A 57,671-nucleotide genomic window follows, 5' to 3' on the forward strand; every position below is an offset into this window, starting at 1 on the left:
CAGTAACTGTAATCTAATTAAGAAGGTTCTCATGTCAAACAATACTCGTATCGAAGAAGACCTGTTAGGTAAAAAAGAAGTTCCAGCTGATGCCTATTATGGTGTTCATACTCTGCGTGCGATTGAAAACTTTTATATCAGCGACCGCACCATTAACGATGTCCCAGAATTTATTCGCGGCATGGTAATGGTAAAAAAAGCAGCCGCACTAGCTAACAAAGAACTGCACACTATTCCTCGTAATATCGCAGATACCATCATCAAAGCGTGTGACGTTGTTTTGAATGAAGGCAAATGCATGGATCAGTTCCCAGTTGACGTATTCCAAGGTGGTGCGGGCACATCACTGAACATGAATACCAACGAAGTTCTGGCAAACATCGGTCTTGAACTGATGGGTCATAAAAAAGGTGAATATGAATTCTTAAACCCAAATGACCATCTGAACAAAAGCCAATCAACCAACGATGCATACCCTACCGGTTTCCGTATCGCGGTTTATAACTCTGTTCTGAAATTAATCGATTCTGTTACTTACCTGAAAAAAGGTTTTGAAAGTAAAGCAGAAGAGTACAAAGACATCCTGAAAATGGGTCGTACTCAATTACAAGACGCAGTACCAATGACTGTTGGTCAGGAATTCCATGCTTTCGCAACTCTTCTTAAAGAAGAAGAGAAAAATCTGAAACGTAGCATCGATTTACTGCTCGAAGTTAACTTAGGTGCAACTGCTATCGGTACTGGCCTGAACACAGCCCCTGGTTACCAAGAACTGGCTGTTAAAAAATTAGCAGAAGTAACAGGTTTAGCTTGTGTACCATCAGAAGACTTAATCGAAGCAACGTCTGACTGTGGTGCTTACATCACTGTTCACGCTAGCCTGAAACGTTTAGCAGTTAAACTGTCTAAAATCTGTAACGACTTACGTTTACTTTCCTCTGGTCCTCGTGCGGCACTGAAAGAAATTAATCTGCCAGAATTACAAGCAGGTTCTTCTATCATGCCAGCAAAAGTTAACCCAGTAATCCCTGAAGTTGTTAACCAAGCATGTTTCAAAGTTATGGGTAACGACATCTGCGTAACGATGGCTGCTGAAGCAGGTCAATTACAATTAAACGTAATGGAACCAGCAATTGGTCAAGCGATGTTCGAATCCATTTCTCTGATGAGCAATGCATGCCGCAACTTAGTCGAAAAATGCGTTAACGGCATTACTGTTAACAAAGAAATCTGCGAAGCGTTTGTATTCAACTCTATCGGTATCGTAACTTACTTGAACCCATTCATCGGTCACCACAACGGTGATATCGTGGGTAAAATCTGTGCTGAAACAGGTAAGAGCGTACGTGAAGTTGTCCTAGAACGCGGACTGCTGACCGAAGCGCAACTGGATGATATCTTCTCTGTAGAGAACCTAAAACATCCAGCATATAAAGCAAAAAGATTTGACGACTAATTATTTATGTTTAGCATAAATAATTCTTAAGAATAAGGGCACGACTTTCCACCGGATAGCGTGCCTTTTTTCATGAATACACACACAAATAATTAACATAACAGTTTCATAATTTTCATTTTTGTCGAGGAGTAAACACTATGTTAGCCGTAGAATTTGTCATTGTTCTGCTGGCCATTTTTTTAGGGGCCCGTCTTGGAGGGATAGGTATCGGTTTTGCCGGTGGCCTTGGTGTTCTGGTACTCGCTGCAATTGGCGTGAAACCGGGAACCATTCCTTTTGACGTAATCTCTATCATCATGGCAGTTATTGCCGCCATCTCTGCAATGCAAATTGCGGGTGGTTTGGATTACTTGGTTGCTCAAACAGAAAAATTACTGCGTCGCAATCCAAAATACATCACTATCCTTGCCCCTATCGTGACCTATTTTCTGACTCTGTTCGCAGGTACAGGTAATATCTCATTAGCCACTCTGCCAGTTATCGCAGAAGTTGCGAAAGAGCAAGGCGTGAAACCATGTCGTCCACTGTCTACGGCGGTTGTTGCAGCTCAAATTGGTATCACAGCATCACCAATCTCTGCGGCAGTTGTTTACATGGCATCGGTCATGGAAAACCCAGCAATGGTTGGCGCTGGTAACACCGTTAGCTACATCACGCTGTTAGGTATTTTATTACCAGCAACGTTCTTAGCTATCATCCTGATGTCTTTCATTATCTCTTGGACATTTAACTCTAAACTGTCTGATGACCCAATCTACCAAAAACGTTTAGCTGAAGGCTTAGTTGAACTGCGCGGTAGCCAAGTTAAAGAGATCAAACCAGGTGCTAAAGCGTCTGTTCTGCTGTTCTTACTCGGCGTTGTTGGTGTAGTTTGCTACGCAATTATCAACAGCCCAAGTTTAGGCATTGTGGCAACCCCACTGATGAACACCACTAACGCTATCCTGATCATCATGCTGACTGTGGCTACGTTAATCACTGTACTGTGCCGTGTAAACACTGATGCAATCCTGAACTCAAGTACCTTCAAAGCAGGTATGAGCGCATGTATCTGTATCTTAGGTGTTGCGTGGTTAGGTGATACTTTCGTACAACACAACATTGATTGGATCAAAGAAACTGCAGGTGATTTAATCCACGAACACTCATGGATGTTAGCGGTTATCTTCTTCTTCTGTTCTGCGCTTCTGTACTCTCAAGCAGCAACAGCGAAAGCACTGATGCCTATGGCTCTGGCTCTGAACGTTAGCCCATTAACCGCTATCGCTTCATTCTCAGCAGTATCCGGTCTGTTCATTCTACCTACTTACCCAACTCTGGTTGCGGCGGTACAAATGGATGACACCGGTACAACTCGCATCGGTAAATTCGTCTTTAACCACCCATTCTTTATTCCGGGTACTATCGCTGTGGCACTGGCCGTTACCTTCGGCTTCCTGTTCGGCGGTATGATGCTGTAGTCATCAATACAATGACTTAGAAACAGAGAAACCGTGGCTTTCGAGTCACGGTTTTTTTATGTCTGCGCTAAATCTCCCACCCGTTTAAAACATCTAAAAGAGATAACAATTAAGCTGACTTTATCTTATTAAAGAAAAAAACGGCCTAATCACACTTAAATTTAAGTATTTATAACTAATCAAATAAATCTATTCAAAATAGAACAATTCTTTTCATTTAAACAAACTGAAATAATTTGTCATATTTAAAATTTAATCAAATGCTAAAAACAAACCACATAACACAATGAAAAATAACAATTAATAGGCAAAAAAAGATGATTTCTAGCGCAAGAAAGGATTGATGCGTCACAATTTAGTGACCAGTTGTTAATAAATGTAAAAATCAGAATTATATTCTTTATTGTATACCAATAATGAATAAAAAAAGATTATATCACTATTTAATAAAGATGCTCTCAAAAAGACCACCCCTCTTAGCACCACCTAACGCTAGCTTTATTATTTCATATTACTCACTCTATGTGTTTAATTTAAAATTTTCGACTATTTCACTATATTTGCATTATTTGATTTTATAAAAAACGTCACGTAAATTAGTTAGAAGAAAACGGAGTGAAATAATTTCCTCACACAACGTTTTCATCAATCCTTCGTATTCACCTAAATACGACTTTTATTAAGTGATGCTGTTTGGAAGGAATGCATACAATGAAAGAAACAGACGGTAATAACCCTTCACCCAAGAAGGGTATAACTATTTATACAAAAGCAGTGGGTTATGAAATCTATTTATTACGAAAGCGTCGCTCGCTCAGTGGAAAAGATTTAGCAAATTTATTAAATATCTCTCAACAGCAAGTTTCTCGTTATGAACGAGGTATCTGCAACATTACAATAGATATGCTAGTACAGGTTTTAAATGTACTAAAAATGCCTATTCAGGACTTTTTGGATAGAGCAGTTATTCGAGTTTCCATAATGAAATTTAAGCTAAGCAGTGTTGGCAGTAAAGATATCTCACTGTTAAGTAGCTCATTTATAAAGTAGGCATATATTTTCTCTACATGTTTAATTCATTATATCTTAACAATAAAGAATAACTTTTATTATAGCAATACCCCTACTCCAATGGAGCATTAATCTGTTAAATATAGAGAAATTAACACTCTAATAAATCCAATGAGCGCCATTCTATTCATATGGCGCCCTACTTTTCACGCTTATTTATTATAGGTTAGCGAATAATAAATCGAGTACTAAGAATAAAGGTAATATTCTCTTTTTTAGAACAAGAGAGTATCCCCTTTATATCTAAGGAATGGAATAAAGGAAATTAGCGAAACTTTAAATTGAATGTTTATAACTGATTCAACCTAAATTTAGCCTAGGTAAATAGATAATATCGGCATCATACGTATATATATCTATAACGAAATAAGTCATGGAATGCGACCTTTATACTATCAATTTAATTATTTAATTTTGGACAAATAGGAATACTAATTATGTCATTTAAAACAACGGCACTTTCTACTGCTTTATTTATGAGCCTGTCAGCTTTAAGCCTGAACGCAATGGCAGCACCTTCTGCAGAAGTGACTCTGCAAGGGATCCTGACCAACACAACCTGTGATGTCACCATCAATGGCGGTAAATCAGTCTTAAACGTAGGTGTTTTAAAAACCTCTGTGGGTGAAAATGATTCAGACTTTGCCGCTGTCAATGCAATGTCCTCTACAACCGTAGATATGCCAGTCACTTTAACTGGTTGTACTAAAGAAGAAGAAGGCAATCTGATCATCCAGGGGATCACCTCTGTGGGTAACAACCAACAAGATATCTTTGTTGCTACAGATTCACAAACTGTTGGTTTTATGATTGAAGATGAAGCCGGTAAACGCATCACTAATGGTAGTGGCACAAAAGTTGAAATCGGCGCAGGCGAAACAGCAGCCCAATACACATTCAAAGTTGGTATGGCAACAACCACAGATTCTCCGAAAGCAAACTCCTACAGTGCGCCTATCTTGGTTGCTTATATCGTTAACTAATTCGATTTAATTAACTCAGTCAATGGAGGTAAGGCGGGCACCGTCTTACCTCCATTCAACCACGAACACTATGAGGATAGACAAATGCGAAATAACCGATTTATGCAAGGGATCTGCGGTGGCTTGCTATTGCTATCAGGTTCATCGATAGCCGGGATCGCTATCGACACCACTCGAATTATTTTTTCAGCGAGTGATAACACCACCGGAAAAAGTGTGGGTATCACTAGCTCTAGCCAATCACTCACGCCTTATTTGGTCAAAGCACAGATTTTGAGAACCCCCTATGGCGACAATGGTGAAACTCCCTTTGTGGTGACGCCATCGTTATTCCGATTAGAGTCTGGTTCCACGAATCAAGTGCGCATAATGAAAAAAAATGTGGCACTCCCGCAAGATAAAGAATCTGTTTTTTATTTTCGTACCGTTGCCATGCCGACCAGCGAAAAAGGGCTGAATGCCCCACAAAATCATATTGATGGTGCCGTACAAGTGTCGACGGGAAATATCATCAAGCTGTTTTATCGCCCGAATCATTTGGGCATGACCCAGCCACAAGCCATGAAATCGCTGAAATTTTCGAGTGTAAATAATGGGGTTCAAGTGTCCAATCCTTCCCCGTACTACATCACCTTAGACAGCTTAAAAATTGCCAATAAACCCGTTTCTCTGAGTACAAAAAAGGGAAATAACATGATTGCGCCGTTTAGCAGCATCACCTATTCCCACGTTCAACGGCAAGGCACGGTTGAATGGAAAGCCATTAATGATTATGGCGGAAAGGACGAATTTCATGCGCAAATTCAATAAATTACTGATTATATTTTTCGCCATGTCACTTAACGGATGGCACCTAGCACAGGCCGAAAATACTGAGATTAGAGCGCTCATTACTGATGATGTCGGGTGTGAAATTCGCATTCCTAACTCATTGCAATTTACACCGATGCGCACATCCGATTTTCAAGGCGCGATAACCACGCATCAAATTAAGCCATTGAAAGCGCAATTTATCTGTGTGGATAAAACGGGAAATCTCACCCCCAAAATTACGTTACAGGGAAATACCCCCTATAACGAAAGCACCATTTTCTTGGATGGAACCCCAAACAGCACAGGGTTTATGTTACGCCTCAGTGATGGCTCACCACTCTCCCTGAGTGATTTTTATGACACAAGCAAAGCCTTTAAACGCGGTGAACAGATTGCCTTAACTCCACTGACCAAAGAGAACTATCATCAAACTGAAGAGACCTTTCTCGTGGGTCTAGTGGGGCCCGTGGATGGGGAAGCCATTCCCGGTGAATTCTCAGCCTCATTGACGTTTAACCTTATTTTTCAGTAAGACCCAAAAATAGGAAATCATCATGACACTGACTAAACAGTCACTCTACTCCCTGCTCATCCCCACCGCATTGTATGCGGCAAGTCTAGGGCAATCCGCGATAGCGGCAACTACGGCCACCACCAAAATCAGTGCCAGCATTGTCGGCGGTGGCTGCCAAATCACCGCGCCCTCGAGCGTTGCGATCCGTAACGGGGACCTTATTCCCGCTGAAGATATCAACAATAAAAACGATATCAGCGAAACCTTTGATCTCACCATTCTTGGCTGTAAAGGTTACGGGTTAACCCCTTCGATAACCATCGAAGGGGACACCGATAGTGCCTCCGGTGAAGATCTGTTTGTGAGTACCGGCAGTACCAGTACAGGCTATGGCATTTTATTGTCGACGGCTGGCAATACTAACTTCGAAAGTAGTGACAACCTGGCAACGGATAAAAAAATCACGGCTCTCACCACCAAAGAGTGGAATAAAACCTTTGCCAGCACATTGAATGGAACCATCCCACTGAAAGCAACCGTCAGTTGCGGAACCTGCACCGCCAATGACTTACAAGGTGGCGAGTTAACCGCCTCATTAACGTTTAATTTTTTCTATCACTGATTTTGAAGGCTGCTAATAACAATGATACGAAAACTTTCTTTCTTTAGCGTGATTGTAGGGTTGCTATTACCAGCCGGTGAATTACAGGCAGGCAGTGCCTCAACCACCCTCTCCTTTTCCGCTTTTTTTTATGGCGGTAGCTGCGATGTGACGGTGCCAAGTACCATCACATATAACAATGGTGCGCCACTGCCCTACGATGAAATTCCGAACAATAAGCAAAGTCGCCAATTCACGTTAACCCTCTCAGGGTGTCAGGGCTATTTTTTAACACCCAGAATTGCAGTCAAAGGGAACACATTCACCGCGGATAACAATGAGCGGCTGTATGCCGATGCATCCAGCACCACAAAAGGCTATGGCGTTAAGCTATCCACCCCGGGGAATACGGTCTTCAATGCCAATGACAATACTGCGAAACCCGGTAATGAGGTGATTACCATCAAAACATGGCCATCAGGTGGAACCAGCGATGTGGCGAGATTAAATAGCTCACTCAATTTTAATGCCGTGCTTGCCTGCGGTACCTGCACCGCCAGTGACAATTTGCAAAACGGTGAACTCACCGCAACCGTCACATTTAGCTTCTTATATGACTAATTGGGTAATCAGTATGTTTTCGAATCGTTTTTCTTACTCTCACACGCTTATTATTGTATTGATATGGGGTGTTTTTTCAGCCTTGGCTTCCGCTACTGAAGGCGGTTTACGCTTGGCCCAGACTCGTGTCGTGTTCGATGCAGCGAACCCAAATGCCAAAATTGCCATTAAAAACAGCAGCCCGCAGGTTTACTTAATCAAAGCCGATGTCATCAATGCACCCGAAGGAAATGCACACAAACCCGCGCCCCCGTTTATTGCCACACCGCCGATGTCTCGCTTAGAAAAAGAGAGCCAAAGCACGCTGCTGATTGTGCGTAATGGGGCTTCGGCGCTGCCGACGGACCGAGAATCCGTATTTTATTTAAGCTTATTAGCGATCCCTTCCACCACAAAAGCTAGTGCCCCCGAAGGCGAGATGACCAGCGCGCAAGTTTCAGTGGGGGTCCGCAACGTTATCAAACTGTTTTATCGCCCGAAAGGGTTACCCATGAGCGTCGAAAGCGCCTCAAACCAACTGACATTTCGCCAGCAAGGTCAGCAGCTCGAAGTCAATAACCCAACGCCGTATTACATCACATTGGCGCAATTGAGTGTGGATCAGCACCCCATCGATGTACGAGAACTGGGTCCTATGATTGCGCCCTTCTCCACCCAAACTTACCCCGTCAAAGGCGGTACCGCACAGGCAGAGTGGAAAGTTATCACCGATTACGGGGATATGAGCACCGCGTATCAGGGGAAGATTCAATCAGGAGCTATCCGCGATGAACAACATTAATTTATTGAAGATGAAAAATCCTGTGTTGTATTGCTTGATTAGCGGGATCGCCTTCTTGGCAACACTTTTTACCCAGCCTACATGGGCAAATAACATCCAAGACCAAATTAATGGGCTCACACTGCATTCAACCCGTGTGATTTACCCCCATGATGCCAAGAACGGGGTGACGTACACTATCACCAATAACACGGCGATACCGTATTTATTACAGGCGCGCCTATTGCCGTGGGAAGGGAGCTCATCAAGCAAAACGGCGAGCGATAATACCGAAACCGCAGATGAAAATTTGACGGCATTTATTGCTTTACCGCCGTTACAGCGCTTCGAGCCGGGCGAAACACTCACATTGCGCATTCTTCAAAAGCATAATTTACTCACGCAAGATAAAGAGTCGATTGCGCAGTTATCACTGACGGCGATCCCCGCACAGTCAAAAGAGGCGGCCGAAGGTGCGCAAATGATCCTTGCCGTACAAAATAATCTGAAGCTGTTTTATCGCCCCGCGGGATTACCGGAACATCATCTCGACAACATCGCCGAACAGCTGCAATTTCAGCGCACAAAAAACACGCTAACCCTGAAAAACCCGACGCCTTTTTATGTCACGTTAGCGTCACTGTCGGTGGGGAAAAACGCCCTGAATTTAAGTTCCTCACGCATGGTTCCACCCTTTGGGGAGGCGCAGTGGCCCCTTGATGCCAGCCATGTCGCAAACGACATTCATTGGCAGCTCATGGACGACGATGGCGGAACCGACAAAATGAGAACACGCCAACTCTCAGCAATGTAACCGCACCATACAGATAAACACATTCACCCGATGCGCATTGGCAACGGGGGGATTCTTGCATTCGCAAGATAAAGGAAGATCATGAAAAAAGCCCATAAAATTGCTGAAAATCAGCCAAAAACCCCTTTTTTCCGTTATCACCCGCTGGCGTGTGTATTGCTATTGGCGGTCGCGCCAACACAGGCCGAAGATTACTTTGATCCCAGTTTTTTAGGGGTAGCAGGTGAAAACACAGACGTGGATTTATCTGCCTTCTCACAAGCCGGTGGCGTAGCTGAAGGGGAATACACTGTGTCCGTGTTTGTTAACCAACAAGACGTGGGGCAATTTACGCTTAATTTTATCAAAAATGCCCACGGTGAAATCGCACCGGAATTAACCCCGGAGCAACTCGACACATTTGGGGTCAATGTACCGCACATTCCTGTCCTGAAAGACTTACCTAACGGCGAGTTTATTTCAGATTTAGGTGCACTGATCCCACAAGCGACAACCCGATTAGATTTGTCACGCTTGCGATTAAACATCAGCGTGCCGCAAGTGGCGATGCAATCTCAAGTCAATCGTAATGCAGACCCGTCATTATGGGACGATGGCATTCCGGCACTCATGGCGAACTATAACGTCAGTGCGGGTCGCACCACGAGCCGCTATGACCACGGCAAAAAAAACCAAAATACCAACGTCTTTGCGTCTGCACGCTTGGGTGCCAATGCGGGGCCATGGCGTCTGCGCAGTAACCTCACCCATTCCCGTTTCGAATACAGCGGAAGCGAGAACCAATCGGCGACGACCCATACCCAAACCTACTTTTCCAATACCACCCTATCACGGGATATTCGGGCATTGCGCTCGACATTGTTAGTGGGTGAAAGCAGCACAGGCAGTGATGTGTTTGATGGCGTGCCCTTTAAGGGCGTGCAACTGACCTCCAATGAACAGATGCTGCCAAGCCAATTACGCGGCTATGCCCCGGCGATCAGTGGCGTCGCCAACAGCAACGCCCGCGTCACTATTCGCCAAAATGGCAATATCGTGTACGAAGCCTATGTGGCTCCAGGCCCCTTTTATATCAATGATATCCAACAAGCAGGCTTGTCTGGGGATTATGACGTCACGGTCACCGAAGCCGATGGCGCTGAACGCCAGTTTGTGGTGCCTTACTCATCCTTACCCGTGATGCTGCGCCCCGGCGGCTGGAAATACGAAGTAGCCTCCGGTCGTTATAACGGTAACTTGACCACCAGCTCGCGTCGCTCTGACTTTATTCTAGGTACCGCTGTTTATGGGCTGCATAACGATGTCACTCTGTATGGCGGCGCCTTGCTGGCAAAAGATTATCAATCTCTGAGTTTAGGAACAGGGGTCTCTTTAGGGGATTTCGGTGCCGTCTCCACGGACGTTACTCACTCATCGGCTAAGTTTACTTATTCCAACCCAGTGGCTAGCGCCAGCGAGCGAAAAACCGGGCAATCCTACCGCATCCGTTATTCAAAAAGCTTAATGGCAACAGGCACGTCGGTGGATTTAACCGCATTACGTTACTCCACCGAGCATTTCTATAATTTCAGCGAATTTAACAGCCAAGGCTATCGCCTTGAAGAGGGTCTTAGCCCGTGGACGTTGCAACGTCGTCGCAGCAGCTTCCAAACCCAGCTCAGCCAGCAGATGCAACAGTATGGCTCACTGCATTTTCGCGCTAATCGCGATGATTACTGGGGTAGCAGCCGAACCTTAACGGGTTTATCCATGGGCTACAGCAACAGCTTTAAAGGGATCAGCTACGGTGTGAACTACAATATCGACCGCGTAAAAGACAGTCGCAATAACTGGCCGGAAAACCGCCAGCTCTCCTTCAACTTAAGCGTGCCGTTTAGTGTGTTTACCCAAGACCGTGATTGGCAGTCAATTTATGCCACCTACTCCATGAGTCATGACCAAAATGGGCGCACGCAAAATAATAGCGGCCTGAGCGGCAGCTTTATGGATGGCAAGCTGTCGTATGGCGCATCACAAAGCTGGGGAAATAAAGGGCAAATTGCCAACACCAACCTGAATGCGGGCTACCAAGGCGATAAAGGCAGCATCAGCACCGGTTATAGCTATAGCAATAATTCCCAGTCAATCAATATGAATGCCAGCGGCGGCGCCTTGCTCCACGCCGAAGGGCTAACCTTAAGCCGCTCCATGGGGGACTCTGTCGCACTCATTAGTGCACCGGGCGCCGAAGGCGTCAGTGTTAATGGCGGTTCTGCTGTAACGGATTGGCGAGGCTATGCGGTGGCACCTTATCTTTCCGACTATAACAAAAACAGCATTGGTTTAGACCCAAGCACATTGCCTGAAAACATCGATTTACCGCAATCCAATACCAACGTTTACCCCACCAAAGGTGCGGTGGTGAAAGCCAGTTTCCGTACCCGTATCGGCTACCAAGTGCTCATGACCTTAAAACAGGGTGCCAAATATGTGCCATTTGGGGCCATTGCCACCTTAATTTCCGATAACAGCGCTGACAACATTAGCAGCATTGTGGGGGATGCAGGGCAGGTGTACCTCACTGGGTTACCTGAAACGGGGGAATTGTTGGTGAAATGGGGGGACGCTGCCGCACAGCAATGTCAGGTGAGTTTTGACTTGCGCCATGTGGATGTCTCCGCAGATATGCCAATCCGCCAAGCCTCTTATCGCTGTGTGAGTGGGCAACAACAGGCTCAGCCTATGGTATCGAATACACCAGAAACGGCTCAGCAGGTATCCGCTCCAATGGAAAATATCGAGCCTTTACATCAAACACCCAATAAAACACGTTGGTTACAGTCGCCTGCAGGAGAAAAATAATGAAATTGAATAATCAAAAACGCTGGGGGAAAATGTGGTCAGTCGCAGCAGGTTTAATGGTATACAGTTTATCTACTACGTGGAGTTTTAGCGACAATGCGGGGGGAACATTTCCGAACGGTTTAGTTTTTTACAAATCAGGAATCGTATGGGAGGGCTCACCACAAAATGTTGAGAGAAATGTTTATGAGAAAGGCGCTCGACATATCTATATTAACAGTGAAATATTCTCAAATATAGGCGGGGCTTATTGGGGAAGTGTTGATGGTTATTATGGTGTTGTCATCGGACCTGGTATTGTTTTTACATTATCCGGCTTAACTTCTGCTAAAGAGACTACAAATTATATAGATGTTGAATATCAATTTAAAAGCGAACCGATAATATCCAGCTCACCAAGTGCAATTAGTGATACTCAACCAGCAATTATGTATGCTGCCAGATTCGAAAATACCATTTTTGGTAATAGCTCGATTAGCTCCCTAGTTAATAAAAAAATCAATAACTTTCGAGCTGCTCTTTATATTAGCCCCACCGTAAAGCCTGGAGACTATAGCTTTTCAGGATATATCTTTGTCCATGTAGGTGGGCTGGATAACAAGGCAACTATAGCAGCGGCTCCGTTCTTTACTCTAAAACAAGGGTTACAATGCACTATCAACACCCCACCTAAAATTGATTTTGGTAAAGTAAATATTTGGGATTGGGAAGGCAATACTTCAGGTTCTCCTGGAGGGAACCGTAAGGATGTTTTAGGGGTCGTTGATGGGAATTTCATGATCAACTGCACTGGAAATAATGGTACTCATTCTCCAGCTAAATTGACACTAAATGGAACAATTTATAGCGTTACAAATAATTTAAAAATGACCATGGATGCCACTGGAGAATTAGCACCAGCTACTGTGCGTGCTTCAATTAAGACAATACATGATGCCTGCGCAACAAAAGGCACCAATTTCGGGCCTGGATCTAATACCCCACCAGCAAATCAAGTTGATTTAGGTGATCTTACCATCGGTTCACACCAAATTCCTTATCGTTTTAGCCTTTGCTCTCTCGGAGAGGGAGTTAAATTCGGTGCAGCTTCCGCCACCGCCACCGTCACTCTTGACTGGGAATAACCTGCCTAACCGCTTAGTGGTTTTCACCACAAACCACTAAGCCTTTATCATTCAACGATGAGAATGCCATGATAGCCACTCACCGCCACCGTTTATTCACATTATTGCTCATGGGAATGTCGCTTCTGTTGTGCCGCCCTGCGCTGTCAGCAGTATCTCCAACATCCCTTGAGCAAATTCACGACCTCGGCGTGCAATCCATCAATGGAGATGGCGTCCCTATCGATCTCGCAAAAGGGCGTTACTATATTCAGCAATCCGCATTGCAGGGCTATCCCCTCGGTCAGTACCATTTAGGGATTCTGTTTTTCACGGGTGAAGGTGGCCCTCAAAATACAGCCTGCGCAACGTGGTGGCTGGAAAAAGCCATCGCCGCGAATAACGAAGTGCGTGAAAGAGCTCAACAGGCATTGAATGATATTCAGGAAGATACCACTGTCACCACAGAAGCGGTTGATGAACAACGTTGCCAGCAATATTCGTACAATTTAATCAGCTTACCGATGACCGAGCCCATTCACGCTGAACCGCAAGTTAATGCTATCGAGCTCTCAGCCAAGGGAAATCAGGTGCTACTGGAGATTTTAAACAACCACCGACCGCACCGGATTTATGCCACATTGCGCCTATTGCAAAAAGAACTGACTAGAATATGGCAACCTATTGCCGAGCACCGTGAACGCTTAATGCTCGCCGCTGCACATAAAGCCCATATTCAGCAACAAACAGCACCAGAGGTAAATGAAACCGTTTCTGACGAACCGACGGAAGTGATCATTACCCTTGTATTGCCCCCGTCAGAACAAAAAGGTGAAACTGAACAGGTAGAATTAGTGCCAATCGATATGCCTAGCAAGCCAATAGAAGTGACGATCCCGGTGGCGAAACACACCTCAGTGAGCACGAATTTAGGTGGCGAGATTCGCTCTGCGCCACCTCGTCATTACACATTACAATTAGGCAGCGCAAGCAGCCCTGAAGGGCTTGATGCACAAGCTCGTCGATATAAATTACGTAATTATTTGGTCTATGAAACGGTGAGAAATAACCGCCAATGGTATGTTTTAGTGTATGGCGAATACCCAACTCCTCGAGCCGCAAAGCACGCCATACCAGGCTTACCCTCTGCATTTCAACGGGATAAACCGTGGGTGCGCAGCTTACAACAGGTTCAATCTGAGCTAAACTAACCCACAGTTAGGTAGGCGACTATCGCTTACCTAACCCCTTCCCCTGTTCCCATTCGCTTTAAAAACCGCTGCTGATAACGCCACAAGGTTTTGGCATCAACACAGTGATAATCCATGCCAAATTGCGCGGCAGTTTGCTGAATAATACGAGCAAGCGCTGGATAATGCCGATGGTGCCAATTGGGGAATAAATGGTGCGTCAGATGCAAATTCAATCCGCCGAGCCAGTAAGTCAGGCACTTCGGCGTGGTTTGCCAATCATAGGTGGTGGAGAACGTATGAGTGTAAAATCCTTGCTCCATGCGCCCTGAATCCGATGCTGTATAAAAGGTGGCTTTCGCCCAATGAGTACCCAAAATCAGCACCACAAAAATAAATGACGCGAACATTTGGCTAAGCAGATAAACACCCAATAACGTGCCAATGCCGATGCCATAAGGGGATAAAACCCAATACGGTAATAATATTGCTAAGAAAAGATGCAGGATTTTACTCAGCAAAAATACCCCAATACCTTTCGCACCCTGATGGCGCATTTTTGGGGCAACGCGCGTAAAATGAAAACGGTCAAACCAATCGTAACCCCAAATAAGTGCAGGAAATGTCATTGCTGCGATCAGCGGCCAATACAAATGCTGCCAACGCATAAACGGATACCAGCGCTGGTATGGGGTTTGGCGCAGTAAAAAATTTTCTTCAATATCCAGATCATAATGGCGAACATTGGTATGGGAATGGTGAAAAACAATGTGCCGCACGCGCCAACAATCAGGATCTAACCCTAAAGGAATTGTTACCCAAAAGTTCACAATCCGGTTAAGTGCTCCTCGCTGAAAAACGGCGTTGTGCGAGGCATCGTGCACCATATTAATCGCCAACAATAAGGCAAAGAAAATAAATAGCGGATAACCCACAAAAAACAGAATTCCACCTTGAGAACTTAGCATCAGCCCATAGCTGCCTAAGCACACCAAAATTAGCGTCAAACTTTTGAGATAGACCCTGCCATCGGCAAAGCGGTGATCGCCTTTTTCTTGCAGATACCCCTTCGCCGCTTGCTGCAATGCACGGTGAAAAGCCAAGTCATCCCGCTGACGAAAAGCGAGGGGCGGTAATGGCTTAGGCTTGTACATCACGTCTATCCACAGGCGTTGTTCCTACGCCCATTAGCACAGCAAGGCTGTGCAACCATAATAGCGCCCCCATCACCAGCCAGAATGGTGTCAACCAACCTGCGATTATGATCAATAACAGTGTCAGGCTGGCAACGGCAAACCAACTCCATTTTCCCCAACCATAACCGCTTGATAAGCCAGATAATGCGACAGTCCCTGCCGCCAACAGCAGAAATAACCCAACTTGCTCAAGAGTCGTCCCATTAAAACCGTACCCATAGCGATACACGTAGCCAATCACCAACGTGAACAATAGTAAGGACCCACCCACTAGCCCCATTTTTCCGATGTGATAACTAGGAGAATGCATCGGTTTATTCGCTTTTTTCACGCCCAATATACGCAAAAATGGGCGATTACTATCAATCAACGGATTTTCCGTTGCCGCCTCACCACCAATACCGTATTGATGGGGCGTTTCAGGAGATTCAGAAAACGTTCCAAATAGCTTGTCCCAAATAATAAAGCTGCCGCCAAAGTTACGATTGGCGTACCCGCCCGTTTTTATATGGTGAACCCGATGATGATGCGGCGTCACCATCCACGATTCCAACCATTTAAACCGAGGAATTAATCCACTGTGGTTAAAAAATTGAATCGTATAATGAAGCACGGATACCGTCATAAAGACGGTGAGCGGTACGCCCATCAACGCTAATAACAGAAAGAAAGGAATAGAAGTGAGTGAGGAATACCACGAATTACGTACCCCTAACGAGAGATTAAAATGCTCCCCTTGATGGTGCACCACATGCACTGCCCACAAAAGACGGTAACGATGATGTAAGCGGTGAAGCCAATAAAACCCTAAATCCCAAGCGATTAACGTAAACAACCACACCAACCACGTTGGCCAGCTATCGGTAAGGCCAAAAGAAAAATGTGTGACCACAAAACCGTAGCAAAATAGTTCTAACCCACGGAACAGCCACAGCATGATATGCCCAGAATTAAGGTTAAAAACCACATCTTGCCAACTGAATGAAACGCGCTTTTGACGGGCAATAATCAGCGCTTCCACCATCACAATCAACACCATAAAGATAATGGGAAATGTCAGTTCATTCATCGCACTCTCCGTGACGGATTAGCCGCCAATAAGCGAAACGTCAGTAAACGAACAACCGTTATCGCTATCCACGCACAAGCCGCGCCGCCAACCACATCAATAAACAGGTGCCGCTTCAGCATTAAGACAGAAAAAATAATCATCAACGCCCACAATAGCCACAAGAGGTTTCTCAAAAATTGACCTTTTCGACACAAAGCCCCCCATGCAATTAACGTCAATGACACGTGGAGCGAAGGCAGCATATTTTGCGACGTATCCACCTGCAATAACCCGGCAAGTGCCTGTTGAGTCAACCCACTCCCTATATTTTGAGGAAACTCGGCTGTGGTTGGATAAATCAGATATACCGTGCCAGATAGCACCGCACAGAGGATCATCTGCCACATTAACGGCTTCACTTTTTCTGCGTGACTCAGCAGATAACCGCAGGGAATAAATAGGAAAAATGAGAGATAGAGCCATACCGCATTTGGCGAATAACCGATGGCATCATCAATTATCGTGGGGGAAATAACATGTGCAGAAGAATAAATATGCCCCGTCAATGAGTAGATAAACCCAACACATCCCCAACCTAATAGTAAATACCCCACGCGCTGCCACACTGACATCGACGTTATCATGATGCCTCCCGCGTGATCCGCCGACGCTTAATTGCCATTACGGTCACGGGCAAGTTGGTGTTGAGTTGCCATTGAAGATGCTCAGTCACTGCGCCTTGCAGTTCAAAGTAGTCAGTTAGTGCTTGCTTACATGCTAATAGCACCGCTTCCTCACAATCCGCGGATAAGGTAAATAACTTCCCCTGTTGATGAAGTCGGTAATCTGTTTCTGTCGGTAAAGTATTACATATCACTCGGTTACAGGCATCCGCAAACAGGGTTATTGGATCACCTTGTTGGTTGGTTAACACCAATTGATCATCGCTACGCCCTTCGATGCGTTCAATAGCTATTTGCGCATCGCCGCAAGGGCATGGGGTATCTCTAACGACCAAGATATCATCCAGTTGATAGCGCACAATAGGCTGAGTTTGCCGTGTAAAATCGGTGATAATCGGTGAAAAACGGCGTTCATCAATCCACTGTTTTTCAATATGCAAAAAAACTTCATTCAGATGCAATGTGCCATGAGGGCAGGTGCAGCCAAGAAAACCTTCCGTCGCTTGATACACTTCGCCCACATCTGCAAAAACCGTTTTTAGCAGGGATTTGTCATCGGCATTTAGCACTTCCGCCACTGATATCACCCTTTTTGGGGTTAGTGAGCACTCATTTCGCTGCTGGCGTTTTGCGATTTCCACCAGCACCTGAGCAGGAGCAACAATAATGGTAGGCTGCCATTGATTAAGTGCAGCAAGATGCTCATCAAAATCCCCTAGCAAATCGTAAAACTGAAATGAGAGCCAACGGTTATTCACACTTTCATATAAGTTATTGTTTGCACGTAGAAACAGTGCAACGCGCTCTCCGGTAAATAGCCCATCCGGCAGCATCTTAGCGAGCATGGTTCCCGACCAGCGAGCTTGCTCATCAGGGCTAACCACAAACACCCCGCGTTTTCCTGATGTCCCAGACGATAACCCCACACTAAATTTCCCCACTGTTGGAGAAAAATCTCGGGAAGATTCGCTCTGTTTTGCGCAGGCAAGCAGCTCATCCACTTTCAGACCTTGGGTGTTCATACGGTCAAAATGCTGCATCATCAAGGCTTTATTCATCACAGGCCATTGAGTAAGTGCTTGCTCACAATAGGCCGAAAAATAGGGACTGCGCCGTAAAAAACGCTGAGTAAATGCCGACAATTTTCGCTGTTGATATCGCTCTAGCGCTGCACGATCCGTAAAACGCAGTCGGCGAGCCTGCCAGTAATACCACAGAATTTTCAGCAGTTTCACAGCTCACCTTCATGGCACAGTTGGATCGGTATCTGGCGTTTATCAATCTGATGCAATTTATTGAGCGTATCGTAATAGGCTTGGCTGTCATCCATAATCAAATTCGCTACCGCCATTGGTCCGCGTAATTCTCGGTAATTCGTTGGTGACCACGCCGCATCCCCCGCCAGCAAGATCCAGCCGTCATCCGTCGCGACACATAACCCAGTATGCCCCGCGGCATGACCTGGTAATGGCACGGCAATTAAAGTTTTTTCTGGGTTTATTGCGTAGCCAAATCCTAATTCGGCTAAGGCTTCAGGCAGCTCAATACGCTCAAAGCCTTCATAAAACCGTGCTCTTTCTTCGAAATCTTCAGGGATTAACCCACGTACAAAAGCTTTACGTAATGCGGAAAACCCAGTTAGATTGCGCGTTTTTTGCCACCCTTCCCCCGAACAGATTAACGGCACAGAGGGGAAATCCCGTAGCCCCGCAATATGGTCACCATGGAAATGGGAAATAATCACCCCAGTAATATCAGCAGGCGTGATGCCATCCGCCTTAAGCTGAGAAACGAGAGCATCTTTGGTATCAAAATAAACCGGCGTAACCGCTCGATACAGCCGAATGATCCCTTCACGGGTATGGTCATAAAAGTGGTCGGCATACCCCGTATCAAACAGCCAGCGCTGGTCATGCCCCTCAATCAGCCATGCCCGCGCGGGGAATTTACACGCTTTCATACTGGCACCTTTAAGGGCAACACAGCCGGGATGGGTGCAATATCCCACTTCAAATACCCGAATGTTCATCATGGTTTGCCCTCTTGGTTTTCATTAAGCCATTTTGCGGTGCGTGCGATGCCCTCCGCCATGGAATAGCGTGGGATGTAACCGAGTTCCTGCTGAGCGCGTTGATTGTTTAAAATCATCGTGAAATAAGCAGCGCCAAGGCTATAACGGGTTAATAACGGCTCTTTTCGCTGCATAATCGCCAATTTTTCTAAGCAAAATGCCACACCGTATAATAGCGAATAAGGGGCTGATTTAATCTGGCACTCAGTACCTGTTTGCTCAAATAGCATTTTTAATGTCGTGGCCAACGGCTGAGGGTCTTGGTTGGTAATATTGTATACCGACCCGCTTTTTAACGGTTTTTGGGTTGCCAACATCATGGCATCCACCACATTTTCAACGTAGGTCAAATCGAAGGCATTTTTGCCCCCTGCCGGCAGCACCAATTTGCCATGACGGGCACGAACTTGCGCCATCAAACGCGGCAATAAAACCCGGTCATGCGCACCAAATAATCCACGAGGGCGCAAAATCACAAACGTAGTTGAGGGATAATTCGGCACTATCTTGGTAATCTCTTGCTCGGCAAGGAACTTCGTTCGCGCATAATCATTGGCAAATTGCGTGTTATTCGTTGATTCGAAAATATTGTGCTGATGAGTAAAATTGAAATAGATTGCAGGGGTGGAGATATGCACAAACCGCTCGATACCTTGCTCTGCCGCAGTCTGCGCCAAGGTTGTGGTGGCTTGCCAATTAATAGCTTCAAATGTTTCACGCTCACCCCATGGCGCCGACAGTGCAGCGCAGTGCCAAATGGCCTGACACCCCAACATCAATTTCCGTGCGTTTTCCGGTGTTAAGGTTGCCAGCTCTACGGGAATAAATGCCGCGCCAGAATCAGCTAATATCTGACCAATCGCCAAATCACGCCCACAAGCCACCACCTGATGCCCTTCACGTAGCAGTATTTCGACCGCATTGCGCCCAAGCCCGCTGGTCGCGCCGGTAACTAAGATTTTCATGGGACTAAAACCAGGGCAGATAAAGCCAAACCGGCTGCGGTTCCTACCAGCATTACGCGAGATTTGCCATAAAAACGGTCGGTGATAATGGCTTCATGTAGCGCGGAAGGAATTGATGCCGCCACTTGGTTGCCATGTGTGGCATAGATATCGACTAACTGTTCGGCGGTGACACTAAGGCGCTTGCGCATATGTTCCAAGGATAAGTGACTCGCTTGATGGGGAACTACCGTATCAATCTGCGCTAAGGTCACTCCCGCTTGAGACAGTATTCTCTCCATAAAATCCTCAACCATGGCGGATGCCATCTTGAATAGCGGTTTGCCTTTCATGTGGAATAAGAAATCGCTCGGCTCCATACCTGAGCGCGGATTACGGCGAGTACCACCCGCCCTGATCTCACAAAGATCCAGCCCTTCAGGATAGGTTTCCAAACGAAATGCCAAAATGCCGCTATGCCCATCACCGCGCTCAACAAGTGTACAAGCTGCGCCATCACCAAAGATCAGCGAAGATTCTTCATGTTCCCAATCAATCCCACGAGAAGCAATATCCGCAGAGACAATCGCAATTCGGCGATATTGATGGGTAGCGAGTAGCCCACCCGCAATTTGCAACGCCGATAAATAACTCACACAACTCGCATTCACATCAAAGCAAGCAATTCCCGAGTGAAGCGCTGAACTTGCAAGAATATGAGCTGCGCTACAAGGTAGGGCTTGAACGGGAATAGCCGATGCACAAATCAAGGCATCCACTGAAGCAGGATCAATATGGTGGCGAGTTAATGCGTCGTGAATTGCGGCGGCGGCTAATTCAGCTTGGCTATCGGTATTGGATGCATGGTAGCGCCAGCGGATCCCAGAGCGCTTTTCAACGTAACCGTTCGGCTTATTCAGCTGCTTATCCAAATCCATCGACAATATTTTATGTGTGGGTAGTGCGATGCCAGAAGCAATAATTTTCAGTGGCACAAACGTGTTGGGGTTAAGCATTTTTTACCTATTCTTGTAGTTTATTGCTTTATTACCCTTTCATTTATCAAATAACTCGTCGTCATGGTATCGGAAAAAGTGCATATAAAATAAATATTGGATAAGTCGGATTATTTTTCATCAAATAAATGCGCTTCGCTTTTATTTCAAAGATGGCGCCCCATATTCAATACTCGAGCCACATTGCACGCTGTATTTTCTAAGTTTTCAGCCCCCTGCTTGAGCGCCTCACTAAGCGAAGACAATCTTGGCAGAATGCTAAATACCGCCGTGACACCTTCTTGGTGCAGACCTTTCACACCATCCCCTAACACACCACTTAATGCAATAACCGGAACCTGATGTTTTGCCGCGAGTCTCGCAATACCAAGAGGCGCTTTTCCGCCAGCGGTCTGCCCATCCATACTACCTTCCCCGATGATCACCAAATCGGCATCTGGTAAATGTTGCTCAAACGCTAAAGCGTCCATCACAATCTCAATACCGGATTTAAGCTCACCGCCGAGTAGCGCAGCCGCTGCAACGGCGATCCCCCCTGCTGCGCCGCCACCTGCAAGATAACGATAGTCAGTCCCCGTTAACTGCTGAAGAAGCGCCGCAAACTGATTTAACCCATTGTCTAACTCTGCCACCATTTCTGGCGTTGCGCCTTTTTGTGGACCAAAAACTGCCGCAGAGCCGTGTTCCCCAACCAAGGGGTTACTCACATCACAAGCAATGTCGATTTTGCACTGAGATAAACGCGGATCAAGCTGCTGAATGTCAATATGCGCTATTTGCGAAAGGATATTCCCCGTGCTCCCCAGTAATTGATGATTTTCATCATAAAATCGCACACCCAGCGCCTGTAACATGCCGACACCACCATCCACTGTGGCGCTGCCGCCAATCCCTAGAATAATCCGCTCAACCCCTTGAGCAAGCGCATTGGCTATCAGCTCTCCCGTACCATAACTGTTCGTCAGCATCGGGTTTCGCTTGGCTATAGGCACTAACATCAACCCACTGGCTTGCGCCATTTCAATCACCGCCGTCTTACTTTCAGCTAATAGCCCATAATAAGCCATGACAGGGAGCCCCAAAGGATCTGCCACGGTAACTGGTATTTTTTCGCCGTGCTGCGCCGCAATCAGCGCATCCACCGTTCCTTCTCCGCCATCAGCCACTGGCAGCGAAATATATTCCGCGTCAGGAAACACGCGTTGAAAACCTTTTATCACTGATTGAGCTGCAAGCTCGGCGCTCATGCTCTCTTTAAAAGAATCAGGTGCAATGATAATTTTCATTAATCAGCATTCCTTATTTGCACGATGTCATATTTATTCTTATTTCTATAAACTATTTAAAATAATACCGATAATCAATAAACAAATCTGTATATTTATGACGAAGTAAATATAAATCTTTCTCTCGAAACATATTTATGAATAATATATATATAAGTGTAACAGCCCATTACCTAATTCATACTTCATTATTATTTTTTGCATTATTTTTATAAAAAATAAGTCAGTAATTATCGCCATAAAAAACCAATAAAAACCCAAAAACCCAGATCATTTAGCTAATTAAATCAAAATAATCGAACATAAGACCCATAATCCTTTGTAATTTTACTCACTAACTGAGTGATCAAAATAGCTATTAACTATCGAAAATAGCCTATCAATCCGTCATAAATATTGGTAATTAGTTTAACTTAGCGGTTAAATACACCTAAATTGATATAGTCAATTTTCGATTACTCTCGCCAATTAAAGATAATAATATTTAATTATCTTTGAATACTATTATCTCAATAAAACTCGCATGGAGGGATCATGCTAGCTAATCAACAATTCGATAACCATGAAGTATCCACTTACATTGGTTCATTTCTTAAACGACGACGTAAAGTTGTTGGGCTCACCGGTGCTGAACTCGCTTCTCGTTTAAGCATCAGCCAACAACAGATTTCTCGCTATGAGCGAGGTGTCAATGCGATTACTATTCAAAATCTTTTGGGAATTTTGCATGCTTTAGAATTAAAAAAGCACGATATTGATGAGTTCCTACAAAATATTTTCAATTTTTATCATATCGATATTGATATGGAGAATAAGTTGTTTAACTAGGAATTAGTTTCGACTAAACAACTCGTTAGGTATAGAGAGGGTAACGCCTCTCTACCTCTTCGCTCTCTGAGTTACCCGTAATTCCCCACAATTCCCTTCATACTTGTGACAAAATCAACGCCTATAAATCAACTTTGAACATTGCTAAGATGGAAAAACTAGCAAATCTTGTGATGGAGATAATGATGAGTATCCAGCGCGACACTATTTTGAGCCATGCGTTAAACCAGTTAGAGAAACAGGGGTTATCCGCCTCGACAGAGAGTTTACTCACTGAAATTGAGTCCGATTTTACGACCTTACGCCAATTTTGGCCTGATGATGAAGCCCTCGTTTATGATTCTCTACGCTATCACGGGCAGCAAATTGAAGTGTGGCAGCGTCAAACCTTATTAGATGAGCGACTCAGCCCACAATCAAAACTCATGGCTCGTTATCAACAATTGGCAGAGAAAGTCCGTGAAGGGCGTTTTCCTGGCTGCCTGTTTATTTCCGCCTGCAACTATTATCCAGACCCAGAGCACCCTATCCATCAATTAAGCCGACTGCAAAAATCCAACTCATTCAGCTTTACTAAGCAGCTGCTCGATGAGCTAGATATTGAAGATGCAGAACTCGTCGCCAATCAGATGGAGTTGGTCTTAGAAGGCTGCTTAAATCGCTTGTTGGTTAATCGTGATATCCGTGATGTGGAAATTGCTCAACAGCTTTCTGAAGATATTTTGACTATCGCTCTGTGCCGTAAAAAAGGCGCATTAAGTTAAAATTCGTACACTCGCGCGTTAAACAGGCGTTTTTTGTCGAAAAAGAAAACACTCAGTCAGAAAATGGTTTTTTTTATAAAAAATGCATTGACGGGAACAGCCTAATACGGTTTAATGCGCCCCGTTGCCCGGATAGCTCAGTCGGTAGAGCAGGGGATTGAAAATCCCCGTGTCCTTGGTTCGATTCCGAGTCCGGGCACCACTATTTAAAGAACCCGCCCTAGTGGCGGGTTTTTGCTTTCTAGCGGATCACTTCAGTCTTCACTTCTCAAAAACTACTTTCTTTGTTCACCACTACCACCCTAAAAAATAGCGTGAAATCGTGACTACAAGCTTTTGAGTAAGTCTTGACGATATGGCAATGCGGTCATTGCACCTTTCGCCGTGGTGGCTAATGCACCGCAAATTTGAGCTTGCCCAATAATCACACCCAGCGTGTCTTCATCACGCGGCAGACCATACACCGCCAGCCCTGCCAGTAAACCTGCGACAAAAGCATCTCCCGCACCTGTCGTATCAACCACCACTACCGGTCTAGCAGAATAATGTAGGATATCTCCCTGCCAACACACCATCACCCCATTTTTACCTAGAGTGACCAGCAGCAAATCAAAAGAATACTGTGCTGAAAGCTGTGCAATACCTTGCTGAATATCGGTTTTGCCACTTAGGAAAAATAACTCCTCCTCAGATAACTTCACTACCGAAGCGAAAGTTAGCGCTTTATGTAAACATTCACGTAGTAGATTTTCATCCTGCCAAAGATCCGTTCGGATATTAGGATCAAAACTGACGCGTCCACCGACACTACAGATTTTTTCCATGGCATAAAATGTGGTACTGCGGCTCGGTTCCGCACTCAGCGCGATAGAGCAAGCGTGTAGCCATTCATTTTTCTGAAATACGGGTAAGTCCTCAACTTCTAAAAAAAGATCTGCTGCGGGACGAACCATAAACGTAAAGGTTCGTTCTCCCTCTTCATCCAGTTCAACCACCACCGTTGATGTACGATGTTGCGGGTCCAGCTTCATATAGTCGGTGTTCACTTTCTCTTGCTCTAACGTGCGGCACATAAAGCGGCCAAAAGGATCATCCCCAACACGACCAATAAACCCACTTTGTCCATCAAGGCGAGCAACCCCAGCCGCCACATTCGCAGGCGCACCACCCGGCATCTGAAGTAAGCAGCCTTCTCTTTCGGGGATCAAATCAACAACAGCATCACCGAGAACCCACACTTTATCGGTCATAAATAACTCCACAAGCAATATTGAAAATAGTCAGTATGATTAAATTGAATCCCTTGGTAACCAAGGCGATGAAATATAGATAGTTTCTCGATGTGTCTCCCCATTAATGATATGTAGCGCGCTGCGTTTGCCAATTTCATAATGCGGGAGTTGTACCGTCGAAAGCGGTGGAATAAATAATTCACCGATCCCAACCATATTGTCGTAGCCCACAACGGCGACATCTTTTGGGATCTTCAATCCACTCTCTAACAAGATTTGATAAACGATGAATGCGATCCGATCGTTTCCACAAATAACTGAATCAAAACCCGCTTTTCCATGGTGGATCTGCTTGCGTACAATCTCAGGAATATCTGCATAGTTTTCTGTACTTAAAAAATGATGAGATAACGCATCCGCATTAATTCCATGCTCTTCACAAGCGCGCTTAACCCCAAGAGCTCGGCGAAGAGTCGCTGGGTGGTTAGCTGGGAGATATAAACACAGCGGTTGGCGGTACCCCGCATTTAATAGCGCTTTCACCGCGTTATATTGGCCATCTTCATCATCGGGTACATAGCTGGCCGTTGGTACATTTAGGCTTTCACAGTTAGCGAGTACTAATGGCACTTTCATCATGTGCTTGGTAATTTCAACCTGCCGAAGTCCCATTGCCGTGTAGATAATGCCATCTGGGCGATGAGAAAAAAGTAAACTCGCGATGGCTTCAGGGTCATCACCTTCTAGCATATTCACCACATAGCTATTCCAACCATGTGAACGCGCCGTTTCTTCAATAGACAGCGTGATATCGACAGAGAAAGGGGACGTCGCCGTATCTAGCGCCAATACCCCAATCGTTCGAGGTTTTTGTCCTGAACGTGTACCGCGGATCATGCGAGCTGAAAGATCAGGCGTATAACCGGTTTCATTAATGGCTTTTTGAATGCGCTCTAATGTCTCTTTTTTCAGCTTTTCAGGATTATTGATAGCTCTAGAGACCGTCATCATTGAAACGCCAGCCAGCTTTGCGACATCTTTTAAGAGTACCATTTTGCCCTCTTTACTCTATTTTCAACGTCTTTGTTTTCAACGTCTTTTCATCGGAGTATATCAACCAATAAATCGCCACATGATTGCGAGAATAAGAAACCTGTGACATCCCTCACATACCGTCAATGTTAATGTTAACATTGGTGATTAACATCATATTTATGCACTATGCCGTCTTTTATAAAGTGAATGTTAACATTAACAATATAGACATTCTGACAGTAGGAGAATATCTATGGGCAAAAAAACACGCGCTAACATGCATGCCTATCTCACATTAAGTGGTTTGTTATTTACTTTTTTTTGGACATGGTCATCCGTGTTTTCCTTGGTATCTCTGTGGCTCAGCCAAAAAATTGGCCTAAAGGGCACCGATACGGGCATTATTTTTTCTGTTATCAGCCTAACCGCATTTTGTGCTCAGCCTCTTTATGGTTTTATCCAAGACAGGCTTGGCTTACGCAAAAATCTATTATGGTTTCTGGGTGGATTGCTATTAATCAGCGGGCCTTGGTTTATTTTTGTCTGTACCCCGTTATTAAAATGGAACATTTTTGCGGGAGCGGCCGCGTTGGGTATTTATGTTGGCGCAACTTTCTTTGCCGGCATTGGTGCCCTTGAATCCTACACTGAACGCGTTAGCCGCATTGCGAGTTTTGAATATGGTCGTGCCCGTATGTGGGGTTCACTAGGCTGGGCAGGCGCCACCTTTTTTGCCGGGTTATTATTTAATATCGACCCCAATTTAAACTTTGCTATGGGTTCTGCCAGCGCACTTCTGTTCATCATCCTGTTATGGCGTTTACGCAACGTTCGCCCTCATACCATGAATGAGCTTGAGTTCGGCAAAACTCAGTCACTGACTATCACTGATGCGCTGGGATTATTACGCATGCGTTCATTTTGGTCTTTGGTGATATTTGTCTGCGGGGTGAGTGTTTATAACGTCTACGACCAACAATTTCCGGTCTATTTTGCCTCGTTGTTTGCTAACCAAAACGAAGGCAACGAGATGTTTGGCTACTTAAATTCGCTTCAGGTTTTCTTAGAGGCGGGAGGGATGTTCTTAGCACCTTTCCTCGTCAATCGAATTGGCGCAAAGCGAGGCCTGCTTTTGAGCGGTGTCATCATGGCGCTGCGTATTTTAGGTTCAGGGCTTGCCGACGATGCAATCACAATTTCATTTATGAAACTGCTACATGCGGTTGAACTCCCTATCCTATTAATTTCATTATTTAAATACATTACATCCGTATTTGATAAACGTTTATCTGCAACCATCTACTTAGTGGGTTTCCAGTTTGTAGCGTCGCTCTGCGCCTCATTCTTATCCCCACTCGCGGGATACAGCTATGACACATTAGGCTTTGCAGATACCTATATGATCCTCGCCGCTATCGTCATTTTGATGACGATAATTTCAAGTGTCCTTCTGCAATCAGAGGACGCATCAACCGTCAATCGTATGACAACATCGAAAAAAACGGTGGAACTATGAACCAAAAACTTCAGCAAGCACAATTTGCTCTTGAGCAACTTAAAGCTCAACGTGGAAATACCTATTACCCTGACTTCCATCTTGCTCCGCCCGCTGGCTGGATGAATGATCCCAATGGTTTGATCTACTTTGATGGGTTATATCACGCATTTTATCAACATCACCCAATGAGTGCTGACTGGGGGCCAATGCATTGGGGTCACGCCACCAGCCACGACATGATCCATTGGCAACATCAGCCTATCGCGCTAGCACCCGGTAATGATTATGATCGTGATGGCTGTTTTTCGGGTTGTGCTGTAAATGATAATGGAATCCTTTCACTCATTTATACAGGGCATGTGTGGCTAAAAGAAGCCGGTGACGATAGCGCTATCCGTGAAGTTCAATGTTTAGCAACCAGCACCGATGGTATTTACTTTGAAAAACAAGGCATTGTGCTAACGCCTCCCGATGGCATCATGCATTTCCGTGATCCTAAAATTTGGCAAGAAAATGGCACTTGGTGGATGGTGTTAGGTGCTCGAGACGCGGCAAATTGTGGGCAAACGTTGCTTTATAAGGGAAATTCACTACGCGAATGGCAACTTGATCGGATCCTCGCCCATGCTGACGTTGATGGTGGCTATATGTGGGAATGCCCAGATTTCTTCCCGTGTGGCGACCATCACTATTTGATGTTTTCACCACAAGGCATCCAACAAAATACAGGTTACCAATATCGTAATCGCTTCCAATCCGGCGTAATTCAAGGTCACTGGCAACAAGGAAGCGCCTTTATACAAAACCAAAAATTTACTGAATTAGATAATGGACACGATTTTTACGCACCACAATCATTTACGGCAGCGGATGGGCGACGTGTCATTATGGCTTGGATGGATATGTGGGAATCTGCCATGCCATCCAAACAAGAAGGCTGGGCTGGCTGCTTAACTCTACCACGCGAGTTATTTGAACGAGATGGGCATTTATGCCAACGCCCAGTGATTGAAGCCAAATCACTACGCCAACAGAGCCAACCCATTGAGCCTCACTCGGTTAGTCAAACAGAAGTGCTACTCGACCATTCCAGCGCCATCGAATTAGAGCTTGTTTGGGATATAAGCCAAAGCAATGCGGAACGATATGGCATAGCGCTAGGTAATAAAGTAGGCGATGGATTAGAGCTGTATATTGATAGCCAATCTCAGCGCTTAGTGCTCTGGCGGCATTATCCAGAATATGAGCTGGACGGTTATCGCAGCATTCCATTACCCGCGAGCGATAAGCTTTCATTGCGTATTTTTATTGACCGCTCCTCCGTTGAAGTCTTCGTCAACGACGGTGACGCCGCAATGTCTAGCCGTATTTATCCCCAACCTAATGAACGCAAGTTAATGTTATTTGCTTCTCATGGCAGCGCGGTGATTTCGGAAGGAATGCTTTGGCAGCTCAAATAATGATTGAGCCGGAATTGGGATAAACAAAATAGCCTTGTGATGTGCTTTATCACAAGGCGTTTTTAATCCTTTAGACTCTGTTGAGGCCAGTCTCATTTTTATAATATTAGCTTAAATAGATAAGTATTATTATCGACCTTATAAGTCATTCACATCAAAAAAACTCTCGGAAAACCTGCATAAAATACGGCTTTAACGTATAATCAACTCTATTGAGCTTTGGCTCACTTCACACAGTGTCGAGATCATCATAAATAACACGCGAACCCAGACTAAAATGGGCTTTTGAGACTCTATTGATCAGGTGAGATATGCTGGATTTTCTAAAGAATTATGACAACTTAACCGTCAGTGAAAAAAAAGTATTAAAATATCTTACCGATAATATTGCCGATATTCCCTACTTGAATATTAATGAATTAGTCGCCAAAACGTTTGTCTCTAAGACTGTCATTATTAATTTGTCCCAGAAATTAGGTTTTAGTGGGTTTAAAGAACTCAAATTCCAAATTAATAACCATATACTTTCACAAAATAAAGCGGAAAAAAACAACCCTGCGTCGTATAAAAAGCAGCTTGAAAATAATATCCATAAAACCTTCACTTTAATAAATGAAGAGCAAATTCGCGACTGTGCGAAAACATTACGCGGCTCGCGTAATATCTTTTTAGTCGCACGTGGCACCAGTAAAGCCGTTGGTTATTATCTTGAACACTTGCTCTTCTCTCTTGGATTACACTGCTTTTTTATCAACGATTACAATCTCTCCGACTCTTTTACTCGCCTAGTTAACCAAAATGACACCGTGATTTTTATCTCGCTGTCTGGTGGAACCAAGAAAATCATCGAAACCGCTAAAATCGTGCAATTGAAAGAGGCCAACATCATCAGTATGACCGCCTTTCACACCAACGAACTCACCGCCTACGCCAATAACACTCTTTTCTGCTTCGCAGATAGCTATGACACCAAACGGGACGATTCAAAATCCAGAACTGGATTTTTTATTCTGGTGGATTTATTAATTAATGAATTGGAAAACCTGCTGTAAATAAACTCCCACCCACCTTATTTATTTAACTTAAGGTTAGCTGAGTGCTTTTCATTCAATTATTTTTGTGATTTTTCAAATAATCATTTATTTAAAAAACCCATAACACATTTATAGAAAAATCATTATTAATATGATTTTTAAAGCTTTATTTAATTTTAATGACCTAGGTCTTAATCTGTGACCTGAGATAATATTTAAAACCGTAACATCATTTCATTTAAAAAACCCAGTGCTAGTATTCCAGTTAATTTCAATAATTCTTCGTCATTAGGAAAAAATATGGCTAAAAGAAAATTCGGTGAGTCAATCCAGCGCTTTGGTAGGACACTGCTCCTGCCAATCGGGGTTCTGGCTCCAATTGGTATGATACTGGGGATCAGTGGTGCATTAGTTCAAACCTACATGATTGCTCGATTCCCTTTCCTCGGCAATGAAACCGTTAACGCATTACTTGTCAGCATCCGTTCTATCGCGGGCGTCATCTTCGACAACATCCCATTACTGTTCGCCATGGGGGTTGCCTACGGCATGAGCCAACGCGATAAGGGGATCGCGGTCTTCGCCTCCGTTGTCGGTTACCTTTCGTTGATTATCACCATGAATATTTGGTTGGTACTCACCGGTAAACTGGCGGATCCAGCGATTATGGGTCAAGTGGGACAGATTAAGGTTTTAGGTATTCAAACCTTAAACATCAGTGCCGCTGGGGGGATTATTACAGGGTTAATTGGTGCATGGGCCACCGATAAATTCTATAACCTCGAGCTGCCGACCGCCTTCGCCTTCTTCTCGGGTAAAAAGTCAGTCGCGATTATCATGGTCGGCTTAATGATCATGGTCGGCGGAACATTACCGTTTATCTGGGAAGTGTTAGTGCAAGGCTTGATGAAGCTTTCCGCCGTCTTCCTCAGTCCTGTCGGTCCGTTCTTTACCGCGGGGGGTGAACGTCTGTTTATTCCATTCGGGTTACACCACGTATGGAACGTTCTGTTTAGATTTACCGAAGCTGGTGGTACCTATGTTATTGATGGACAGACCTTTGTCGGTGTCGTTCCAGCTTTAACGGAAGTGTTATTTAAGCAAGGTCCAAGTAGTGAATACTGGGCAATGATGCCAAGCCTGACGCGCTTTATGGCACAGCAACAAATGCTGGTAACGCTGTTCCTGTTCCCTGCGATTGCATTAGCTATCTATAAAACATCGAAAAAAGAGAACCGTGCTGAAGTTAAATCGATGTTGGTGACCATGGTATTGACCGCGATGCTCGGTAACGTGACCGAACCTCTCGAATTTACCTTCGTGTTTATCGCACCGCTGCTGTACTTAATCTATGCCATCATCGTCGGTATTGGTGCAGTGTTACTGTCATTCGCAGGCGTCGCTATCGGGTATATCCGTGGAACCGTGTTTGACTTCACTATCTTCGGTCTGCTGTACGAGCACACTAACTGGATATTCTTAGTGCTGATTGGTGGCGGTTTAGCGGTAGTGACTTACTTCATTTTCTACTGGGCGATTATCAAATTTGATATCAAAACCCCAGGTCGTGAAGAGTCGAGCAACCTGAAAAATACCTTAATTAAAGAAAAACGTTATGGCGAAATCGCTGAGATCCTTGTTGAAGCCTTAGGCGGTAAAGAGAACATTCGTAACGTAGATAACTGTATTACCCGTATGCGTATTGATGTCGCAGAAGTGAATAAAATTGATAAAGATTTAATGTTGGAATCAGGATGTACCGCATTCTTCTTTCCATCGGCAAACCACGTCCACGTAGTGTATGGACCGAAAGTTGAATTTGTTCGCAACGCTGTTGATGAGTTCATGAAGAAATAAAAGGATATATGATGAGAGCCTTATATGATTCTAAGAGTAAAACCATCGATGACCGCGGTATAAAAGCCCTGTTATCGGATGAAGCCAAATACAATACTTGGCTGATGTTTGAATCCATGTTAGCTCAAGCGCAGGCTGAAGCGGGGTTCATTCCCCAATCAGCGGCTGATGAAATTAAAGAAAAAGCGGTTATTGAGAACATTGATTTTGAAGAGATGAGCCGCATTTACCAAAAAATTGGGCACGGCTTCGTTCCCTTCTTAAAAGTGTTGGTGAATGCCTGTTCTGAAGAGAGTGGTAAATACATCCATTACGGAATTACCACTCAAAATATTCAGCAAAGCTCGCAGCTGTACATGATGAAAACGGTACATAATAAATTTATGTTGCTGTTAAGTGAGATCATCGAAAACCTGTCGGGTCTTGCTGAAAAAACTAAGCATATGGTGATGCCGGGCAGAACCCATGGACGCCACGCTATCCCAATTACTTACGGGTACAAAGTGTCCGTGTGGATCAGCGATTTCATCGACTGCTACCAGCGTATGAAAGAGTGTGAAAAGCGTGTATTTACCATCATGATGGGCGGTGCTGTGGGTGCGTTTAACTCCATGCCGGGGATTGGTTTAGAAGTGCAAAAACGCGTTGCTGAACTGACGGGTATGCATGCGATGGAAGTGCCATCACGTAACCTTAGCACCCATAAACTCGAGTACATGGCGAACTTAGCGCTGATGGCGAATATCTGCCATAAAATCGGGGAAGAAGTTTACAGCACGACGCTGGAAGAAATAGCGGAAGTGTCTGAAGGATTCACCAAAGGCACTGTGGGCAGCAGCACCATGCCACACAAAATCAACCCGAAACTGGCGAAAGGGATTATTGCTAACTCTCAAAAACTGTATTCATTACCGAGTGTTGGGATGTATTCTGCCGTCAGACCGTATGAAGGTGATAGCAGCTCTTATATGTTATTCGATGGGCTTATCGAAGAAGCGCTGGAACTGACCACTGAAATTTTATTAAGAACCGAAGAGCTTTCGAGAACTCTGGTACCTCACGAAGAGAGAATGCTGCATAACGTTCTGAGAAATAAAGGGTTAGATAATACCGAATACGTAATGATGAAAATGGCTGAGAAGCTGGGTAAAGATAAAGCGCACTCATTACTGTATGAAGAAGCCATCAAAACCGCAGCAGATGGAGAGGATTTCTACACTAACCTCACCAAGAACGAAACTATTACGGCGGCATTTAGCAATGATGAAATCAAAGCAATGCTAGACCCACGTTCGTATATTGGTTTGTCCGTTGAAATCGCAGAAAAAGAAGCGAAACGTGGTTTAGCCGTAGCCAAAGAAATTAAACAGCTTTATCAGTAATTATTTGCTTAATAATTTAACTTAAAGCCGTTCTTTGAAGCCGCCATTTTAAAACAATGGCGGCTTTTTTTGGTTATAAAAATATGAATATTGCTAAATAATAGAAAAATAATTCATTACTTTAAATTAGTCATTAATACTTAAAAAATAATTAGCAAGAATGACTGTTAATAAATAATGTGAATTTGTTATCACGTCTGATTTATTCTCAATAAATTTATCTAAATTTTAATTCTTGTATTCAAAAGCAAAAATTAATTTAATTCCCCACACAGAACTATCATTTAATTTGTTCTTTTCGCGTTCTATTAATCTGCGTTTCATGTGATTAGCTAGTCAATAAATCTACTTTTTCGATAAATAAAAAGATTTTGAGATGGCGCTCAAGTATTTATTTTTATAAAACACAGATTATCTCTGCGATTCTGTTTTTGATTCTTAATGATGTTTTTTGATTGATAACAAAGGTATCAGAATGAACAAAGCACATAAATTTGCATCATCTTCTCGTTATAAAAATAAAGCTGCAATCAATAAAAATATTTTTCAGCTGTCTATTATTACTTCTGCGCTGTTATTTTCTGGCTATACACTGGCTTACTCTGAAACAGGGCAACTTGGTGATAAAAATAGCTGGGAAAGCCAAGAATATAAAAATGACTGGGGTTTAGCTGCCATGAATGCCTCCAGTGCCTACGCGCTGGGATATCACGGACAAGGCGCTAAAATCGGTGTTATGGATTCTGGCGCGTTATTATCCCACCAAGAGCTAAGTGGTTCCCGCTTCCACGCAGTTAAAGCCAAAGGTGAGTACGGCTCCACGGGGATGCGTTATCCTCAAGAATTAGGCGGCCACTATGAAAAAGGCCAAGCTTTCGATGTGACTGGAGACTGGATCAAAGGCGTGAATGATACTCACGGTACCCACGTGACAGGCACCGTCGGCGCTAACCGTGATGGCGAAGGAATGCATGGGGTCGCATGGGGCTCTGATGTCTACGTTGGCAACACTGGAGCTACCGACAGCAATAACTACGGCCCTTATCAAGATTACCAATATTTCTATACAGGCTGGAAAGCCATGGTGGATGCAGGTGCCCAAGTGATCAATAACAGTTGGGGAACCAACCCAAGAATTATTGATGCAGGGAAAACGGTCGGCCCTGATGGCGGTAACACCACCGTGCATTTACCCGTTGATACCACCCAACAAACTGAGTACGAATATTTCTATTTCAAAAAAATCTACGGGGATAACCCATCCTTTGTGGATGCCGCCTATGATGCAGTGAAAGGCACCAATGTTGTTCAAGTCTTCACGACGGGTAACCGCGATTTTAAAAACCCGTACTACCGCCCTCTTTACCCTTATTTCAATCCACAAGCTGAGAAACATTGGATTGCGGTTGCTGGGTTAAAACAGACGGCAGACAAAACAGGCTATGAAATTGAAGGTATGTTCAACGAAGCGGGTAATGCCAAATGGTGGACAGTCGTTGCCCCTAGCCGCTATATCTATTCCAGCGTTGTGGATGAAAACGGCAATCCAGGTTGGGATACCTTTAGCGGAACATCAATGGCAGCGCCTCACGTCACGGGTGCTATGGGCGTTTTAATGTCCCGTTATCAATCCATGAATGCCCTGCAAGTTCGTGATGTGATGTTCACGACTGCTAACCGTTACAACCCAGATGGCAGCCTCTATAAAGGTTGGACATCCGCTGATGGTGTACCTGATGAACGCTATGGTTGGGGTACACCTGACCTCGAAAAAGGCATGTATGGTCCGGGTCAATTCTTAGGTAAATTCGAATACCAACTGGATGCTGTACCACTCGATGTCTGGACAAACGACATCAGCCAAGCGGCGTTAGATCAGCGTGAAACCGAAGATTTGGCGTGGTTAGCCGATTATAAAGCCAACGGTATTGATGCTGGCGGTGATTACAATCTTGGTACCGATTTCGTGGTAAACGATGGCAACCCAGACCCAACTTCCCACATTGTTGATAAAGAAGATGCTAAAAAATGGCGTCAGGAATATTACCAAAAACGAGCTGAGGCCATTCAAGCCAAAATCGATGCAGGTCTGTATGACGGCGCTTTAGTCAAAACAGGTCAAGGTACATTGGTGATGACGGGGGATAACACCTACCGTGGTGGTACAACCGTCGAGCAAGGCTCTCTGTACGGTTTTACTGAATCCTTTGGTACTGCGGACGTGAATGTTAACGGCGGCACAATTAGCGTGCTTAATCGTTATAACGACCAATTCACTCAAAAAGGTCAGTTAGTCTCCAATGAAAGCCATAAAGCCAATATCAACATCAACGATAAAGGTACCTATTTAGTTACCGCAGGTCATGATGTGAATGTCGGTAATATGACCTTAAATCAAGGGGCTAAACTGGACGTTGCTGCCGATAATATTGGGCAACTGAAAGACGTTTATCTGAATGATAATTCAATCCAAGGTACGGTTAACGCAGATAATTTAGCCGACAACCGCGCTAAAACCAAAATGCTCGCAGCAAATACCAATAATGCTGCCGCAGATGATTATGCACTATTCCAAAAAGACGTTTCCGTAAAAGACAACACCATTACGGGCTCTCTGAGCAAAAAAGCGGATACCTCATTTGCTTCATTTGCCAATAATGAAAATGGTCGTTCGATTGCTAATACACTAGAAAGTAATGCTAAAGGTCAGCTATTTGATGCAACGCTGCCGATGAGCGAACGTGACCTTCGTAATACTTATCAATCACTCGGTAGCGATATGTACCTTAATGCGAATAATGCCAGTGTGGTGAACGTATTAGGTCTAACTCGTACTGTGAAAGATCAGGCTATCGGCGTGGGTCATGGTCGCTATGCTAATCTCGAAAATAGCAATGCACGCATCTGGATGACGGGTGTTGGTCAATGGGGCAACCTTGATTATGGTTACAGCAATATGGATACCGATTTCTACGCAGCGTTAGTCGGTGCAGAAATTGATGTCGCTGAGCACACCAAAGCAGGTCTGTTCTTTGGGGCGGGTTCATCTAAGTATAAAGCCCATGAGTACGGTAAAATTGACAGCAATGACCTGCATGTTGGTGCCTATGGTGTATCTAATATCAAAAATGTGGCTGCGGTTAACTATGGTGTCACTCATACAAACCAAGACAGAGATGCGAAACGCACGCTGTGGGTAGGTCAAGAGTCCGGTTATAACTCCACCAGCTATGATGCGAAAATTACTCAATTCTTCGTAGAAGGTGCCTATACCCAACTGAATAATGACCGTTATTCTGTTGAGCCTTATGCTGGATTTAACTGGCTGCATGTCACCAGCGACAATCTGCATGAGCAAGTGGGCAATATGCAATTCACCACCAAAACTGACAACCAAGATATCCAAGTCGGTACTGTTGGTTTGCGTGGCGGCTATCCATTCAGCGCGGGTAATGTAAATATCACACTGAAAGGTGACGTATCTGCGAGCCATTTATTTGGTGATACTCGTCCTGAAGCGATGCTGTTCCTGTCAGATACTGGCGAAGCCAAAATTCGTGGTGGCAAGTTAGATAACTTATTTGGCGTGGGCTTAGGGGTTGATGCTCAGCTGAATAAATCCACGACTTTCGGTGTTTCTTACCAAGGTCAATATAACAGTGACGTTAGCTCCAGTGGTGTGAATGCAACACTGAAAGTGAATTTCTAATCACACTTTGAGTCTGTAAAAATGTTGGGCTCCGTCTTTACGGAGCCCAACATTTATTATTTTCATACTGATTAGCGCAGCGCATGAATATCAGAAGGAGATAACCCAGTAATTTGACTAATAATATCGACACTCAAACCTAACTTTAAACTCATTACAGCTTGCTGTTGCAAGTTTAGTACCATTTGTTGCTGATAGTGTTGACGTTCATTCGCTAATTTTTGTTGGCTAATCATTCGTTCCTCTTCCCTTCCTTTTTCCATTCCTTCATTTCTCAATCGCTGTGCAATATTCATCACGGTCTCCTGATGCTCTTCTGTTTGCTCAACCAACGTTTTTACTATATGGGTATAAGCAGGTGTGTCCATAACGCTAAAGAGGTAATTAATAACCAAAATAACATCATCTTGATGATTTTGATTATTGTTGAGTACCTGAACTAATCGTTCCGATAATCCGAATACGTCACCCTGTAGAGATGCATGCTTTAAAACTAACTCCATCGCAGCAACTTTACGGTGATTCACAAGTTCATCGTCACTTGCCATTGTCAGATCCACTAATGGCAGTGGATTGCAATACAAACTATGGGCTAAATCAGACCACTCAAAGCAATCCGTCCATGGCTGGGAATAAGGATAAGGGGATTGATTTCCATGATAAAACAGGATGGGAACCACCTGCGGCAAAGTTTGGTGCCCCTGCTGCAAATGCTGGTTCATCGCGCAAAATGCGTAATGCATCAGCCTCCAACCCATCAGCTTATCGGGGGAAGATTGGTGCTCCACCAAGAAATAAAAATACCCCTTACCCTTGAGTGTTTGAACGGAATAGAGCATGTCCGAGAAACGAGAGCGCAATGTTTTATCCACAAATGAAGCGCTGGCTAACTTCAACGTATCAAAATTGCAAAGGTGTTTAATGCGATTAGGAAGATGGACTTCAAAAAAATCCCGCGCATTATCCACTTTGCTCATAAAGCCTTTAAAGGTTGAATCATGAGGAGCTACAATTGATTGGGTCGCCATCTCGGCCTCGTCTTGGTTCATAAGATGGCGAGATACTAACCAATATTTTCGGGAGAGTGAGAAAAAGTTAGTCCTAATTAACTAGAATCACTTGACGGACTAACTCGTTGCTTTTAATCGAATTATTTACTTATTTTAGCCATAAAAAAACACCTCAATCAGCGTATTGCACATTGAGGTGTCATTCAAAATAAACGAATTTTTTAATTTACTCTTCGGGGAAATTTGGGCCGATTAAATCAATACGATCAGTACAAATTGCATTAACGCCCCACGCTAATAATAATTTGGCGCGTTCAGGGTCATTCACCGTATACACCAGAATATATAAGCCCGCTTGCTTCAATAGCTCGACCCGAGCTTTATCCAATAAGAGATGATCTAAATGGATAGAGACACAGCCTAAACGCGTTATCAGTTCACGCCAATCCTCTCGCCACTCTTCCAATAATAAACCACGTGGCAATTCAGGTGCTGCGGCTTGAGCCGCTTCAAGGGATTCAATGGAAAATGAAGAAAGTAACGGTGCAGTTTGTCCTTGCCAAAGTTGGCGAGCCGCTAATGCCACCACGGTTCCTGTCTCAATCTCCAAGCCAGTGGTTGGCTTAATTTCAATATTCGCCATCATGCGATGTTGTTGGCAACGCTCAGCCACTTGCGATAGTAGCGGCAAATGCTCGTTGGCAAACTCTTGGCTATACCAACTTCCCGCATCAATTTTAACCAGTTGGCTCCAGTCAAAATCCCCTGCAATTCCATACCCATTACTCGTTCGCTCAAGGGTATCATCATGCAGAAGGAAAATTTGACCATCGCGAGATAACTTGGCATCAAACTCAATCATGGTGTGACCATATTTTGCCCCGACATCAATCGCTGCGAGCGTATTTTCAGGGGCTAATTTACCGCCACCACGATGGGCGACAATTTTAGGATAAGGCCAAAGATTCATAAACGATGTCCATATTGAGTATCAAAAAAATGCTGATGGGCTTCAGGAAGATGAAGCCATAACGTGGAGCCAATCTGAGGGCGATGCTCATGCCCTAAGCGTACAATGACTTTCTGCCCAGCCCACTGGCCATGCACGAGATTATCAGCACCTAACATTTCAAGGGTCTCTACTACCAGCGGGATTCCCCCTGACGATTCAGAGCCTAACTGTAAATGTTCCGGTCGGATACCTAACGTTAGCGCATGCCCTACCCACTGTAAATACGTTCTACCTAACGGTAATTGCATTCCGCCACTGAGTTCAAAGCGAGAACCATCCGAACTCAGTTTTCCTTCCAGCAAATTCATGGCAGGAGAACCAATAAAACTCGCCACAAAACGGCTGGCAGGACGCTCGTACACTTCAACTGGGGAGCCAATCTGTTCCGCAACGCCTTTATTCATCACCATCACTCGCTGCGCCAAGGTCATCGCTTCCACTTGATCGTGTGTCACATACAAGCTGGTGGTTTTTAAACGACGATGGAGCTGTTGCAGTTCAAGACGCATATGTACCCTCAACTTTGCATCAAGGTTAGAAAGCGGTTCATCAAATAAGAATACGGCTGGGTCACGCACAATGGCACGCCCCATTGCCACACGTTGGCGCTGGCCGCCAGAAAGCTCTCTCGGTTGGCGCTTTAATAAGCCATCAAGCTCTAAAATCCGTGCAGCATCCGCCACTTTTTGTCGAATAATCTCTTTTCCTAGCCCACGAATTTTTAGTCCCCATGCCATATTTTCTTCAACACTCATATGGGGATACAGAGCGTAATTTTGGAATACCATCGCAATGCCACGCTCTTTGGGCTCTAGATGTGTGACCCGCTTTCGGTCAATCCAAATATCACCACTCGTGACTTGCTCAAGTCCTGCCACCATCCGTAGTAACGTAGATTTACCACACCCAGAAGGCCCCACCATTACGATAAATTCGCCGTCCACCACATCCACGGTCAGCGGCTTGATCACTTGATTTTTTCCGTCCCAACTTTTGGTGACGGCTTGAAGTTTTAATTCTGCCATGGTTATTTCTCACTATCGACCAAGCCACGCACAAACGCCCTCTGCATAGCTAATACCACAAGAACCGGTGGAATCAGCGTAAGCAACATTGCCGCCATCACTTGATTCCATTGAGTCGTACCTTCACCTGACGCGATCATGCCTTTAATCCCTGCAACTGCGGTTCCTAAGCTGGGATCTGCAACGATCAAGATCGGCCATAAGTATTGGTTCCAACCATAAATAAAGGTGATCACAAACAACGCCGCTAAGTTTGTTTTGGACAACGGCAACACAATGTCGATGAAAAACCGCATTGGCGAAGCACCATCAATCCGTGCAGCCTCAATCAATTCATCCGGTAACGTCATAAAAAATTGGCGAAATAAAAAGGTCGCCGTGGCGGATGCCATCAATGGCAAGGTTAGCCCTGCGTAACTATCCACCATGTTTAAGTTAGAAATTACCTCGACCGTAGGAAAAATTCGCACTTCGACAGGTAACATTAACGTGATGAAAATCATCCAAAAAAATAAACTACGACACGGAAAACGGAACCAAACGATGGCAAAAGCCGATAACATCGAAATCGTAATTTTTCCAATCGCTATCACCAGCGCCATAATGGTGCTGTTCACCAACATCAACCAAAATGGGGCGCTATTCGCTGCCACGCCGTTATTCCAAATATGCAGGATGTTTTCCCATAAATGAGAGCCAGGTATTAGGGTAATAGGGGTATCGAAGACCGCTTTATCGTCGAGTGTCGCGGCAACAAAAGCCACATACAGCGGGAATAAAATCACTAAAATCCCAATTACCAGCATTGAATGACTGAATACGCTCAGTCCACGATTTTTCTCAATCATTGGTAACGTACCTTACGCTCGATAAAACGGAATTGAATCACCGTTAGGATGATCACCAAACCCATTAAAATCACGGATTGTGCTGCAGATGAAGAGAGATCGAGCCCTGAAAAACCTTCACGGTAAATCTTATAAATCAGTGTCGTCGTCGCTTGTACTGGCCCCCCGCCCGTTGCCGCATCAATCACAGGGAAAGTATCAAAGAAGGCATACACCAAATTCACCACCAGCAAAAAGAAACTTACTGGAGTAATTAATGGTAAGGATATTTTAAAGAAACGACGGATAGGCCCAGCTCCATCAATAGCCGCCGCTTCCATCAAAGAGCGTGGAATAGACTGTAAGGCAGCGAAGAAAAACAAAAAGTTATAACTGATTTGTTTCCAAACTGAGGCTAAAACCACTAAAAACATTGCCTGACCGCTATTTTGGGCATGGTTCCAGTCATAGCCAATGGATTCCAAACCATAAGTTATCAATCCTCTGCCGGGACTAAACAAAAACATCCATAAAACTGCCGCAACAGCAGGGGCAACAGCATAAGGCAGCAGCATTAATGTTTGGTAAAAACGGCTTCCTCTTACCACATAATCAACCAACGCCGCGAAAAACAGCGAGACCACAAGCCCACTTCCCGCCACCCAAGCACTAAAAATCATTGTGGTATAGAAAGAGTCTACATAGTAGCTATCACTGAAGAGTTGAGTGAAGTTTTCTAACCCCACAAATTCACTGGATAAACCAAAAGGATCAATACTTTGTAATGAATACCAGAGCGCTTGCCCAGCAGGCAAAATAAAGAAAATCACCGTAATAATTAGCTGTGGCAGTACTAGCGCGTAAGGTAACCAGCGGGAGCGAAATACGGGACGAGATGATGACATAAGCAATCCAATAAATCAGATGTGATGCAGCGCCCCTCTTAATTCCATCAAGAGAGGCGAAAGAACTCATTACTGAGTGGATTTTTCGAAACGGCGCAGTAATTGGTTACCACGCTCAACAGAGGCATCGAGGGCTTGTTGTGGGGTCTTTTTACCTGACCACACGGACTCTAGCTCTTCATCCACGATGGTGCGAATTTGCGGCATATTACCTAAGCGTAATCCTTTGGTATAAGGCAATGGGGCTTTGTTTAACATTTGGCGAGTCGCAATATCCGCTCCCGGGTTTTTGTCATAAAAACCGGATTTTTTCGTTAACTCATACGCTGCCGTTGTAATGGGTAAATATCCGGTATTTTGATGCCATTTCGCCGCATTTTCAGGTTCAGCTAAGAATTTCATAAACTCTGCAACGCCTTTATACGTGGCAGGATCTTTACCACCCATCACCCACAGGCTCGCACCGCCAATGATAGCGTTTTGTGGTGCCGTTGGGATTTGTGCATCGTAAGGCATCATGCCAACACCAAAATCAAACTTAGCGTGCTTGCGAATATTCGCGAGAGAACCGGAGGAGCCAGTAATAATGGCACAATCCCCGTTATAGAATTTCTCAGTTGGCTCGTCTTTACGCCCTAAATAACTGAAGGTGCCTTTTTTATTCATATCTTGCAGCTGCTCGATATGCCTTACATGGTCTGGAGTATTGAATTCCAATACCGCGTCTGCGCCATCAAAACCGTTATTCTTCGATGCGACAGGCAAACCATTCCATGCACTGAAGTTTTCAATTTGGATCCAGCCCTGCCAACCGCTGGCATAGCCGCACTTCATTCCTGATTCACGTAATTTTTCAGTATATTGAGCAAGATCTTGCCATGTTTTAGGTGGGGTATCTGGGTTTAAACCGGCTTTTTTGAAGGCTTCTTTATTGTAATAAAGAACGGGAGTAGAGCTATTGAAAGGCTGAGATAACAGGTGTCCTGTTTTTGCATCACTGTAATAGCCCGAAACAGTAGGCACAAACTGAGACTCATCAAAATCAATTCCGGCTTCTTGGAAAACTTCGTAGACAGGTTTGATAGCTTTGGATGACATCATCGTCGCAGTACCGACTTCATAAACCTGTAATATCGCAGGCGCATTGCCAGAACGAAATGCCGCAATCCCCGCAGCTAGGCTTTGCTCGTAGTTCCCTTTATAAGTAGGAACCACCTTGTAATCTGGGTGAGCTTCATTAAAGCGAGTGACAAGGTCATTCACTTCTTCGCCAAGCTGACCTTCCATTGAATGCCAGAATGGGATTGTGGTGACTGCCATTCCTTGACTACTAAAAGCCAAGCCTAACATCATTGCTAAAGCAGACTGTTTGATAGATGCCATGCCAATTCTCTCTTTTATTATGACTGAAGTTTATCCGCCAAGATTTACACTAAAATGTGTGAATTCACGCAATTTATGTTCGAGAGAGAATTTATCACCGAGAAATGACAGAAATATCGCCAACACATGACAGATTGATGACGACCATATCTCTAGCAAATGACGTTTACATGACAATCAGCGTTTTTTATTTTCACGGTATATCAAAAAATAAATAATAAAATTAATTTAAATAATAAATTCTTGATTATTGAAAAATGATTAAATAACAAAAAATAGGAAAAACGAATAAAAGAGTAAAAAAAGATGCCAGAAATAACTTTGCAGAAACTGTCATTCTATACATATTATCCACCTTGTTTTTTATTAAAAACAACAAATGAAAATGAAATTGAAAACAAGCCTATTATTGATATCGCCATACAAACAAACTGAATTTACAAATTAACTTTAGGATAATATTAAAACAACAACAAGCATTTAATACTACAAATCCAACAAACTAATAATAACCCATAAAATAAGCTATCTTATGATTATCAATTTATAGCCAATTTAAAATATACATCCGAAAATAATAAAGGGTAAATAAAAATCTATTTACCCTTAAAAACTCATTATTAGATTAACTTCCAGGCGTAAAATAAATTGGGGATCCAGGCCCTACCGGTAATCCCAAAATAAACACCCAAATAATGAAGAAGAGAGACCAGCCAATAAAGAAAATAATCGAGTATGGCAACATCATTGAAACCAAAGTGCCAATCCCTGCATCTTTCTTATATTTGACGACGATTGCCATAATTAAACCAAAATAGCTCATCATTGGCGTAATAATATTGGTCACCGAGTCACCAATACGATAAGCCGCTTGGATAGTTTCCGGTGAATAACCTGCCAACATTAGCATTGGTACAAATATCGGTGCTGTCACGGCCCATTGAGCAGAAGCAGAGCCGATCATGAGGTTAATAAAGGCGCAAATCAGAATAAAACCAACAAATAATATTCCACCGTGTAGGTCAATGCTATTTAAGAAATTAGCGCCTTTGACCGCAATAACTTGCCCGATATTTGTCCATCCAAAGAATGCAACGAACTGTGCTGCAAAGAAAATGATGACTAAATAGAGACCCAAGGTACTCATTGCGCTTGCCATCGCATCAACCACATCTTTGTCGCTACGCATGGTTTTTGCGATATAGCCGTAAACAATCCCCGGAACCGCAAAGAAAATAAAGATAAACACCACAATCGCTTTTAAGAAAGGTGAATTACTCACTAACCCCGTTTCTTGATTACGTAAAATTCCACTTTCCGGCACCACCATTAAGGCTAATACTGCCGCTAATCCCCAGAAAGTCACCGATGCCCAGAACAGTGCTTTTTTCTCCAGCGGAGTGACTTCAGCAGAGGCACGGAGTTTATCTTCGTCCTCATCGACACCACCGCCCTGATAAGGGCCTAACTGTGGCTCAACAATTTTCTCTGTGATGAAATAACCCAAGATAGTGATCAAGAAGGTACTGGCAAACATAAAGTACCAGTTTGCTTCTGCCCCAACGATATAGGTAGGGTCAATAATTCGAGCGGCTTGCTGAGTGATCCCTGACAGTAACGGATCCACTGTTCCTAATAGCAAGTTCGCTGAATATCCACCGGATACCCCTGCAAATGCAGCAGCAAGCCCAGCTAATGGATGGCGACCTAATGAATGGAAAATAATCGCAGCCAGTGGAATCAATACCACATACCCGAGTTCTGCCGCGGTATTAGACATAATCCCAGCAAAAACAATCGCAACGGTGGTTAATTTACGTGGCGCTTTGATAACAATCAGACGCATTGCTGCAGATAATAAACCGGCACGTTCTGCGATCCCAACCCCTAAAAGAGCAACTAATACCGTGCCTAGAGGCGCGAATCCCGTAAAGTTGGTGACCACGTTAGACAGAATTTTACGGATGCCTTCCGCATCTAACAGGCTAACAATGTGAATAATTCCGTCTGCCGCACGACCTTTCGCACCTTCAGGGCGAGGATCCGGCACACTAATACCAAAATACTGACCAACGGCGGAAGAGACTAATAAAATCCCAATTAAGATAATGAATAGAATAACAGGATGTGGCAGAGCATTTCCCAGCCACTCAACCGTTCGTAAAAAACGGCTACCCTCTTGTCTTTTTTGTTCCATGTATGCTCCTTATAAACAAGAGAAATGAACATTACACAATGTTTTTCTCTTCACCTAATTACAAGCATATAAATTCAAACCAACAAATTTGATACAAATCGAATACATTAACTAACAATTAACGTGATGATAGTAAAAATATAATATTTACTTTGTTAAATTTTATTTATGTTAAAAACTAAAACCATAAAAATTAAATATCATAAAAATACAAAAATGTGGTCAAGCTAACATTTTAATAATATTAACAAGCCATTTATGATTATTTTTGACTAAATAGATGTCAAATTTCGTCAGTTTTATTCCATTTAATTCGATTAATACCTATTTTTACATTTACAATAAATTTGAGTTAGATAGAGCAAAGTAAAATACCAATTAGCCTGCTTAATGTACGTTTTTAATCTAGATTAATCAGCGCTATAATCGACGCCTATTTACTACGGGGCGAGCTATAATGTCTGTCATTGATCTTTGGGCAGAGCGTCATATTCAAGACGCTTTAAATAAAGGGGAGTTATCCAACCTCAATGGTGAAGGGAAGCCTTTGCAACTTGATGATGACAGCCAAGTTCCTGAAGAATTAAGGGCAGGCTATCGTATTCTTAAAAATTCTGGGTATCTACCGCCTGAACTGCAACAGAAAAAAGAAGCACTGAATTTATGTCACATGCTGCAGCAACTCTCTGCCGATGACCCCAATTATGTTGCCATCAGTAAGCAATTAGCATTACTCGAGCTAAAACTCAAACAAGCCAATATCAATACCGACTTTTTATATGGCGAATATGCCGTGACAATTTCAGAGCATTTAGAGTCTAAATAGCGAAGAATTAACGTTTAGGTAGGGATTGTAGGCGATATTCCTGAGGGGTTTTACCGTAAAACTTACGAAATGCTTGGCTAAATGCAGAGTGAGAATCATACCCCACCAAAGTGGCAATATGCTCAATAGTTTGGTGAGTTAATAATAAACTTCCCGCTGCCTCCATCCGTTTTTGCAATAAGAATTGCATGACCGTAAGCCCCGTTTCCGCTTTCACTTTACGCTGTAACGTACTGACTGACATATAAAACGCGCAGGCGATGTCTTCGCAGCTTATCGGTAAATGCAGACGTAACTCTACCCAATGAACCAGCTCATCAACCCAACGATTTTCTGGTTTTAACTGGGCTAATAACAGGCGAGCAACGGCAAAGTTTTGTTCCGGTGCTTGAGGGAAACTTTGCAACCAATTTAATAACCCCACCGCCGCTGGCGTCAGCGTGAAATGCGTCATTTTTTCATTTACTGACCACTGCGCCGTTGCAGGCATTTCCAGCACATAATTTTGATTGCCTTCTTGCCCACTGAAAGCGTGACTAACACTCGGCGGGATCACCACTCCCTGACCCGCATTTAGCAGCCAATGTTGACGATGCATATTGATCTCCATCGCCCCTGATAACGCAAAGACTACCTGCCATTGCCCATCACGTTGATGAGAAATAACCTCTTGGGAATATTGGCGATAGTGCAATTCAGGTAATAACAAGGCAAGCTCCTACTGGGTGGCATACAGTAGGAGTATACGATTTTAATCAAAAAAATGCAGCCTGACGGCTTAGGTTGATGACAAAGAGGGATAAAAGCGTGGTTTTTCCCTCTTTGTGTTATCAGGCGAAAATCAATAAATTGATTTTCCTCGTTAATTTTACAATCCAAACGAGCCATTTCCAAACCTGATGAATTTTTCTGTGGTCTGCGCCTTACGGCTTAAGCTAAGCGAGAACCATTCGGCACAGGTAGATTAAATTCAGCTAATACAATGGCACCCGTTTCATCGGGGGCACCTGTAATTAAGACTGCAGATTTGATACCCGCAATACGTTTAACTTCGAAATTACACACACATAAAACCTGTTTGCCAATTAAACTTTCAGGGGTGTAATGCACAGTAATTTGTGCACTTGAACGCTTAATTCCCAATTCCCCTAAATCTACATCCATCACATAAGCGGGCTTTTTTGCTTTACTGTTCACTTCTGCACGAATAATCGTACCAACACGCATTTCCACTTTCGTAAAGTCGTCCCACTCAATAATTTGCATATCTTTATTCCTAAATTAAACGATGGTAATAGCTTAAATTAGCATAGGATAGATAGAGGCTCTTAGCGTCAAACATTCATTTTATGTTGTGAAACAGTCATTGATTATCACCTGATAATCACAGGTAATAATCAATGGGTACAAGAGAGATAAAACGCGAGGTTACATATTTGAGAAAGTATTCATAATAATGCCGCCAGAGATAATTAATCCCATCGCGAAGACTGCGGGCACATCCGGTTTTTGTTTATATAAAATCATTGAAACTAACGTCACACCAACAATACCAAACCCACACCATAAAGAATACGCAACCCCAACAGGGATATACCCCATTGCTCGTGTTAACGCGAAATAGCACAGACAATAAGCCACAATCACTAAAATTGACGGGCCTAATTTGCTAAAACTATTGGTTTTTTTGATCATCGATGTACCCGTGATTTCTGAACCAATTGATAATGCCAACCATAAAAATCCAGTAAACATAATATTTCTCTCTTCTTATTAATGAGCAACTTTGTTGGTTGAAGACAGTGACGCATCCGAATTTTCAGCCGGTTCCGCCTCATCCGAGCCCATTTTAGAAAACAAGTTCATAATCACGATCCCAGAGGCAATAACCCCCATCCCAATCATTGCCGCCATATCGGGGTGCTGCCCATAAAACAGCATACCTAAAGTTGAAACCATCAAAATACCAGTACCCGACCAAGTCGCATACGCTAGCCCAACCGGAATATATTTCACTGCGCGAGAAAGAGAGTAATAACAGATAACATAAAGAATCACTATCAGACCTAATAATAATGATTTAGTTGTTCCTTCACTATTATCGAACATTTTCAATGTGGATGTTGCTGAGGTTTCAGAAATAATAACCGCTAGCATCCAAAGCCATGATTTTGCTTTAGAGGACATAGATAATACTCCTACATAGATAGACGTTTAAAATATTAAATTGAAATAAAATTTATTTTTTTAGAGACTTTAAATAATCCATTGCCGAATCTGTTAATTTATTTTTATTTAGGGAATATTCCTTTGGGTCATTCATTACTTCTCTCAAAGTAATATAGCGATTCTGGTTTATTTTATTTTCACTCGATATCTCATCATTTTTAATGAGCATTTTATTTTCAATATTATTAAATGTATCGAATTGAATACCTAATGAGATAGCCTTATTCATATTCTCTTTAATAAGGCGGTTATAATGTTCATTTTTATTCAAACCTAATATTTGGTTCAAATCACTGTCAGGGCAGCAATGATATTTCAATGCCATGATAGGAATATTTCGAGAGAGTGTTTGGATGATAATTTCGCTCTCTTCGCTGGTTGCCAACCCATTCACGACTTCATTCAGTACCTTGGTTCCTATAAAAGGGAGAAAAACCCCGTGAAATCCTGCAAGTTTTCCCATATTAAAGGTATGAATATCAAAACATTGCCCAATTTCTTTCCATTGATTTATCGTCGATTGCGTTAGCATCTCCTTGGTGGCATAGAAAGAAAAAGACATTGAAGGTAACTGCAATAAACGCTGATAAACCGCCTGTTGATAGTCTTGGCTTGGGGACAATAACACCAAGACTCGCCGTTTCAGCTGTTGCAGTACCTGTAACACTATCTGCTCAATCATTTTTTCGTTCATATTGCCACCGTTCATTTAGGACTTAACTGACAACAAACACGCTGTCACTGTTACGTAACCCTGCCGCATTCGCTTCATCTGTATCAATATGAAACTCCAGAGAAAACCTTGCATCCACTCGAACAACGACCTCATCAAATACGAGACTACGTTCACCTTCCGTGCGAACACATACTCGCTGTCCATTGGAGACATTTAGCGACCTAGCATCCATGAAATTCATGTGAATATGGCGCTGAGCGCAAATGACTTGTTCACAAAGATTAACGTGCCCTGCGGGGCCAATTAACAACGCACTCCCCGATTGATTTAAATCTCCAGATTCACGTACTGGCGCTTTAATACCTAATGCAAAACAATCTGCTTTCGAGACTTCCAGCTGAGTTGTTGGTCTTGTGGGTCCTAACACTCGCACTTTACTGATCGACCCTTTAGGCCCAACCACCATCACACACTCTTTTGCCGCAAATTGACCTGGTTGCTTCAAATCTTTAAATGGCGTCAGTTGATAACCTTCACCAAAAAGCGCGGTAACATCTTCTTGTGAAAGATGGACATGACGGTTCGAAACGCCCACAGGGATAGCAATGGGGCTATCAATCATTGAGGCTGGGTTTGACATAGCTAAGCGAGACAGAATTTTTCCCATCAGCTGCTGGTTTATCATGATTTTTTCCCTTTACGCACATCAGCTTTTGGCTCCACAGCGGCAATCTCGACATCCATCGCCACGGGCGCCTCAACGACCGGTTTTTCAACACCGTTTTCTTCTTCGCTCGCGTTATGCTTAGTGGATAGCAGCTGGGTGATCACTCGCTCTTCTGGGCGGGCAATGACTAATGTGCCTTTTAATAGGTCTTGATGGCTGATAACCGATGCACCATGGTCAACGGCGGTTCTTACTGCACTAATTTCCCCTTGAAAACAAACAGAAACTAAGCCAGAACCGATTTTACGGTAGCCAACAATCTCGACACTCGCCGCTTTGCATGCAGCATCCGCAGCTTGTATTGCTGATGTCAGCCCGTAAGTCTCAATGACGCCTAAACTTTTCATTTTTCTCTCCTACTTAGTGACGAACCAGTCGAATATCGAAATCGAATTTTTTAAAGAAAGCCTCTAATTGATCTAACTCTTCCGCGCTGTAGGTTGGGTCTTTCTTGATGGGATAAATCATGTCGAGCTTGTCGTATTTTCCGCGACCAAGCTGGTGATAAGGCAGAATATCAATTCGACTTAAATTGCCGCGTTTCGACAATTCCATGGCGTATTCAATTGCGCCTGTTATTGCATCAAAAGAATCGTTATATCCGCGAACTAAAGGCATACGCATCACCACATTTGCCCCTAACTCCATTAATCTTTCGAGGTTGCGACGCACATTTTCATTACCAATACCAAACAGATTTTTGTGCTCAATAGTATCGATATGCTTAACATCAAACAGGAATAGGTCGACAACTTCGGCTAACTTTTCATAATTCGCTAATGATGTCGTACCTTGCGTTTCAACCGCTGTATTGATCATCATTTTTTTGCATTCACGCAAAAGCTCAACGGCAAAATCTGTCTGTAAACTCATTTCACCGCCACCAATCGTGACACCTCCGCCAGAGGAAATATAAAAATCGTAGTCCTGCATGATGATCTCCATCATTTCAGAGACCGTGACATCTTTCCCCATAATGTCTAGCGCATCAGAAATGCACACTTCCTCACATTTACGGCAACCGATGCAGTCAATACTACGATTCACGCGGTGGACGGCTTCCCCTTGTTCATTGGTAGTCATGTAATGGATCCCCGCAGGGCAAACATCTACACACTTCCCACACCCAACGCATTTATCGTGGGAAAACATCACTTGGAACTGGCTACTTAGCCCTTCAGGGTTAGCGCACCAAGGGCAACGAATATTGCATCCTTTAAGAAAAATCAGGGTTCGAATGCCATCACCGTCATAAATTGAGTACTTCTGGATATTAAATATCCGCCCTCTGATTTCTGCCGCTGTGTTCATCATTGCATCTCCAAAACAGTTTCAAACTTATTGTTTTTATTATGAATGGTGGGAATAGCCGCCTATCCCCACCCAGATTTGGTTTAGAATTTCTCAATCACCGTACGGCTAATGATTTCGTCCTGAACCTCTTTACATAACTCAACGAAGTAAGCACTGTAGCCAGCAACACGAACGATTAAGTCACGATATTTCTCAGGCTCTTGCTGTGCTTTTTTCAGCATTTCGTTATCAACGTAGCTGAACTGCATTTGACCGTTACCCAAAATGGATGCCGTTCTTAACAACGTGATTAACCCATTGCGACCTTCTGGTGTATCTAATAAGCCTTTTAAGAACTTAAAGTTATGCACCATACCGATGTTCATCGTTTCCACGTTCATCTTACTGATGGATTTAATAATTGCCGTTGGGCCCTGTTTATCCGCCCCTTGAGTTGGGCTAATCCCATCTGACAGTGGCATCCACGCTAAACGACCATTCGCAGTCGCGGCAGTTAGCTCGCCAATCGGTGTGTTGTTAGAAATGGATAATGTGCCGTGACTCAATGTGGAATACAGCATGTCGTATTTGCGGCACTCGCGTTCAGTCCATTCAGTAATGTCTAAAGCATATTGGTCGACATAGTTGTCATCATTACCGAACTTAGGTGCATTCAGGCAATCACGACGTAACTCTTCATAACCTTCAAAGTTGGCAAGCAGACCATCACGCACTTGCTCTAAGGTATAGCGGCCCTCTTCATAAACCACTTTGCGAATAGCCGCCATTGAGTCAACGTAAGTTGCTAGACCAGAGAAAATCAGCCCCGGGCCGTGGTTAATCATTGCACCACCCGCCGCAACATCTTTCCCTTTCTCCATACAGCCTTCCACCAGTAAAGACATCAATGGTTTTGGCGCGACATCACGGTGAACACGCTGGCTGATGACCGTACCAATCGCAGACAGACGAACAATATGGGCAATTTGCGCTTTTACGGCATTGTCGAAATCTTCGAACGTTTTCAGGCTACGCAGATCCCCGGTATCTAAACCTTGGTGACTATCGAACAGCACCATCCGACCACGGTTCAAAACAAACTCAATGGCGATTGGCCACTGGGTGTAACCCGTTGATGTCCACTGATAAATTCGACCTGATTTTTGTGGTTCCACGCAACCCATTAAGCAATAGTCGCGAGCATCTTCGAAATCAAAGCCTTTACGCAGCATCATTTTGATATGGGAATCATCAAAGTGGCAGGCAGGGAAGCCCATACCGGCTTTCACCACATCCACGATTTTTTCCATATATTTTTGCGGAGATTGGTTGTGAATACGGCATGCTAATGATGGCTGGTAAACTTTCACGAAACGGACTGCATCCATAATTAAGTACGTTAAATCGTTACATGCATCACCACCAGAGCGTTTTTGACCACCCACAGTTAAGTTGATAAATGGCTGATACCCAGCGAAATATTTAGCGCCCAGCTCACTCGACATCCACATTAATTCCGCACATTTGATGATAAACGCCTGCATCATTTCCAATGCTTGGTCTTGGGTTAAACGACCCGATTGAATATCGCTTTCATACATTGGGAAACAGTATTGGTCTAAACGGCCTAATGACAATCCTGTTTGGTTTTCTTCAATTTCAAACAAGGATTCCACAGTCCAAATACTTTGCAGCGCTTCTTGCAATGTTTTTGGTGGATTCGCCGGTACATTTTCGTTCACTTGAGCAATTGTCAGTAACTCTTCACGACGTTTCTGATCTGTCTCTTGAGAAGCCAGTTCACGAGCATGTTCAGCGATACGATGCGCATAAGCCACCACACCTTCACAGGTTTCAATCGAGGCTTTATAGAAATAGATGCGGTCGATGTCCTCTGGATTTTGCATGCTTAACTCAGCCAGTCTTGCCTGAGCATCTGCTTTAATGCCATTCATGCCCTTGGTGAAAAGCAATACGTCATAACCAGGGCAAGTATCGCCACCGCCATTGATTTGGTGATAAGACAAGTCACTCACAAAAGTTTCGCCGCTGAATTCCCAAACCCCAGCTTCACGATATTGCGCTTCACAAATTTCATCCAGAGAACGACCTTCCCAGAATGGCGCAATTTCTTCACGAATCACTTTTTTATCTTCTTCGGAGATCACAAATGGGTCTTGTGGGCGAGTGCTCATTGTATCGAGTTCATCCACTACCCAGCGCCATGCGATATCAGGTGAAAATGCACCTGCGCGCGCTTTACCACATGGGTGACCGACAATCAGCTCTTCAGGCTGGATCAAGATAGGTGCGGTTTCACATGCACGACGGAACGCTTTTGCACGTAATAAAATCGGCGGTAAACCTGGGTTATTTTTCACTACTTCCGTAAAGGCTAACGCGCGATAGATAGACACGCTTGGACGCGCTTCTAGATAACGGTTACGCAAACGCTGTAAGCGCGGCGTTAACCCTTCCATCACTTTGAATTCATTATCTTGTTGAGCCGTTGGTGCTACATAACTCGCTGAAGCCGCAGAATATTGAGGCTGCGTGCTTGCTTGACCGCAATATAAACGGACTTTTAATCCAGCATTAATTGCGCTGATATTTTCATGAGCAGAAAGCATCATCGCGGAAAGTTCGTTAATGCAAACTTGCGGATCATTAAGATAAACGCCGCCTTTCAGTGCATCAAACATTGGATAACCATCAATGGCGCGTGTTGCACGGACTTCTGACAGCTCAGCCAGTTTTAACCATAAGCTTTCAACAATCTCGTAAGCCTGTTGTTGAGTTAATCGACCTTGCTCAATGTCACGCTGATAGAATGGATAAACGGCTTTGTCGAAACCCATTGGGTTCACGGCATAGCTGCCATTTTCTAAATGCAAAATCAATTGTAATAGGTAGAACGCTTGGCAAGCTTCTTTAAAGGTTTGTGCTGGTTTTGCAGGTACTTGGCGTAATACTTCCGCGCTTTCTTGTAATTCAGCACGACGATATGGGTTAGCTTCTGTGGCCGCAAGATTTTCTGCTCGTACAGCTAAAGCGTTTGCAAAATGGATGGCTGCATCACAGGCATAAATTGCTGCACGACAGTTATTTGCCTCATCAATACTATTACGGCTAACGGCACTACCAATATTTCTAACGCGATTTTCTAGCTGGTTTTTGATTTCCGCAAATCCGACATTTAGTACCACTAAATAATCCGGTGCGGCGATTGTGCTATCACCCGCTAAAAACTCATAAATACTCTGGCTGTGTACTTCATCTTCTGTATGGAAAATTGCACCGCGAGGTGTTGAAGATTGGCTACCAATAATCAATTCATCTTGTGCAATAAAAGCAGGGAAATTACGAATAAACTCATAAAAACGCTGAGCGGGTTTAATCGCTTGAGGCGCCCCTGTTAATTGATTTCTGACAGTTTCAAGAATGTTGGCACGTTCGGTAATGATTGAGCAATTGCGAGCACTTAAACGTTCAGCCAGTGTTTTTACACGTGGGGTCAAAGCATATTTGGCCATGTTAGCCTCTCCTGATGTTCTTTCTAGTTCGTTATTCATCACATAAAAAGCGTTAACTATTAAAAAGACTGTCTGTACAGTGCTTCTAGCTGCTTTTCATTTACGTCCCGTGGATTAGTCGGAGTGCAACTATCGCGCAACGCCTGTCCAACCATTTCCCCTAAACGGGCATTAAAATCAGTTTCATTGACGCCTGTAGCGTGAATGCCTTTCGGCATATTCATTTCATCTTTCAGTACGTTGATTGCCATAATTAAGCTCTCAACGCCTTCGCGTATATTTGAAGCCGGTAAATTAAGTTTTCTGGCTAAATCGGCATAACGCTTCGCCGCGTTGGTTTCACAGCACCCTTCCAGGCCCGCGTTAAACGCCACCACTTGAGCCATCAATAGCGCATTCGCGCGACCATGTGGAATATGGAACACGCCGCCAAGTGCGTGCGCTAAGCTATGGGTGATCCCAAGGGATGCGTTGGTAAATGCCATTCCTGCAATACACGATGCGTTATGCATTTTTTCACGAGCCACTAAGTTACTGCCGTCGCGATAGCAATCTATTAAGTGAGCAAAAACTAACTGAACGGCTTTCTCGGCAAGCGCATCTGAAAAGTCAGATGCACTGCGTGAAACATAAGCTTCTAGGGCATGGCATAGCACATCCATTCCCGTATCTGCCGTGATAGCGGCAGGGACTGACTTCACTAAAACAGGGTCTAAAATCGCCACATCGGGCAACATAAATTCATCAACCAATACCAACTTCTCGGAATTAGACTTAATCACCGAAAAAGATGTAACCTCAGAGCCTGTTCCGCTGGTGGTCGGAATAGCCACAAAATGAGGTTTGGCTCTATGGCTGTCTTGGCGGGTATGCCATAGGGAGTAAATAACCGCTTTTGCCGCATCAATCACCGAACCACCGCCCAGTGCAATCACTAAATCTGGATATTGGCTATCCATGATTTTCATGCCTTTTACGATGGACGAGATTTCTGGATCCGGTACTACATCGTCATACAGAGAAAATGAAATTCCCTGTTGAGATAATCGGTGAATCACCTCGTCGGCTAACCCAAATTTCACCATCGCTTTATCGGTTACGATAAACGCGTGCTGGGCGTTAATCTGAGATAAATAATCCAAAGCATTCGCACCGAATTGCACCCTTGGTTTCATCAAAAACTGGTTCATGCGTTATTTACTCCCTACCGTCTCGATACACTTTTTCAACAATGGCAACCACGGACATCGCTTTGTATTTGTCCTTATTCAATGCGAAGTACTCTTCCGCCAGAACAAGGTCATTAATACCTGCACCTACGCTGTCCACCGCAACATACGTTTTGTCCTTCAACGGTTTGAGATCATCACCAAGCGCCGTGATCATCAGTAAATTACTGCCACTAAGCTCTTGGCATTTCTGCGTTGCGACAACATGTCCAATTACCTTTGCCAAAATCATGATTTACCCGCCTTATCTCAATAAATTACTTATTTAGGCGTCCGAGAACGGCCTTAATAATCTGCTCGACATTCTCTTCCGTGATCTCCCCATGAGTGGCGACCGCTTCAGCAACATCGGCAACGTCAACATGACTCACTGCATTAGCAAATCGGTTATCCGCAGCGCTATTACTTTGAGCTTTTACTGGTTGAGCCTGACGAAAACGGTCATCATCGAGAATACTGACAGACGCTTGATTTCCATGCCCAGTCGATGCGATTGGTGATGTTGAGTAAGCCGGAGCACTCACTGGTGCGGGTTGTCTCAAATCATCAATGGAACGAACGCCATAACCGACTTTACGGATATTGAGCAAGTTCATCGGACCGACGTTGTCAGAACTAGAACCACCTCCAATCGCTCCACATCCTAATGTCAGTGCTGGCGTAATATTGGTGGTTGCACCAATTCCACCTAGTGCGGCTGGCGTATTAATCAAAATACGGTTAACCGGTTTTTCGAGAGAAAATTGGCGAATAACATCTTCATTTTGAGTGTGGATCACCAAAGTGTGCCCTAAGCCTTCATTAGTCAGTAAATCAACAACGCGGTGACATGCAGAACGCCAATCTTCCTCAACATACATACCTAAGATTGGGCACAGTTTTTCCCGTGAATACGGGTTTTTCGGTGAGACAGTATCTTGTAACGCAATTAACACTCGAGTGTTAGCTGGAACACTAAAGCCCGCACGTTGGCTCAACGTAATCGCGTCTTTTCCTACAACTTCAGGGTTAATCGTGCCATTCGCTCTCAGTAGCATGGAAGCCATGCGTTTCGCTTCATCTTCATTCATGAAGTAAGCGCCTTGAGCTAATAATTCGCGGTGAACGTCGTTGTAAATGCAGCGTTCAACAATGATGGATTGTTCAGATGCGCAAATCACACCGTTATCAAACGTTTTGCTGGTAATGATGTCACTGACGGCTTTTTTGATATCTGCACTACGTTCAATGAAAGCAGGACCGTTACCAGGGCCACCACTGATTGTTGGTGTGCCAGAGGCATAAGCGGCGCGTACCATGCCTTCCCCACCCGTTGCCAGAATGAGAGAAACATCTTTGCTGTGCATTAATTCTTTTGTCGCTTCCAGCGTTAGCATAGTCACACCATCGACGATACCTGCTGGCGCACCCGCTTCAAGTGCCGCTTTTTTTACGATCTCAAGCGTTCTAAAACTACATGCTTTCGCGTTTGGATGGGGGGAAAAGACGATTGCGTTACCGGCTTTCAAGGCAATCAATGTTTT

51 protein-coding genes and 1 tRNA gene (1 of these 52 only partly in view) are annotated in these 57,671 nt (G+C 44.0%); 23 read left to right on the forward strand and 29 right to left on the reverse strand.

Translation table 11 applies throughout. The features are described 5' to 3' along the window. Positions 1-31: 31 nt before the first annotated feature. From aspA to QS795_RS15070, 13 genes are all read left to right on the forward strand, one after another. A complete protein-coding gene (aspA, locus tag QS795_RS15010; RefSeq protein WP_154603513.1) occupies positions 32-1,456 on the forward strand; it encodes an aspartate ammonia-lyase in 1,425 nt (474 codons plus the stop codon). 140 nt (positions 1,457-1,596) lie between these two features. Continuing rightward, entirely contained in the window at positions 1,597-2,919 is a 1,323-nt protein-coding gene (locus tag QS795_RS15015; protein WP_181477599.1) for an anaerobic C4-dicarboxylate transporter, read from the forward strand. Between the two features lie 711 nt (positions 2,920-3,630). Then, the gene (locus tag QS795_RS15020) at positions 3,631-3,969 is read left to right on the forward strand and encodes a helix-turn-helix domain-containing protein (protein WP_286269672.1); all 339 of its coding nucleotides are present in this window, start codon (positions 3,631-3,633) and stop codon (positions 3,967-3,969) included. 458 nt (positions 3,970-4,427) lie between these two features. After that, positions 4,428-4,973, forward strand: coding sequence for a fimbrial protein (locus QS795_RS15025; protein ID WP_286269671.1), 546 nt, complete (start codon positions 4,428-4,430; stop codon positions 4,971-4,973). A gap of 84 nt (positions 4,974-5,057) precedes the next feature. Continuing rightward, complete coding sequence (locus QS795_RS15030) at positions 5,058-5,783, forward strand: fimbrial biogenesis chaperone (protein ID WP_286269669.1); 726 nt, start codon at positions 5,058-5,060, stop codon at positions 5,781-5,783. Continuing rightward, on the forward strand, positions 5,767-6,318 hold the full coding sequence (locus tag QS795_RS15035) for a fimbrial protein (protein ID WP_286269668.1): 552 nt from the start codon (positions 5,767-5,769) through the stop codon (positions 6,316-6,318). Before QS795_RS15030 ends, QS795_RS15035 begins: the two co-directional genes overlap by 17 nt. 22 nt (positions 6,319-6,340) lie before the next feature. Continuing rightward, complete coding sequence (locus tag QS795_RS15040; protein WP_318626585.1) at positions 6,341-6,922, forward strand: fimbrial protein; 582 nt, start codon at positions 6,341-6,343, stop codon at positions 6,920-6,922. A 21-nt stretch (positions 6,923-6,943) separates the two neighbouring features. Beyond that, entirely contained in the window at positions 6,944-7,522 is a 579-nt protein-coding gene (locus QS795_RS15045; protein ID WP_318626587.1) for a fimbrial protein, read from the forward strand. Positions 7,523-7,634: 112 nt separating this feature from the next. Then, positions 7,635-8,303, forward strand: coding sequence for a fimbrial biogenesis chaperone (locus QS795_RS15050; protein WP_286269664.1), 669 nt, complete (start codon positions 7,635-7,637; stop codon positions 8,301-8,303). Further along, entirely contained in the window at positions 8,290-9,096 is an 807-nt protein-coding gene (locus QS795_RS15055; protein ID WP_286269663.1) for a fimbrial biogenesis chaperone, read from the forward strand. The genes QS795_RS15050 and QS795_RS15055 overlap by 14 nt, the downstream gene beginning before the upstream one ends. 81 nt (positions 9,097-9,177) lie before the next feature. Then, a complete protein-coding gene (locus tag QS795_RS15060; protein WP_286269661.1) occupies positions 9,178-11,937 on the forward strand; it encodes a fimbria/pilus outer membrane usher protein in 2,760 nt (919 codons plus the stop codon). Then, on the forward strand, positions 11,937-13,061 hold the full coding sequence (locus QS795_RS15065; protein WP_286269659.1) for a hypothetical protein: 1,125 nt from the start codon (positions 11,937-11,939) through the stop codon (positions 13,059-13,061). The genes QS795_RS15060 and QS795_RS15065 overlap by 1 nt, the downstream gene beginning before the upstream one ends. A 68-nt stretch (positions 13,062-13,129) precedes the next feature. Next, positions 13,130-14,251 (forward strand): SPOR domain-containing protein, encoded by a 1,122-nt coding sequence (locus tag QS795_RS15070; RefSeq protein ID WP_286269657.1) that lies wholly within the window; start codon positions 13,130-13,132, stop codon positions 14,249-14,251. Between the two features lie 26 nt (positions 14,252-14,277). Here the strand turns inward: QS795_RS15070 and QS795_RS15075 are convergent, their stop codons facing one another. From QS795_RS15075 to QS795_RS15110, 8 genes are all read right to left on the reverse strand, one after another. Then, positions 14,278-15,384 carry a fatty acid desaturase family protein gene (locus tag QS795_RS15075; RefSeq protein ID WP_286269655.1) on the reverse strand — a complete coding sequence of 369 codons (1,107 nt, stop codon included), beginning with the start codon at positions 15,382-15,384 and terminating at the stop codon, positions 14,278-14,280. Beyond that, positions 15,371-16,495 (reverse strand): sterol desaturase family protein, encoded by a 1,125-nt coding sequence (locus tag QS795_RS15080; protein ID WP_318626590.1) that lies wholly within the window; start codon positions 16,493-16,495, stop codon positions 15,371-15,373. The genes QS795_RS15075 and QS795_RS15080 overlap by 14 nt, the downstream gene beginning before the upstream one ends. Continuing rightward, a complete protein-coding gene (locus tag QS795_RS15085) occupies positions 16,492-17,121 on the reverse strand; it encodes a phosphatase PAP2 family protein (protein WP_154639360.1) in 630 nt (209 codons plus the stop codon). The genes QS795_RS15080 and QS795_RS15085 overlap by 4 nt, the downstream gene beginning before the upstream one ends. Further along, positions 17,118-18,395 (reverse strand): F390 synthetase-related protein, encoded by a 1,278-nt coding sequence (locus tag QS795_RS15090; protein ID WP_318626592.1) that lies wholly within the window; start codon positions 18,393-18,395, stop codon positions 17,118-17,120. The genes QS795_RS15085 and QS795_RS15090 overlap by 4 nt, the downstream gene beginning before the upstream one ends. Continuing rightward, positions 18,392-19,192 carry an MBL fold metallo-hydrolase gene (locus QS795_RS15095; RefSeq protein WP_154639361.1) on the reverse strand — a complete coding sequence of 267 codons (801 nt, stop codon included), beginning with the start codon at positions 19,190-19,192 and terminating at the stop codon, positions 18,392-18,394. The genes QS795_RS15090 and QS795_RS15095 overlap by 4 nt, the downstream gene beginning before the upstream one ends. After that, positions 19,189-20,196 (reverse strand): NAD-dependent epimerase/dehydratase family protein, encoded by a 1,008-nt coding sequence (locus QS795_RS15100; RefSeq protein WP_318626593.1) that lies wholly within the window; start codon positions 20,194-20,196, stop codon positions 19,189-19,191. Before QS795_RS15100 ends, QS795_RS15095 begins: the two co-directional genes overlap by 4 nt. Then, the gene (locus tag QS795_RS15105; protein ID WP_318626594.1) at positions 20,193-21,191 is read right to left on the reverse strand and encodes a 3-oxoacyl-[acyl-carrier-protein] synthase III C-terminal domain-containing protein; all 999 of its coding nucleotides are present in this window, start codon (positions 21,189-21,191) and stop codon (positions 20,193-20,195) included. Before QS795_RS15105 ends, QS795_RS15100 begins: the two co-directional genes overlap by 4 nt. Positions 21,192-21,337: 146 nt before the next feature. Then, positions 21,338-22,477 carry a glycerate kinase gene (locus tag QS795_RS15110; protein ID WP_318626595.1) on the reverse strand — a complete coding sequence of 380 codons (1,140 nt, stop codon included), beginning with the start codon at positions 22,475-22,477 and terminating at the stop codon, positions 21,338-21,340. Positions 22,478-23,011: 534 nt separating this feature from the next. Between QS795_RS15110 and QS795_RS15115 the strand changes: the two genes are divergently transcribed. From QS795_RS15115 to QS795_RS15125, 3 genes are all read left to right on the forward strand, one after another. Beyond that, positions 23,012-23,305, forward strand: coding sequence for a helix-turn-helix domain-containing protein (locus QS795_RS15115; RefSeq protein ID WP_154603522.1), 294 nt, complete (start codon positions 23,012-23,014; stop codon positions 23,303-23,305). Positions 23,306-23,496: 191 nt separating this feature from the next. Next, entirely contained in the window at positions 23,497-24,069 is a 573-nt protein-coding gene (dicD, locus tag QS795_RS15120; protein WP_418055385.1) for a division control transcriptional repressor DicD, read from the forward strand. A gap of 126 nt (positions 24,070-24,195) precedes the next feature. Then, a tRNA-Phe gene (locus QS795_RS15125) sits at positions 24,196-24,271 on the forward strand. Positions 24,272-24,395: 124 nt separating this feature from the next. Here the strand turns inward: QS795_RS15125 and QS795_RS15130 are convergent. Together QS795_RS15130 and QS795_RS15135 are read right to left on the reverse strand one after the other, a co-directional pair. Beyond that, positions 24,396-25,319: an aminoimidazole riboside kinase gene (locus QS795_RS15130; protein WP_286269643.1), complete on the reverse strand. Its 924-nt coding sequence runs from the start codon at positions 25,317-25,319 to the stop codon at positions 24,396-24,398. Between the two features lie 39 nt (positions 25,320-25,358). Beyond that, complete coding sequence (locus tag QS795_RS15135) at positions 25,359-26,354, reverse strand: LacI family DNA-binding transcriptional regulator (protein ID WP_286269642.1); 996 nt, start codon at positions 26,352-26,354, stop codon at positions 25,359-25,361. A 235-nt stretch (positions 26,355-26,589) separates the two neighbouring features. Here QS795_RS15135 and QS795_RS15140 point away from each other — a divergent pair, with 235 nt between their 5' ends. The 6 genes from QS795_RS15140 to pta all read left to right on the forward strand — a co-directional run bounded on the left by QS795_RS15140 (position 26,590) and on the right by pta (position 37,276). After that, on the forward strand, positions 26,590-27,852 hold the full coding sequence (locus tag QS795_RS15140; RefSeq protein ID WP_318626598.1) for an MFS transporter: 1,263 nt from the start codon (positions 26,590-26,592) through the stop codon (positions 27,850-27,852). Next, complete coding sequence (locus QS795_RS15145) at positions 27,849-29,294, forward strand: glycoside hydrolase family 32 protein (protein ID WP_286269640.1); 1,446 nt, start codon at positions 27,849-27,851, stop codon at positions 29,292-29,294. The genes QS795_RS15140 and QS795_RS15145 overlap by 4 nt, the downstream gene beginning before the upstream one ends. A gap of 311 nt (positions 29,295-29,605) precedes the next feature. Then, a complete protein-coding gene (locus QS795_RS15150; RefSeq protein ID WP_036949583.1) occupies positions 29,606-30,346 on the forward strand; it encodes a MurR/RpiR family transcriptional regulator in 741 nt (246 codons plus the stop codon). A 282-nt stretch (positions 30,347-30,628) separates the two neighbouring features. Then, positions 30,629-32,185: a PTS transporter subunit EIIC gene (locus QS795_RS15155; protein ID WP_006658525.1), complete on the forward strand. Its 1,557-nt coding sequence runs from the start codon at positions 30,629-30,631 to the stop codon at positions 32,183-32,185. Positions 32,186-32,196: 11 nt separating this feature from the next. After that, entirely contained in the window at positions 32,197-33,567 is a 1,371-nt protein-coding gene (locus tag QS795_RS15160) for a class-II fumarase/aspartase family protein (protein ID WP_286269634.1), read from the forward strand. 475 nt (positions 33,568-34,042) lie between these two features. Next, on the forward strand, positions 34,043-37,276 hold the full coding sequence (pta, locus tag QS795_RS15165; protein ID WP_286269633.1) for an autotransporter Pta: 3,234 nt from the start codon (positions 34,043-34,045) through the stop codon (positions 37,274-37,276). A gap of 71 nt (positions 37,277-37,347) precedes the next feature. On the opposite strand, the gene QS795_RS15170 is transcribed toward pta, so the two are convergent. From QS795_RS15170 to QS795_RS15200, 7 genes are all read right to left on the reverse strand, one after another. Further along, complete coding sequence (locus QS795_RS15170; protein WP_286269631.1) at positions 37,348-38,304, reverse strand: Rpn family recombination-promoting nuclease/putative transposase; 957 nt, start codon at positions 38,302-38,304, stop codon at positions 37,348-37,350. A 208-nt stretch (positions 38,305-38,512) separates the two neighbouring features. Then, positions 38,513-39,256: a glycerophosphodiester phosphodiesterase gene (ugpQ, locus tag QS795_RS15175; protein WP_286269628.1), complete on the reverse strand. Its 744-nt coding sequence runs from the start codon at positions 39,254-39,256 to the stop codon at positions 38,513-38,515. Continuing rightward, positions 39,253-40,323 (reverse strand): sn-glycerol-3-phosphate import ATP-binding protein UgpC, encoded by a 1,071-nt coding sequence (locus tag QS795_RS15180; RefSeq protein ID WP_318626600.1) that lies wholly within the window; start codon positions 40,321-40,323, stop codon positions 39,253-39,255. The genes ugpQ and QS795_RS15180 overlap by 4 nt, the downstream gene beginning before the upstream one ends. Positions 40,324-40,325: 2 nt before the next feature. Next, positions 40,326-41,171 (reverse strand): sn-glycerol-3-phosphate ABC transporter permease UgpE, encoded by an 846-nt coding sequence (ugpE, locus tag QS795_RS15185; RefSeq protein ID WP_154603157.1) that lies wholly within the window; start codon positions 41,169-41,171, stop codon positions 40,326-40,328. Further along, positions 41,168-42,055: a sn-glycerol-3-phosphate ABC transporter permease UgpA gene (gene ugpA, locus QS795_RS15190; RefSeq protein WP_154627839.1), complete on the reverse strand. Its 888-nt coding sequence runs from the start codon at positions 42,053-42,055 to the stop codon at positions 41,168-41,170. The genes ugpE and ugpA overlap by 4 nt, the downstream gene beginning before the upstream one ends. Before the next feature lie 69 nt (positions 42,056-42,124). Next, positions 42,125-43,438 carry a sn-glycerol-3-phosphate ABC transporter substrate-binding protein UgpB gene (ugpB, locus tag QS795_RS15195; RefSeq protein ID WP_286269620.1) on the reverse strand — a complete coding sequence of 438 codons (1,314 nt, stop codon included), beginning with the start codon at positions 43,436-43,438 and terminating at the stop codon, positions 42,125-42,127. 625 nt (positions 43,439-44,063) lie between these two features. Further along, on the reverse strand, positions 44,064-45,635 hold the full coding sequence (locus QS795_RS15200; RefSeq protein ID WP_154603160.1) for an AbgT family transporter: 1,572 nt from the start codon (positions 45,633-45,635) through the stop codon (positions 44,064-44,066). A gap of 457 nt (positions 45,636-46,092) precedes the next feature. Between QS795_RS15200 and QS795_RS15205 the strand changes: the two genes are divergently transcribed. Continuing rightward, positions 46,093-46,461 carry a DnaJ family domain-containing protein gene (locus QS795_RS15205; protein WP_154603161.1) on the forward strand — a complete coding sequence of 123 codons (369 nt, stop codon included), beginning with the start codon at positions 46,093-46,095 and terminating at the stop codon, positions 46,459-46,461. A 7-nt stretch (positions 46,462-46,468) separates the two neighbouring features. On the opposite strand, the gene QS795_RS15210 is transcribed toward QS795_RS15205, so the two are convergent. The 12 genes from QS795_RS15210 to QS795_RS15265 all read right to left on the reverse strand — a co-directional run. After that, complete coding sequence (locus QS795_RS15210; RefSeq protein WP_286269616.1) at positions 46,469-47,170, reverse strand: helix-turn-helix transcriptional regulator; 702 nt, start codon at positions 47,168-47,170, stop codon at positions 46,469-46,471. Between the two features lie 221 nt (positions 47,171-47,391). Beyond that, complete coding sequence (locus tag QS795_RS15215; protein ID WP_286269615.1) at positions 47,392-47,727, reverse strand: tRNA-binding protein; 336 nt, start codon at positions 47,725-47,727, stop codon at positions 47,392-47,394. 162 nt (positions 47,728-47,889) lie between these two features. Beyond that, positions 47,890-48,216: a DMT family transporter gene (locus QS795_RS15220; protein WP_036949254.1), complete on the reverse strand. Its 327-nt coding sequence runs from the start codon at positions 48,214-48,216 to the stop codon at positions 47,890-47,892. An 18-nt stretch (positions 48,217-48,234) separates the two neighbouring features. Continuing rightward, a complete protein-coding gene (locus tag QS795_RS15225) occupies positions 48,235-48,648 on the reverse strand; it encodes a DMT family transporter (protein ID WP_036949253.1) in 414 nt (137 codons plus the stop codon). 52 nt (positions 48,649-48,700) lie between these two features. After that, complete coding sequence (locus tag QS795_RS15230; RefSeq protein WP_181477610.1) at positions 48,701-49,384, reverse strand: hypothetical protein; 684 nt, start codon at positions 49,382-49,384, stop codon at positions 48,701-48,703. Between the two features lie 22 nt (positions 49,385-49,406). Then, complete coding sequence (locus QS795_RS15235; protein WP_286269612.1) at positions 49,407-50,051, reverse strand: phosphate propanoyltransferase; 645 nt, start codon at positions 50,049-50,051, stop codon at positions 49,407-49,409. Next, a complete protein-coding gene (locus QS795_RS15240) occupies positions 50,048-50,440 on the reverse strand; it encodes a BMC domain-containing protein (protein WP_154603166.1) in 393 nt (130 codons plus the stop codon). Before QS795_RS15240 ends, QS795_RS15235 begins: the two co-directional genes overlap by 4 nt. 13 nt (positions 50,441-50,453) lie before the next feature. Continuing rightward, a complete protein-coding gene (gene cutD, locus QS795_RS15245) occupies positions 50,454-51,404 on the reverse strand; it encodes a choline TMA-lyase-activating enzyme (RefSeq protein ID WP_286269875.1) in 951 nt (316 codons plus the stop codon). A gap of 83 nt (positions 51,405-51,487) precedes the next feature. Further along, positions 51,488-54,919, reverse strand: coding sequence for a choline trimethylamine-lyase (cutC, locus tag QS795_RS15250; protein ID WP_181477611.1), 3,432 nt, complete (start codon positions 54,917-54,919; stop codon positions 51,488-51,490). A 59-nt stretch (positions 54,920-54,978) separates the two neighbouring features. Continuing rightward, on the reverse strand, positions 54,979-56,109 hold the full coding sequence (locus tag QS795_RS15255; RefSeq protein ID WP_286269609.1) for a 1-propanol dehydrogenase PduQ: 1,131 nt from the start codon (positions 56,107-56,109) through the stop codon (positions 54,979-54,981). Positions 56,110-56,116: 7 nt separating this feature from the next. Continuing rightward, entirely contained in the window at positions 56,117-56,380 is a 264-nt protein-coding gene (locus tag QS795_RS15260; RefSeq protein ID WP_036949246.1) for a EutN/CcmL family microcompartment protein, read from the reverse strand. A gap of 25 nt (positions 56,381-56,405) precedes the next feature. Continuing rightward, a protein-coding gene (locus QS795_RS15265; RefSeq protein WP_154603169.1) for an acetaldehyde dehydrogenase (acetylating) crosses the window boundary here: on the reverse strand, positions 56,406-57,671 show its 3' portion. The gene runs 381 nt beyond the window's last position; the window shows 1,266 of its 1,647 coding nt (coding positions 382-1,647); the start codon falls outside the window, past its right edge — the gene reads right to left on this strand; its stop codon occupies positions 56,406-56,408.

The organism is Providencia zhijiangensis (genome assembly GCF_030315915.2).
In the GTDB taxonomy this organism is placed as follows: Bacteria; Pseudomonadota; Gammaproteobacteria; order Enterobacterales; family Enterobacteriaceae; genus Providencia; species Providencia zhijiangensis.

Coding starts and splice junctions, on each gene's coding strand:
- QS795_RS15095 (WP_154639361.1), bottom strand. CDS start 19,192: ATGATGAACATTCGGGTATTTGAAGTGGGATATTGCACCCATCCCGGC.
- QS795_RS15200 (WP_154603160.1), bottom strand. CDS start 45,635: ATGGAACAAAAAAGACAAGAGGGTAGCCGTTTTTTACGAACGGTTGAG.
- QS795_RS15070 (WP_286269657.1), top strand. CDS start 13,130: ATGATAGCCACTCACCGCCACCGTTTATTCACATTATTGCTCATGGGA.
- QS795_RS15025 (WP_286269671.1), top strand. CDS start 4,428: ATGTCATTTAAAACAACGGCACTTTCTACTGCTTTATTTATGAGCCTG.
- QS795_RS15215 (WP_286269615.1), bottom strand. CDS start 47,727: ATGCAAATTATTGAGTGGGACGACTTTACGAAAGTGGAAATGCGTGTT.
- QS795_RS15160 (WP_286269634.1), top strand. CDS start 32,197: ATGAGAGCCTTATATGATTCTAAGAGTAAAACCATCGATGACCGCGGT.
- QS795_RS15205 (WP_154603161.1), top strand. CDS start 46,093: ATGTCTGTCATTGATCTTTGGGCAGAGCGTCATATTCAAGACGCTTTA.
- QS795_RS15145 (WP_286269640.1), top strand. CDS start 27,849: ATGAACCAAAAACTTCAGCAAGCACAATTTGCTCTTGAGCAACTTAAA.
- QS795_RS15085 (WP_154639360.1), bottom strand. CDS start 17,121: ATGATAACGTCGATGTCAGTGTGGCAGCGCGTGGGGTATTTACTATTA.
- QS795_RS15150 (WP_036949583.1), top strand. CDS start 29,606: ATGCTGGATTTTCTAAAGAATTATGACAACTTAACCGTCAGTGAAAAA.
- ugpB (WP_286269620.1), bottom strand. CDS start 43,438: ATGGCATCTATCAAACAGTCTGCTTTAGCAATGATGTTAGGCTTGGCT.
- QS795_RS15225 (WP_036949253.1), bottom strand. CDS start 48,648: ATGTCCTCTAAAGCAAAATCATGGCTTTGGATGCTAGCGGTTATTATT.
- QS795_RS15055 (WP_286269663.1), top strand. CDS start 8,290: ATGAACAACATTAATTTATTGAAGATGAAAAATCCTGTGTTGTATTGC.
- QS795_RS15140 (WP_318626598.1), top strand. CDS start 26,590: ATGGGCAAAAAAACACGCGCTAACATGCATGCCTATCTCACATTAAGT.
- QS795_RS15155 (WP_006658525.1), top strand. CDS start 30,629: ATGGCTAAAAGAAAATTCGGTGAGTCAATCCAGCGCTTTGGTAGGACA.
- QS795_RS15130 (WP_286269643.1), bottom strand. CDS start 25,319: ATGACCGATAAAGTGTGGGTTCTCGGTGATGCTGTTGTTGATTTGATC.
- ugpE (WP_154603157.1), bottom strand. CDS start 41,171: ATGATTGAGAAAAATCGTGGACTGAGCGTATTCAGTCATTCAATGCTG.
- QS795_RS15015 (WP_181477599.1), top strand. CDS start 1,597: ATGTTAGCCGTAGAATTTGTCATTGTTCTGCTGGCCATTTTTTTAGGG.
- QS795_RS15230 (WP_181477610.1), bottom strand. CDS start 49,384: ATGAACGAAAAAATGATTGAGCAGATAGTGTTACAGGTACTGCAACAG.
- QS795_RS15100 (WP_318626593.1), bottom strand. CDS start 20,196: ATGAAAATCTTAGTTACCGGCGCGACCAGCGGGCTTGGGCGCAATGCG.
- QS795_RS15170 (WP_286269631.1), bottom strand. CDS start 38,304: ATGGCGACCCAATCAATTGTAGCTCCTCATGATTCAACCTTTAAAGGC.
- ugpQ (WP_286269628.1), bottom strand. CDS start 39,256: ATGAATCTTTGGCCTTATCCTAAAATTGTCGCCCATCGTGGTGGCGGT.
- aspA (WP_154603513.1), top strand. CDS start 32: ATGTCAAACAATACTCGTATCGAAGAAGACCTGTTAGGTAAAAAAGAA.
- QS795_RS15035 (WP_286269668.1), top strand. CDS start 5,767: ATGCGCAAATTCAATAAATTACTGATTATATTTTTCGCCATGTCACTT.
- QS795_RS15080 (WP_318626590.1), bottom strand. CDS start 16,495: ATGAATGAACTGACATTTCCCATTATCTTTATGGTGTTGATTGTGATG.
- QS795_RS15030 (WP_286269669.1), top strand. CDS start 5,058: ATGCGAAATAACCGATTTATGCAAGGGATCTGCGGTGGCTTGCTATTG.
- QS795_RS15255 (WP_286269609.1), bottom strand. CDS start 56,109: ATGAACCAGTTTTTGATGAAACCAAGGGTGCAATTCGGTGCGAATGCT.
- QS795_RS15135 (WP_286269642.1), bottom strand. CDS start 26,354: ATGGTACTCTTAAAAGATGTCGCAAAGCTGGCTGGCGTTTCAATGATG.
- QS795_RS15180 (WP_318626600.1), bottom strand. CDS start 40,323: ATGGCAGAATTAAAACTTCAAGCCGTCACCAAAAGTTGGGACGGAAAA.
- QS795_RS15240 (WP_154603166.1), bottom strand. CDS start 50,440: ATGAAAAGTTTAGGCGTCATTGAGACTTACGGGCTGACATCAGCAATA.
- QS795_RS15115 (WP_154603522.1), top strand. CDS start 23,012: ATGCTAGCTAATCAACAATTCGATAACCATGAAGTATCCACTTACATT.
- pta (WP_286269633.1), top strand. CDS start 34,043: ATGAACAAAGCACATAAATTTGCATCATCTTCTCGTTATAAAAATAAA.
- QS795_RS15220 (WP_036949254.1), bottom strand. CDS start 48,216: ATGTTTACTGGATTTTTATGGTTGGCATTATCAATTGGTTCAGAAATC.
- QS795_RS15060 (WP_286269661.1), top strand. CDS start 9,178: ATGAAAAAAGCCCATAAAATTGCTGAAAATCAGCCAAAAACCCCTTTT.
- QS795_RS15020 (WP_286269672.1), top strand. CDS start 3,631: ATGAAAGAAACAGACGGTAATAACCCTTCACCCAAGAAGGGTATAACT.
- QS795_RS15260 (WP_036949246.1), bottom strand. CDS start 56,380: ATGATTTTGGCAAAGGTAATTGGACATGTTGTCGCAACGCAGAAATGC.
- ugpA (WP_154627839.1), bottom strand. CDS start 42,055: ATGTCATCATCTCGTCCCGTATTTCGCTCCCGCTGGTTACCTTACGCG.
- cutD (WP_286269875.1), bottom strand. CDS start 51,404: ATGAACACAGCGGCAGAAATCAGAGGGCGGATATTTAATATCCAGAAG.
- QS795_RS15235 (WP_286269612.1), bottom strand. CDS start 50,051: ATGATAAACCAGCAGCTGATGGGAAAAATTCTGTCTCGCTTAGCTATG.
- QS795_RS15105 (WP_318626594.1), bottom strand. CDS start 21,191: ATGCTTAACCCCAACACGTTTGTGCCACTGAAAATTATTGCTTCTGGC.
- QS795_RS15045 (WP_318626587.1), top strand. CDS start 6,944: ATGATACGAAAACTTTCTTTCTTTAGCGTGATTGTAGGGTTGCTATTA.
- QS795_RS15065 (WP_286269659.1), top strand. CDS start 11,937: ATGAAATTGAATAATCAAAAACGCTGGGGGAAAATGTGGTCAGTCGCA.
- cutC (WP_181477611.1), bottom strand. CDS start 54,919: ATGGCCAAATATGCTTTGACCCCACGTGTAAAAACACTGGCTGAACGT.
- QS795_RS15075 (WP_286269655.1), bottom strand. CDS start 15,384: ATGTACAAGCCTAAGCCATTACCGCCCCTCGCTTTTCGTCAGCGGGAT.
- QS795_RS15110 (WP_318626595.1), bottom strand. CDS start 22,477: ATGAAAATTATCATTGCACCTGATTCTTTTAAAGAGAGCATGAGCGCC.
- QS795_RS15040 (WP_318626585.1), top strand. CDS start 6,341: ATGACACTGACTAAACAGTCACTCTACTCCCTGCTCATCCCCACCGCA.